The 55052-nt window shown below is 64.5% G+C and carries 59 protein-coding genes and 3 tRNA genes (1 of these 62 running past the window's edge); 33 read left to right on the top strand and 29 right to left on the bottom strand.

All coding sequences use genetic code 11. The features are described 5' to 3' along the window. From NX784_RS06600 to NX784_RS06530, 15 genes are all read left to right on the top strand, one after another. On the top strand, positions 1 to 1041 hold the 3' portion of the coding sequence (locus tag NX784_RS06600) for a SpoVR family protein (protein ID WP_258815867.1). The gene continues 486 nt to the left of window position 1, outside the view; the window shows 1041 of its 1527 coding nt (coding positions 487-1527); its start codon lies beyond the left edge, outside the window; it ends in the stop codon at positions 1039 to 1041. A 570-nt stretch (positions 1042 to 1611) separates the two neighbouring features. Then, on the top strand, positions 1612 to 2274 hold the full coding sequence (locus NX784_RS06595) for an energy transducer TonB (protein WP_258815866.1): 663 nt from the start codon (positions 1612 to 1614) through the stop codon (positions 2272 to 2274). A gap of 82 nt (positions 2275 to 2356) precedes the next feature. After that, entirely contained in the window at positions 2357 to 3295 is a 939-nt protein-coding gene (locus NX784_RS06590; protein ID WP_258815865.1) for a MotA/TolQ/ExbB proton channel family protein, read from the top strand. Positions 3296 to 3298: 3 nt separating this feature from the next. Then, positions 3299 to 3727 (top strand): ExbD/TolR family protein, encoded by a 429-nt coding sequence (locus NX784_RS06585; protein WP_166858551.1) that lies wholly within the window; start codon positions 3299 to 3301, stop codon positions 3725 to 3727. Positions 3728 to 3806: 79 nt separating this feature from the next. Beyond that, the gene (locus NX784_RS06580; protein ID WP_258815864.1) at positions 3807 to 4238 is read left to right on the top strand and encodes an ExbD/TolR family protein; all 432 of its coding nucleotides are present in this window, start codon (positions 3807 to 3809) and stop codon (positions 4236 to 4238) included. 70 nt (positions 4239 to 4308) lie between these two features. Further along, on the top strand, positions 4309 to 5541 hold the full coding sequence (locus NX784_RS06575) for a tetratricopeptide repeat protein (RefSeq protein WP_258815863.1): 1233 nt from the start codon (positions 4309 to 4311) through the stop codon (positions 5539 to 5541). 164 nt (positions 5542 to 5705) lie between these two features. Next, complete coding sequence (locus NX784_RS06570; protein ID WP_258815862.1) at positions 5706 to 6677, top strand: bifunctional riboflavin kinase/FAD synthetase; 972 nt, start codon at positions 5706 to 5708, stop codon at positions 6675 to 6677. An 87-nt stretch (positions 6678 to 6764) separates the two neighbouring features. Continuing rightward, complete coding sequence (gene ileS, locus NX784_RS06565) at positions 6765 to 9653, top strand: isoleucine--tRNA ligase (protein ID WP_258815861.1); 2889 nt, start codon at positions 6765 to 6767, stop codon at positions 9651 to 9653. A 50-nt stretch (positions 9654 to 9703) separates the two neighbouring features. Continuing rightward, a complete protein-coding gene (gene lspA / locus NX784_RS06560; RefSeq protein ID WP_258815860.1) occupies positions 9704 to 10225 on the top strand; it encodes a signal peptidase II in 522 nt (173 codons plus the stop codon). A 37-nt stretch (positions 10226 to 10262) separates the two neighbouring features. Next, complete coding sequence (gene coaBC / locus NX784_RS06555) at positions 10263 to 11483, top strand: bifunctional phosphopantothenoylcysteine decarboxylase/phosphopantothenate--cysteine ligase CoaBC (RefSeq protein ID WP_258816153.1); 1221 nt, start codon at positions 10263 to 10265, stop codon at positions 11481 to 11483. Positions 11484 to 11522: 39 nt separating this feature from the next. Beyond that, on the top strand, positions 11523 to 11972 hold the full coding sequence (dut, locus tag NX784_RS06550) for a dUTP diphosphatase (RefSeq protein WP_166858561.1): 450 nt from the start codon (positions 11523 to 11525) through the stop codon (positions 11970 to 11972). Positions 11973 to 11984: 12 nt separating this feature from the next. Beyond that, a complete protein-coding gene (locus NX784_RS06545) occupies positions 11985 to 13073 on the top strand; it encodes a M48 family metallopeptidase (RefSeq protein ID WP_258815859.1) in 1089 nt (362 codons plus the stop codon). A 290-nt stretch (positions 13074 to 13363) separates the two neighbouring features. Further along, positions 13364 to 14260 carry a DMT family transporter gene (locus NX784_RS06540; RefSeq protein WP_258815858.1) on the top strand — a complete coding sequence of 299 codons (897 nt, stop codon included), beginning with the start codon at positions 13364 to 13366 and terminating at the stop codon, positions 14258 to 14260. Next, a complete protein-coding gene (locus NX784_RS06535) occupies positions 14257 to 15141 on the top strand; it encodes a DNA-3-methyladenine glycosylase family protein (RefSeq protein WP_258815857.1) in 885 nt (294 codons plus the stop codon). The genes NX784_RS06540 and NX784_RS06535 overlap by 4 nt, the downstream gene beginning before the upstream one ends. Positions 15142 to 15251: 110 nt before the next feature. Continuing rightward, positions 15252 to 16274 carry a hypothetical protein gene (locus tag NX784_RS06530; protein ID WP_258815856.1) on the top strand — a complete coding sequence of 341 codons (1023 nt, stop codon included), beginning with the start codon at positions 15252 to 15254 and terminating at the stop codon, positions 16272 to 16274. Here the strand turns inward: NX784_RS06530 and NX784_RS06525 are convergent. Continuing rightward, positions 16271 to 16693, bottom strand: a complete 423-nt coding sequence (locus NX784_RS06525; RefSeq protein ID WP_258815855.1) for a T6SS immunity protein Tdi1 domain-containing protein — start codon at positions 16691 to 16693, stop codon at positions 16271 to 16273. The genes NX784_RS06530 and NX784_RS06525 overlap by 4 nt on opposite strands. A 150-nt stretch (positions 16694 to 16843) precedes the next feature. After that, a tRNA-Met gene (locus NX784_RS06520) sits at positions 16844 to 16920 on the bottom strand. Between the two features lie 172 nt (positions 16921 to 17092). On the opposite strand from NX784_RS06520, the gene NX784_RS06515 reads away from it, so the two are divergent. From NX784_RS06515 to NX784_RS06500, 4 genes are all read left to right on the top strand, one after another. After that, positions 17093 to 17677 carry an NUDIX hydrolase gene (locus NX784_RS06515; protein WP_258815854.1) on the top strand — a complete coding sequence of 195 codons (585 nt, stop codon included), beginning with the start codon at positions 17093 to 17095 and terminating at the stop codon, positions 17675 to 17677. Positions 17678 to 17690: 13 nt separating this feature from the next. Continuing rightward, on the top strand, positions 17691 to 18413 hold the full coding sequence (gene aat / locus NX784_RS06510; RefSeq protein WP_258815853.1) for a leucyl/phenylalanyl-tRNA--protein transferase: 723 nt from the start codon (positions 17691 to 17693) through the stop codon (positions 18411 to 18413). Between the two features lie 61 nt (positions 18414 to 18474). After that, positions 18475 to 19203 (top strand): arginyltransferase, encoded by a 729-nt coding sequence (locus NX784_RS06505; protein WP_258815852.1) that lies wholly within the window; start codon positions 18475 to 18477, stop codon positions 19201 to 19203. A gap of 77 nt (positions 19204 to 19280) precedes the next feature. Beyond that, complete coding sequence (locus tag NX784_RS06500; RefSeq protein ID WP_258815851.1) at positions 19281 to 20324, top strand: quinone-dependent dihydroorotate dehydrogenase; 1044 nt, start codon at positions 19281 to 19283, stop codon at positions 20322 to 20324. A gap of 4 nt (positions 20325 to 20328) precedes the next feature. Here NX784_RS06500 and NX784_RS06495 read toward each other — a convergent pair whose 3' ends face one another. The 7 genes from NX784_RS06495 to NX784_RS06465 form a co-directional block, all read right to left on the bottom strand. After that, complete coding sequence (locus tag NX784_RS06495) at positions 20329 to 21261, bottom strand: CysB family HTH-type transcriptional regulator (RefSeq protein WP_258815850.1); 933 nt, start codon at positions 21259 to 21261, stop codon at positions 20329 to 20331. After that, complete coding sequence (locus NX784_RS06490; protein WP_258815849.1) at positions 21258 to 22331, bottom strand: sulfate/molybdate ABC transporter ATP-binding protein; 1074 nt, start codon at positions 22329 to 22331, stop codon at positions 21258 to 21260. Before NX784_RS06490 ends, NX784_RS06495 begins: the two co-directional genes overlap by 4 nt. A 1-nt stretch (position 22332) precedes the next feature. Then, positions 22333 to 23250: a sulfate ABC transporter permease subunit CysW gene (cysW, locus tag NX784_RS06485; RefSeq protein ID WP_258815848.1), complete on the bottom strand. Its 918-nt coding sequence runs from the start codon at positions 23248 to 23250 to the stop codon at positions 22333 to 22335. 1 nt (position 23251) lies between these two features. Further along, complete coding sequence (gene cysT / locus NX784_RS06480; protein WP_258815847.1) at positions 23252 to 24094, bottom strand: sulfate ABC transporter permease subunit CysT; 843 nt, start codon at positions 24092 to 24094, stop codon at positions 23252 to 23254. Between the two features lie 154 nt (positions 24095 to 24248). Then, positions 24249 to 25022, bottom strand: a complete 774-nt coding sequence (locus NX784_RS06475) for a sulfite exporter TauE/SafE family protein (protein WP_258815846.1) — start codon at positions 25020 to 25022, stop codon at positions 24249 to 24251. Between the two features lie 217 nt (positions 25023 to 25239). Next, positions 25240 to 25878, bottom strand: coding sequence for a peroxiredoxin (locus tag NX784_RS06470; RefSeq protein WP_166858582.1), 639 nt, complete (start codon positions 25876 to 25878; stop codon positions 25240 to 25242). A gap of 57 nt (positions 25879 to 25935) precedes the next feature. Then, entirely contained in the window at positions 25936 to 26322 is a 387-nt protein-coding gene (locus NX784_RS06465; protein ID WP_258815845.1) for a diacylglycerol kinase, read from the bottom strand. 139 nt (positions 26323 to 26461) lie between these two features. Here NX784_RS06465 and NX784_RS06460 point away from each other — a divergent pair, with 139 nt between their 5' ends. Then, the gene (locus tag NX784_RS06460; protein WP_258815844.1) at positions 26462 to 27247 is read left to right on the top strand and encodes an IclR family transcriptional regulator; all 786 of its coding nucleotides are present in this window, start codon (positions 26462 to 26464) and stop codon (positions 27245 to 27247) included. A 21-nt stretch (positions 27248 to 27268) separates the two neighbouring features. On the opposite strand, the gene pbpG is transcribed toward NX784_RS06460, so the two are convergent. The 3 genes from pbpG to NX784_RS06445 form a co-directional block, all read right to left on the bottom strand. Then, positions 27269 to 28393: a D-alanyl-D-alanine endopeptidase gene (pbpG, locus tag NX784_RS06455; protein WP_258815843.1), complete on the bottom strand. Its 1125-nt coding sequence runs from the start codon at positions 28391 to 28393 to the stop codon at positions 27269 to 27271. Positions 28394 to 28573: 180 nt separating this feature from the next. Beyond that, positions 28574 to 29269: a nitroreductase gene (locus tag NX784_RS06450; RefSeq protein WP_258815842.1), complete on the bottom strand. Its 696-nt coding sequence runs from the start codon at positions 29267 to 29269 to the stop codon at positions 28574 to 28576. A gap of 17 nt (positions 29270 to 29286) precedes the next feature. Further along, positions 29287 to 30186 (bottom strand): DMT family transporter, encoded by a 900-nt coding sequence (locus NX784_RS06445; protein ID WP_258815841.1) that lies wholly within the window; start codon positions 30184 to 30186, stop codon positions 29287 to 29289. 365 nt (positions 30187 to 30551) lie between these two features. On the opposite strand from NX784_RS06445, the gene phaP reads away from it, so the two are divergent. Continuing rightward, positions 30552 to 31127, top strand: coding sequence for a TIGR01841 family phasin (gene phaP / locus NX784_RS06440; protein WP_258815840.1), 576 nt, complete (start codon positions 30552 to 30554; stop codon positions 31125 to 31127). Positions 31128 to 31269: 142 nt separating this feature from the next. On the opposite strand, the gene NX784_RS06435 is transcribed toward phaP, so the two are convergent. The 9 genes from NX784_RS06435 to NX784_RS06395 all read right to left on the bottom strand — a co-directional run bounded on the left by NX784_RS06435 (position 31270) and on the right by NX784_RS06395 (position 38835). Then, positions 31270 to 31992 carry an ABC transporter ATP-binding protein gene (locus NX784_RS06435; protein ID WP_258815839.1) on the bottom strand — a complete coding sequence of 241 codons (723 nt, stop codon included), beginning with the start codon at positions 31990 to 31992 and terminating at the stop codon, positions 31270 to 31272. Next, positions 31992 to 32759, bottom strand: a complete 768-nt coding sequence (locus tag NX784_RS06430) for an ABC transporter ATP-binding protein (protein WP_258815838.1) — start codon at positions 32757 to 32759, stop codon at positions 31992 to 31994. The genes NX784_RS06435 and NX784_RS06430 overlap by 1 nt, the downstream gene beginning before the upstream one ends. Next, the gene (locus NX784_RS06425; protein WP_258815837.1) at positions 32756 to 33979 is read right to left on the bottom strand and encodes an ABC transporter permease subunit; all 1224 of its coding nucleotides are present in this window, start codon (positions 33977 to 33979) and stop codon (positions 32756 to 32758) included. Before NX784_RS06425 ends, NX784_RS06430 begins: the two co-directional genes overlap by 4 nt. An 11-nt stretch (positions 33980 to 33990) precedes the next feature. Further along, on the bottom strand, positions 33991 to 34920 hold the full coding sequence (locus tag NX784_RS06420; RefSeq protein ID WP_258815836.1) for a branched-chain amino acid ABC transporter permease: 930 nt from the start codon (positions 34918 to 34920) through the stop codon (positions 33991 to 33993). A gap of 109 nt (positions 34921 to 35029) precedes the next feature. Further along, complete coding sequence (locus NX784_RS06415) at positions 35030 to 35572, bottom strand: adenine phosphoribosyltransferase (protein ID WP_258815835.1); 543 nt, start codon at positions 35570 to 35572, stop codon at positions 35030 to 35032. 8 nt (positions 35573 to 35580) lie between these two features. Further along, positions 35581 to 36531: a 4-hydroxy-3-methylbut-2-enyl diphosphate reductase gene (ispH, locus tag NX784_RS06410; RefSeq protein ID WP_258815834.1), complete on the bottom strand. Its 951-nt coding sequence runs from the start codon at positions 36529 to 36531 to the stop codon at positions 35581 to 35583. 20 nt (positions 36532 to 36551) lie between these two features. After that, on the bottom strand, positions 36552 to 37007 hold the full coding sequence (locus NX784_RS06405; protein WP_258815833.1) for an FKBP-type peptidyl-prolyl cis-trans isomerase: 456 nt from the start codon (positions 37005 to 37007) through the stop codon (positions 36552 to 36554). 112 nt (positions 37008 to 37119) lie between these two features. Beyond that, a complete protein-coding gene (locus NX784_RS06400; RefSeq protein WP_258815832.1) occupies positions 37120 to 37827 on the bottom strand; it encodes an SDR family oxidoreductase in 708 nt (235 codons plus the stop codon). Between the two features lie 99 nt (positions 37828 to 37926). Then, complete coding sequence (locus NX784_RS06395; RefSeq protein ID WP_258815831.1) at positions 37927 to 38835, bottom strand: LysR family transcriptional regulator; 909 nt, start codon at positions 38833 to 38835, stop codon at positions 37927 to 37929. A 76-nt stretch (positions 38836 to 38911) separates the two neighbouring features. Between NX784_RS06395 and radC the strand changes: the two genes are divergently transcribed. From radC to NX784_RS06365, 6 genes are all read left to right on the top strand, one after another. Then, positions 38912 to 39586, top strand: coding sequence for a RadC family protein (gene radC / locus NX784_RS06390; protein ID WP_258815830.1), 675 nt, complete (start codon positions 38912 to 38914; stop codon positions 39584 to 39586). 35 nt (positions 39587 to 39621) lie between these two features. Next, the gene (locus NX784_RS06385; protein WP_258815829.1) at positions 39622 to 40173 is read left to right on the top strand and encodes an NADPH-dependent FMN reductase; all 552 of its coding nucleotides are present in this window, start codon (positions 39622 to 39624) and stop codon (positions 40171 to 40173) included. Positions 40174 to 40341: 168 nt separating this feature from the next. Further along, entirely contained in the window at positions 40342 to 40578 is a 237-nt protein-coding gene (rpmB, locus tag NX784_RS06380; protein ID WP_025511730.1) for a 50S ribosomal protein L28, read from the top strand. Positions 40579 to 40591: 13 nt separating this feature from the next. Continuing rightward, complete coding sequence (gene rpmG / locus NX784_RS06375) at positions 40592 to 40759, top strand: 50S ribosomal protein L33 (protein WP_029755886.1); 168 nt, start codon at positions 40592 to 40594, stop codon at positions 40757 to 40759. A 149-nt stretch (positions 40760 to 40908) separates the two neighbouring features. After that, complete coding sequence (locus NX784_RS06370) at positions 40909 to 41997, top strand: hypothetical protein (protein WP_258815828.1); 1089 nt, start codon at positions 40909 to 40911, stop codon at positions 41995 to 41997. An 82-nt stretch (positions 41998 to 42079) separates the two neighbouring features. Beyond that, positions 42080 to 42358: a hypothetical protein gene (locus NX784_RS06365; protein WP_258815827.1), complete on the top strand. Its 279-nt coding sequence runs from the start codon at positions 42080 to 42082 to the stop codon at positions 42356 to 42358. Between the two features lie 2 nt (positions 42359 to 42360). Here NX784_RS06365 and NX784_RS06360 read toward each other — a convergent pair whose 3' ends face one another. The 6 genes from NX784_RS06360 to NX784_RS06335 form a co-directional block, all read right to left on the bottom strand. Further along, a complete protein-coding gene (locus tag NX784_RS06360) occupies positions 42361 to 42603 on the bottom strand; it encodes a hypothetical protein (protein WP_258815826.1) in 243 nt (80 codons plus the stop codon). Positions 42604 to 42794: 191 nt separating this feature from the next. Further along, a complete protein-coding gene (locus NX784_RS06355; protein WP_258815825.1) occupies positions 42795 to 44006 on the bottom strand; it encodes a DesA family fatty acid desaturase in 1212 nt (403 codons plus the stop codon). Positions 44007 to 44153: 147 nt separating this feature from the next. After that, positions 44154 to 45497 (bottom strand): mechanosensitive ion channel family protein, encoded by a 1344-nt coding sequence (locus NX784_RS06350; protein WP_258815824.1) that lies wholly within the window; start codon positions 45495 to 45497, stop codon positions 44154 to 44156. A gap of 6 nt (positions 45498 to 45503) precedes the next feature. Next, positions 45504 to 46802, bottom strand: coding sequence for an RsmB/NOP family class I SAM-dependent RNA methyltransferase (locus NX784_RS06345; RefSeq protein WP_258815823.1), 1299 nt, complete (start codon positions 46800 to 46802; stop codon positions 45504 to 45506). Between the two features lie 20 nt (positions 46803 to 46822). Then, positions 46823 to 47434 carry a phosphoribosylglycinamide formyltransferase gene (purN, locus tag NX784_RS06340; RefSeq protein ID WP_258815822.1) on the bottom strand — a complete coding sequence of 204 codons (612 nt, stop codon included), beginning with the start codon at positions 47432 to 47434 and terminating at the stop codon, positions 46823 to 46825. 64 nt (positions 47435 to 47498) lie between these two features. After that, positions 47499 to 47948 carry a barstar family protein gene (locus NX784_RS06335; protein WP_258815821.1) on the bottom strand — a complete coding sequence of 150 codons (450 nt, stop codon included), beginning with the start codon at positions 47946 to 47948 and terminating at the stop codon, positions 47499 to 47501. Positions 47949 to 48333: 385 nt separating this feature from the next. On the opposite strand from NX784_RS06335, the gene NX784_RS06330 reads away from it, so the two are divergent. From NX784_RS06330 to NX784_RS06315, 4 genes are all read left to right on the top strand, one after another. Then, on the top strand, positions 48334 to 48855 hold the full coding sequence (locus tag NX784_RS06330; protein WP_258815820.1) for a glycine zipper 2TM domain-containing protein: 522 nt from the start codon (positions 48334 to 48336) through the stop codon (positions 48853 to 48855). 162 nt (positions 48856 to 49017) lie between these two features. Beyond that, positions 49018 to 49806 carry a class I SAM-dependent methyltransferase gene (locus tag NX784_RS06325; protein ID WP_258815819.1) on the top strand — a complete coding sequence of 263 codons (789 nt, stop codon included), beginning with the start codon at positions 49018 to 49020 and terminating at the stop codon, positions 49804 to 49806. A 9-nt stretch (positions 49807 to 49815) separates the two neighbouring features. After that, positions 49816 to 51588, top strand: coding sequence for a type IV pilus assembly ATPase TfpB (gene tfpB / locus NX784_RS06320; protein WP_258815818.1), 1773 nt, complete (start codon positions 49816 to 49818; stop codon positions 51586 to 51588). Positions 51589 to 51646: 58 nt separating this feature from the next. Continuing rightward, positions 51647 to 51722: transfer RNA gene (locus NX784_RS06315), tRNA-Lys, on the top strand. Positions 51723 to 51778: 56 nt separating this feature from the next. Here NX784_RS06315 and NX784_RS06310 read toward each other — a convergent pair. Then, entirely contained in the window at positions 51779 to 53362 is a 1584-nt protein-coding gene (locus NX784_RS06310; protein WP_258815817.1) for a methyl-accepting chemotaxis protein, read from the bottom strand. Positions 53363 to 53791: 429 nt separating this feature from the next. Between NX784_RS06310 and NX784_RS06305 the strand changes: the two genes are divergently transcribed. Together NX784_RS06305 and NX784_RS06300 are read left to right on the top strand one after the other, a co-directional pair. After that, positions 53792 to 53867, top strand: a tRNA-Lys gene (locus NX784_RS06305). Between the two features lie 212 nt (positions 53868 to 54079). Further along, on the top strand, positions 54080 to 54721 hold the full coding sequence (locus tag NX784_RS06300; RefSeq protein WP_258815816.1) for an energy transducer TonB: 642 nt from the start codon (positions 54080 to 54082) through the stop codon (positions 54719 to 54721). An 84-nt stretch (positions 54722 to 54805) separates the two neighbouring features. Here NX784_RS06300 and NX784_RS06295 read toward each other — a convergent pair. Beyond that, on the bottom strand, positions 54806 to 55052 hold a 247-nt coding region (locus NX784_RS06295; protein WP_258815815.1), incomplete at its 5' end, for a hypothetical protein.

The following is a 55052-nucleotide window of genomic DNA, read 5'->3' as shown; positions in this document are numbered from 1 at the left end:
ATCGACGCCGTCGAAGACCTGCTCGATTCCTGCCACGCGATCCAGAACTATGGCGTCGACCGCTACAAGCGGCCGGCCAAGCTGTCGGTGGCGCAGGAAGCGGCGCGCCAGAAGGAGCGCGAGGAATACATGCAGTCGCAGGTCAACGAATTGTGGCGCACGCTGCCACGACGCGAGGAACAAGTGAAAGATCAGGCGCCGTCGCGTTTCCCGTCGGAGCCCGAGGAAAACCTGCTCTACTTTATAGAGAAGTACGCGCCGCTGCTCGAACCGTGGCAACGCGAACTCGTACGGATCACGCGCAAGATCTCGCAGTATTTCTATCCGCAGCGCCAGACCCAGGTCATGAACGAAGGCTGGGCGACCTTCTGGCACTACACGATCCTGCAGGAGCTCTATAAGGAAGGGATCGTGGGCGATGGGTTCATGCTGGAGTTCCTGCAGAGCCATACGAACGTCGTCTACCAGCCGCCGGCCACGAGCCCCTATTACAACGGCATCAATCCGTATGCTCTCGGCTTTGCGATGATGACGGACATCAAACGCATCTGCGAAGAACCGACCGACGAAGACCGGGCCTGGTTCCCCGACATTGCCGGCAGCGACTGGATCAAGACGCTCGACTTCGCCATGCGCAACTTCAAGGACGAGAGCTTCATCGCCCAGTACCTGTCGCCGAAGCTGATCCGCGAATTCCACTTCTTCGCCGTGCTGGACGACGACCGCAGCGACAAGCTGACGATCTCGGCCATCCACGACGAGGCCGGATACCGCTACGTCCGCCAGCAGCTGGCCGATCAATACAATATCGGCAACCGCGAGCCCAACATCCAGGTCTGGCAAGTCAACACGCGCGACGATCGGGCACTGACCCTGCGTCATACCCAGTTCCAGCGCCGCCCCCTGAACCAGCAGGCCCATGAGGTCTTGAAGCACGTCGCACGCCTCTGGGGGTTCGATGTACGCCTCGAGACCGTTGACCCATCCGGGCGTGTCGTCAGCAGCCTGGAGTGCCGCCGCGAGAAACGGGCACGTTACTGATCCCCCCGCCCGCACTACTCGGTGCGGGCACTCTTTTCTTCCATCCTGTTGACATCCTTCTCGCCTTGTGATGTAGTTCGACTAACATCCGACGTGGTGAATGAGCCATATCAATCGCCTGTATCCGCATAAGCGCTTGTTATGGCCGAGCCCTCTGATCAAGGGCGAAAACCGTTTCAACAGTACGCCTACCCCGGTTAAACTTCGCTATAGTTGGCAGAAACGCCATGGCACTTTCTTATGATATTTGCTGAGCTGCAAAATAGGCATGGAAAATTCGGCAATCGGGCGTTGGTAGCCTTATCTTCACCAAGTTATGAAAGGGGTCCACACGACATTGCAAAACAACTAACTTCCACTTCTATCGGCACCCCTGCGACCGTACTTTCTTGATCACATTCTTTGCCTGTTTTTACAGACAAATAGCCTCTCTTTGAGGGTGTAAAAATGTATGTGCAAAAAAGAATTCGTAGGTATAATTCGCCGATGTCCCGGATGCGGCTCTAAGCTTTTTGTCGTGTTTTGTGGGTTTAGTGGCAACAAAAAAAGGTTGGTATTGGAGAAAGCAGGATGAATTTTTCGCATGAGAAGAACCCCGGGAAGAATTTGACTGGTATCGCCATTGTCATCATCTTGCACCTGATCGTTGCTTACGGGATCGTGACCGGTCTCGGCAAACGGATGGTCAGCAAGATGGCCGAGGCAGTGGAGACCAAGATCATTGAAGACGTAAAACCGCCGCCACCTCCGGAGACGCCGCCCCCGCCGCCGCCGCCGGAAATGAAGGCGCCGCCTCCGCCGTTCATCCCGCCGGTGGAAGTGCAAGTGCAAACCCCGCCGCCGCAGCAGAACGTGATCGCGAATGCGACGCAGACGAAACCGGCGACGACGGAAATCATCAAGGCCCCGCCGGCACCGCCCGCCGCGCCTCCGGCGACGAAGTCGGCCGGCCCGGCCCGGACCCCGGCAGTTGCAGACTTCAATTCGTGCGCGAAGCCGGAGTATCCGAAGGCGTCGCAGCGTAACGAAGAAACGGGTGTGTCGACCATCTCGTTCCTGATTGGTGCGGATGGCAGTGTGAAGGATTCCAAGGTCACGAAGTCCAGCGGCTTCCGCGACCTGGATAAGGCTGCTCTTGTGGCACTGGGCAAGTGCCGGTTCAAACCGGCTACTGAAAACGGCCAGGCCATCGAGTCTTGGCAGCCGGTACAGTACGTCTGGCAGCTGGATTAACCAGGGACAGCGTATCTCTCAACGCGTGATTTTCGTTGTCATTTGTTCAGCGAACTGTTCATTTTAAATTTTTGGAGGAAGCATGTTTAAGAATACCCGTTTGTCCGCTACCGTAGCGGCTCTCCTGTTCTCGGTCACTGCGGCATCGGCACTGGTGTCCGCTCCGGCCTTCGCCGACGCTCCGGCCTCGGCAGCAGCGAGCGCCCCGGCCGCAGCACCGGCGGCTGACGCAGCAGCACCGGCAGCCGACGCTGCCGCTTCGGCACCGGCAGCAGCGGCTCCGGCAGCCGGCGGCGAAGCCAAGAAAGAAGAAGTCGAGAACCCGTTCGGTATCTCGGCTGTCTGGGAAGGCGGCGTCGTCTCGCGCGGCACCCTGATCATCCTGGCCATCATGTCGATGGGTTCCTGGTACATCATGATCACCAAGCTGATCGACCAGATGAAAATCTTCAAGCAGTCGAAGGAAACCAACCAGAAATTCTGGAAAGCACCGTCGATCGCTGCTGGCTCGGCTCAACTGACCGACGGCTCGCCGTTCCGCTTCATCGCTGAAACGGGCACCAAGGCAACCCAGCACCACGACGGCGCCCTGCTCGAGCAGATCGACCTGTCGACCTGGGTGACGATGCAGATCCAGCGCGCCGTGGACAAAGTCCAGTCGCGTCTGCAAGATGGCCTGTCGTTCCTGGCAACCGTCGGCTCGACCGCACCGTTCATCGGTCTGTTCGGTACCGTCTGGGGTATCTACAACGCACTGACCAACATCGGTATGACCGGTAACGCGTCGATCGACAAGGTCGCAGGTCCGGTGGGTGAAGCACTGATCATGACCGCATTCGGTCTGTTCGTTGCAGTTCCGGCCGTTCTGGGCTACAACTGGCTGGTCCGTCGCAACAAGTCGGCAATGGAAGATGTCCGTTCGTTCGGCGCTGACGTGCACTCGGTCCTGATCTCGGGCGCAATGCACACCTCGGAAGCTGCACGTGCTCAAGGCGCCGGCACCGCTAAAAAGGTTGGCTAAACCATGAGCATGAGTGTTGGCTCCGATAGCGGAGATGAAGATGCAGTGATGTCAGAGATCAACACCACGCCCCTCGTGGACGTGATGCTGGTTCTTCTGATCATCTTTCTGATCACCAGCCCGGTTGTCCTCCACCTGCAGAAGATTAACCTGCCGATCGAGACCAACCAGGCTGCCAAGACCACGCCGGAAGACGTGAACATCGTCGTCAACAAAGATGGCGAGATGTACTGGAACCAGAAGCACCTGAACAACACCGACGAGCTGTTCGATTTCCTGGCCAAGGAATCGGTGAAAGTTCCGCAGCCGGAAGTGAAGATTCGTGGCGATCAGCAAACGCGCTACGAAGCGATCGGTCGGGTGCTTTACACGGCCCAGCGTGCCGGGATTCAGAAGGTCGGTTTCATCACCGAACCGCCTGATAAGGGCTGATCCACCAGGACACAACCCGCCAGCGTGACAACGGCTCTGCCGCCGTCACGCTGGTTCCCAAGATTTGAAAGGAAACACCATGGGTATGAACGTTGGTTCGTCCGGTGCTAAATCAGCAGATCCGGAACCGATGATGGAAATGAACATGACGCCGCTGATCGACGTCATGCTGGTGCTGATCATCATGATGATCATCACCATTCCAAAACAAAACCACTCGGTTAACTTGAACATGCCGGTTGGCACTCCGCCGCCGCCGACCAAGGAACCGGTTGTCATCACGATTGACGTGGACTTCGACGGCACCATCCTCTGGGATAACACCCCGGTTCCCGATCGTGCGACTCTCGAAGCGAAGCTGGCGAACGTGGCGGCCCAAGCTGATCAGCCGGAAGTGCACCTGCGTCCGAACAAGCTGGTCGAGTACAAGGTTGTCGCCAGCGTCATGGCAGCCGCCCAGCGTCTTGGCGTGACCAAGATCGGTATGGTCGGTAACGAACAGTTCCAGTAAATCGCTTTGGCTATAATGAACACGGCAGGGTTTCCCTGCCGTGTCTATTTTGAATGAAAGAATTTCGATAATGGCTAAATTCCGCCTCGCACACCTCGGCCTCGTTGTGGCCGCCCTCGGATTCACCGCCGCTGCTCCCGTCGTTGGCCTGGCCCCTGCTTATGCGGCCGAGACCCTCCGTCCGGAAATCGGCAAGCCTCTGCAGGAAGCCCAACAGCTGATGAAGTCGGGCAAGAACAAGGAAGCGCTGGCCAAGCTGCGCGAGCTCGACAAGGTCGGCGGCAAGTCGGCAAACGAAACGTACCTGATCGAACGCACCCGCGCCGGTGCCGCATCCGCCGCCGGCGACTACGAAACGGCCGCCAAGGCCTTCGAATACCTGATCGGTTCGGGCAAGCTGTCGGGCGCCGAAAAAGCCCAGTTCTCGGAAGGCCTGATCGGCATCTACATGCGTGCCGGCGACCTGGGCAAGGCAAACGCCGCGATCGAACGCCAGCTCAAGGAGCATGACGATCCGAAGCTGCGCGCCTACCTGATGCAGAACTATTACAAGCAGGGCAACATCAAGGCGCTGGAAGACGAACTGCGCTCGGCCGAGAAGAACGGCCGCCTGAGCGAAGACCAGCTGGGCATGCTGGCCAACATCCAGCTCAAGAAGAACGACAAGGCCGGCTACGTCAACACCATCGAGAAACTGGCTGCGAACTATCCGAAGGCCCAGTACTGGACGGACCTGCTGAACCGCGTGCAGGGCAAGCCGGGCTTCTCGGGCCGCCTGTCGGTGGACATCTACCGCCTGAAGCTGGCCAATAATCTGCTGAAGAAGCCGAGCGAGTTCATGGAAATGGCCCAGCTCGTGCTGCAGGCCGGCGCGCCGGCGGAAGCGCTGAAGGTCATCGACAAGGGCTACAAGGCAGGCGCACTGGGCACTGGCCCCGACGCCGCCCGTCACCAGCGCCTGAAGGATCTGGCAGAGAAAACCCTGGCCGACCAGAACAAGAACCTGGCGACCACCGAAGCGCAGCTGACGAAGGACGCCGACAGCGACGGCATGGCTTCGCTGGGCTACGCGCTCGTGCAGTCGGGCCAGACCGACAAGGGCCTCAAGATGATGGAAACCGCGGCCAAGGCCAAGGACCTGAAGCATCCGGAAGACGTCAAGCTGCACCTGGGCGAAGCGTATGCCGTCGCCGGCAAGAAGCAGCAAGCCATCAGCACGCTCAAGTCCGTCGGCGGTACCGATGGTACGGCGGAACTGGCCCGCTACTTCATCATGGCGATCAACAAGCCGCTGTCGAACTGATCTCCCTGCCCCAGGCAGCACAAGAAGCGCAGCCTGCGTCATGCAGGCTGCGCTTTTTTATTGGATGCAACTCACCCGCCATCTGCCGTGGCAAAGGCATTGCGCTGTGCAACATGTGCTTTGCCGTATAATCTGGTATTTCGCCTAGAAGCACGATTCATCCAATGAAGGTATTTCGCGGACTTCCCAACGACAGGGCGCGCGCGCCTTGCGCACTCACGATCGGCAACTTCGACGGTGTCCACCGCGGACACCAGGCGCTGTTGGCCCACGTGACCGCCAGCGCCCGCAAGCTCGGGCTGGAAGCCGCCGTGATGACCTTCGAGCCCCATCCGCGCGAATATTTTGCGCAGCGCAGCGGCGATTTGTCGAAGGCACCGGCCCGCATCGCGAACCTGCGCGACAAGCTGGAATCGCTGGAACATGCCGGCATCGACCGCGTCATCGTCGAACACTTCAACGAACATTTCGCATCGATGTCGCCCGATGAATTCACGCAGCGCGTGCTCGTCGACGGCCTGCACGTGAAATGGCTGATGGTCGGCGACGACTTTTGCTACGGCGCCCGCCGCGCCGGCAACGTCGCCCTGCTGGCCGAAGCGGGTAAGCGCCACGGCTTCGAGGTGCACAGCCTGCCGGCCGTGCTGCACGAGTCCACCCGGATCTCGTCGTCGGCCGTGCGCGCCGCCCTCGCCGCCGGCGACTTCGACGCGACGCGCGCACTGCTCGGGCACCCGTACTCGATGTCCGGCCACGTGATCCATGGCCAGAAGCTGGGCCGCACCTTGGGCTTTCCGACGCTGAACCTGCGCGTCGCCCACCGCCCCGCGCTGGCCGGCATCTTCATCGTGCAGGTGCATGGCCTGGCCGACGGCCCGCTACCCGCCGTTGCCAGCCTGGGCGTCCGTCCGACCGTCGAGGATGCGGGCCGTATGCTGTTGGAAGTCCATGTCTTCGATTGGAATGCGCCCTGCTACGGCAAGCTCGTGCGCGTGGAATTCCTCGCCAAGCTGCGCGACGAAGAAAAATACGTCGACCTGCCCACGCTGACGGCCGCCATCGACCACGACGCGCAACAAGCCCGCGCGTGGTTCGCCCAGCGCGCCGGCGCCCTCACGGCTACCGACCGAATTTGAGCGGGGCTCGCGCGGTTTCACGTCCGCTTCCGGTGCCCACGCGCCGTCCCGTCTTCACGAATAACAGCAGTCCATTTAGAAACCACCATGTCCGATACCAAGCAAGGCCAGAAAGGCCAACAAGGCAACAAGAAGCCTGAAAGCAAATACCCGGTCAACATGACCGACACCCCGTTCCCGATGCGCGGCGACCTCGCCAAGCGCGAGCCGGGCTGGGTCAAGCAATGGCAGGACAAGCAGGTCTACCAACGCATCCGCAAGGCGGCCGCCGGCCGTCCGAAGTTCGTCCTGCACGACGGTCCGCCGTATGCAAACGGCGACATCCACCTGGGTCACTCCGTCAACAAGATCCTGAAAGACATGGTGGTCAAATCGCGCACGATCGCCGGCTTCGACGCACCGTATGTGCCGGGCTGGGACTGCCACGGCATGCCGATCGAGATCCAGATCGAAAAACTGTACGGCAAGAACCTGCCGACGGCCGAGGTGCTGCAGAAGGCACGCGCCTACGCGCTCGAGCAGGTCGACCGCCAGCGCGCCGGCTTCATCCGCCTGGGCGTGCTGGGCGAGTGGGACAACCCCTACCTCACGATGAACTTCAGTAACGAGGCGGACGAGTTGCGCGCCCTCGGCACGATGCTCGACAAGGGCTACGTGTACCGCGGCCTGAAGCCCGTGAACTGGTGCTTCGACTGCGGCTCGGCGCTGGCCGAGGCGGAAGTCGAATACCAGGACAAGCGCGACCCGGCGATCGACGTCGGCTTCCCGTTCGCGGAACCGGACAAGCTGGCGCAGGCGTTCGGCCTGCCCGCGCTGCCGGCGGGCGACGGCTTCATCGTGATCTGGACGACGACCCCGTGGACGATCCCGTCGAACCAGGCGCTGAACGTGCATCCGGAAGTCGAGTACGCACTGGTCAAGGCCGACCGCAACGGCTCGCCGGTCCTGCTGATCGTCGCGAAAGACCTCGTGGAAAGCGTCCTGCAGCGCTACAAGCTGGAAGGCGGGATCGTCGCGACGACCACCGGCGAAAAGCTGGGCGGCATCCGCTTCAAGCACCCGCTGCATGCGGCCGATCCGTTCTACGACCGCACGTCGCCCGTCTACCTCGCCGACTACGTGACGACCGACAGCGGCACGGGCGTCGTCCACTCGGCCCCCGCGTACGGCCTGGACGACTTCCAGTCCTGCAAGGCGCACGGCATGAAGGACGACGATATCCTGAAGCCCGTGATGGGCGACGGCCGCTTCGCGAGCACCCTGCCGCTGTTCGGTGGCATGACGATCTGGGAAGCGAGCAAGCCGATCTGCAGCGCGCTCACGGACGCCGGCGCCCTGTTCGAACTCAAGATGTTCGACCACAGCTACATGCACTGCTGGCGCCACAAGACGCCGATCGTCTACCGTGCGACGAGCCAGTGGTTCGCCGGCATGGACGTCAAGCCGAAGGACGGCGGCGCCACCTTGCGCGAATCCGCGCTGGCCGGTATCGCCGAGACGCAGTTCTTCCCTGACTGGGGCCAGGCACGCCTGCAGGGCATGATCGCCAACCGTCCGGACTGGACCCTGTCGCGCCAGCGCCAGTGGGGCGTCCCGATGGCCTTCTTCCTGCACAAGGAAACGGGCGACCTGCATCCGCGCACGCCGGAGCTGCTGGAACAGGTGGCCAAGCTGATCGAACAAGGCGGCATCGACGCGTGGCACAAGCTCGACCCGCGCGACCTGCTGGGCGATGACGCCGCGATGTACGAAAAGAACCGCGACACGCTGGACGTGTGGTTCGACTCGGGCACGACGCACCAGACCGTGCTGCGCGGCTCCCACGCGGCGCAATCGCAGTTCCCGGCCGACCTGTACCTGGAAGGCTCGGACCAGCACCGCGGCTGGTTCCACTCGTCGCTCTTGACGTCGTCGATGCTGAACGGCCGCCCGCCGTACAAGGCGCTGCTGACGCACGGCTTCACGGTGGACGAGCATGGCCGCAAGATGTCGAAGTCGCTCGGCAACGTGCTGTCGCCGCAGAAGATCAGCGACACGCTGGGCGCCGACATCCTGCGCCTGTGGGTCGCGTCGACCGACTACACGGGCGAGCTGGCGCTGTCCGAAGAGATCCTGAAGCGCGTGACGGAAGCGTATCGCCGCATCCGCAACACGCTGCGCTTCCTGCTCGCGAACACGTCGGACTTCGACCCGGTCAAGAACGCCGTGCCGGTCGCGGAGATGCTGGAGATCGACCGCTACGCGCTGGCCGAGACGGCGCGCCTGCAGGATGACGTGGCGAAGCACTTCGAGCGCTACGAATTCCACCCGGTCGTCGCGCGCCTGCAGAACTTCTGCTCGGAAGACCTGGGCGGCTTCTACCTCGACATCCTGAAGGACCGCCTGTACACGACGGGCGTGGACTCGTTCGCGCGCCGCTCGGCGCAGACGGCGCTGTGGCACATCGCGCACGCGCTGCTGCGCATCATGGCGCCGATCCTGTCGTTCACGGCCGAGGAAGCATGGGCCGTCTTCGCGGGCGACGCGGCCTACAAGGACAGCGACGAAACCATCTTCACGCAAACGCTGTGGGCGTTCCCGCAGATCGGCGACGCCGCCGCGCTGCTGGACAAGTACGCGCTGCTGCGCGCCGTCCGCGCCGACGTCACCAAGCAGCTGGAAGAAGTGCGCGCGTCCGGCGCGATCGGCTCGTCGCTGCAGGCGGAGCTGGTCATCAAGGCCGCGAGCGACAAGTACGCAGCCCTCGCAAGCCTGGACGACGACCTGAAGTTCGTGTTCATCACGTCGCAGGCCACCGCCCTGCAAGTGCCGGACGCGGCCGACGAAGCGGTCACCGTGACGCCGTCCGACGCCGCCAAGTGCGAGCGCTGCTGGCACTACCGCCGCGACGTCGGTCACGACCACGCGCATCCAGGCTTGTGCGGCCGCTGCACGAGCAACCTGTTCGGCAGCGGGGAAAGCCGCCGCTTCGCCTGATCCACCGTCCCCGGGCCCATGCCCGGGGTTTTCACTTCACGACCATCGACATGGCCAGCAAAAAAAAACCGACATTCTCCGCCGTCTCGTCCCGCTCCGGCGGCAGCCTCACCCCGTGGCTCGGCATCGCCTTCATCGTCATCCTGCTCGACCAGATCACCAAGATCACCATCACGCGCATGTTCTCGCTGGGCGAGGAGAAGCCGATCACCGGGTTCTTCAACCTGGTGCTCGCGTATAACAAGGGCGCGGCATTCAACTTCCTGTCCGACCAGAGCGGCTGGCAGCGCTACCTGTTCGCCGGCATCGCCATCGCCGCGGTCTGCTTCATCATCTACCTGCTGCGCAAGCACGCGGGCCAGCGCACGTTCTGCTGGGCCCTCGCGCTGATCATGGGCGGCGCCCTGGGCAACCTCATCGACCGCATCGCCCACGGCCACGTGATCGACTTCCTCGATTTCTACTGGCGCGGCCTGCAGCACTTCCCGGCCTTCAATATCGCCGATACGGCCATCTCCATCGGCGCGTTCCTGTTCATCGTCGATGAACTGCGCCGCGTGAACAAGCATTGAACCCAGCCTTGAACTCAGCTTGGAGGATGTCATGAGCATGGACTTAAAGGGCAAGAAGATCGTCCTCGGCCTGTCCGGCGGCGTGGCCTGCTACAAGGCCGCTGAACTGTGCCGCGCGCTGACGAAGGAAGGCGCGCACGTGCAGGTCGTGATGACGGAAGCCGCCACCCATTTCATCGGCACCGTGACGATGCAGGCGCTGTCCGGCCGCAGCGTCTACACGGACCAGTGGGATGGCCGCGTCCCCAACAACATGGCGCACATCGACCTCACGCGCGCCGCCGACGCCATCCTCGTCGCGCCCTGCTCCGCCGATTTCCTGTTCAAGCTCGCGCATGGCGCCACGGACGACCTGCTGTCCACGCTGTGCCTCGCGCGCCCGCACCACGTCCCGCTGCTCGTCGCGCCCGCGATGAACGTCGAGATGTGGGAAAAAGCGCCCACGCAGCGCAACGTCGCGCAGCTGCGCGCGGACGGCGTCTGCATCCTCGGCCCGGCCGCCGGTTCGCAGGCCTGCGGCGAGACGGGAATGGGCCGCATGCTGGAGCCGGACGAACTGCTCGACGAACTCGTGGCATCGTTCCAGCCCAAGCTCCTGGCCGGCAAGCGCGTGCTGATCACGGCGGGCCCCACGTACGAAGCGATCGATCCCGTGCGCGGCATCACCAATCTCTCGTCCGGCAAGATGGGCTATGCGATCGCGCGCGCCGCGCGCGAGGCCGGCGCCGAGGTCACGCTCGTTTCCGGTCCGACGGCGCTGCCCACGCCGCATGGCGTGCGCCGCATCGACGTGCAGAGCGCGCGCCAGATGCTGGATGCCGTCATGCAGGCCGTCGGCGGCCAGCACGTGTTCGTGGGCGTGGCCGCCGTCGCCGACTGGCGCGTGGACAACGCCAGCGACCAGAAGATCAAGAAGGACGGCAGCGGCGACGCCCCGCAGCTGCAGTTCGCGGAAAACCCGGACATCCTCGCGAGCGTGGCCGCGACGACGTCACTGAGCGGCTGGCCGTATTGCGTCGGCTTCGCGGCCGAATCGGAGAACCTGATCGAGTACGGCGCCGTCAAGCGCGAGAAAAAAGGCATTCCTCTGCTCGTGGGCAATATCGGTCCGCAGACGTTCGGGCAGGATGAGAATGCGATCGTGCTGTTCGACGAAAGCGGCCACACCGTACTCCCGCGCGCCACCAAGCTGGAACTGGCACGCCAGCTCGTATCCGAAATCGCCAAGCGCCTCGAACGTCGTTCGCTGCTGGCCTGAACCATCCCGCATCACAAGCAAACCAATTACCCAAGCTTCATGAAGAACATCGACCTGAAAATCCTCGACCCGCGCATGAAGGACTTCCTGCCGGCCTACGCCACCGCCGGCAGCGCGGGCCTCGACCTGCGCGCCTGCATCGAGGCGCCCATGACCATCGAGCCCGGCCAGACCGTCCTCGTGCCGACCGGCCTCGCCATCCACATCGGCGATCCGGGCTATGCCGCAATGATCCTGCCCCGCAGTGGACTCGGCCATAAGAACGGCATCGTTCTGGGTAATCTGGTAGGCTTGATCGACTCCGATTACCAGGGCCAGTTGATGGTCTCGACCTGGAATCGCGGCCAATCGACGTTCACGTTGCAGCCGATGGACCGCCTGGCGCAGCTGATCGTGGTGCCTGTCCTGCAGGTAGGCTTCAACGTCGTGGAGGATTTCGCAACGAGCGACCGGGGTGACGGAGGTTTCGGCTCCACCGGCAAACATTAGAATGAGGAGCACATGACCGGCATTCATCGTCAGCGCCCCGCGGGCTTCAAGACGTCCGCGCTGGGCATCACCGCAGCCCTGCTGCTGTCGGCCTGCGCCACGCAGGCACCGCGCCAACCGTCCGCCGGGCCGCGCATCGTCGAACGCAACGCGGAAGCGCCGTCCCTGACGCCGCAAATGGCCGCCGCGGCCGACACCCTGACGAAGATGGCGGGCTTGCAGGACCGGTTGTACAAGGTCGCCGCCCCGCTGCTGATCCAGAATGCCGAATTGTGCAAGGGCCAGGCCCGCAACCTGCTGGGCTTCACGGCGAAGAACCGCTGGTCCTATCCGGGCGAATACAACGAGGCGGCCCACGTCGCCTTCGGCATGGACGAACGCCTGCAGGTGACGGGCGTCCTGGCCGGCAGCGGCGCCGCGCGCGCGGGGCTGCAGACGGGCGACGTCCTCCTCACCGCCGGCGGCAAGCCGCTGCCGACCGGGGAACACGCGCTGTCCCAGGCCGGCGCCGTGTTCGGCAAGGTCACGGCGAGCCTGCCGATGACGGTCGAACGCCGCCGCAGCGAGCGCCAGCTGACGGTCCCCGTCACGCGCGCGTGCGCGTTCGCGATCGAGCTGGGCAACTCGGACAACGTCAACGCCTACGCGGACGGTTCGCGGGTGCTCGTCACGCGCGGCATGATCAACTTCACGCACGACGACGACGAACTGGCGTTCGTGCTGGCCAAGACGATGGCCCACAACATGCTGGGCCACGCGACCGCGCAGCACAACAGCGCGACGATCGGCACCATCATCGACAACCTCAAGAGCATCACGCCCGACACGTCGCTGCTGATCGGCAGCGGCGGCATCAAGGCGATGCCGGCGGAAGCCGATGCCGCCGCCGACCGCCTCGGCATCTACCTGGCCGCGCGCGCCGGCTATGACATCAAGGACGCGCCCGCATTCTGGACACGCCTGGCCGAGACGTATCCGACCAGCGTGTTGAACGGCTACAGCGCCAATCATCCGGCACTGCCGCAGCGGCTCGTGGCGGTGGAGAAGGCGATCGCGGAGGTCAAGGCGAAGCGGTCTGCGAAGAAGCCGCTGGTGCCGTGAGCACGCGAGTATCCGCAACGTGAACCAGGGCCGCATCCGCGGCCCTTTTCGCATCCGTTCCGAGCTCGGTGGACAGGTGGTCCACGCATCTCGGGTAGGGTGGACGGCTCGCCGTCCACGCGTCCAGCCAGCCGCAAATCAGCCGGCCGCCAGCAGCACCGCCACACTTTTTGTATCATGACCAATTCCCCACCCCCGCCGCGCAATTCGAGCGCAAGAAACGGGAAGGCGGGGCAAGCCGCGCGCCCTATCATCCGGCGCCGGTCCGACCTGATACCGACCCAGGAACCATGAACACTACCAACCTGCTGCGCCTCATCGTGCTTGCCGCCATCTGGGGCGGCTCATTCCTCTTCATGCGCCTCAGCGCGCCCACGCTGGGGCCCGCCGTGCTGATCGAATTCCGCGTACTGTTCGCCGCGCTGTTCCTGGCCGGCGTCGGCGTCGTCCTCAAGAAGCGACTCGACCTGCGCGCCCACTGGAAGCATTACTTCATCCTCGGCTTCTTCAATTCCGCGTTCCCGTTCCTGCTGTTCGCGTTCGCCGCGCGTACGTTGCCGGCGTCCGTGCTCGCCGTGCTGAACGCCACGGCGCCGATGTGGGGCGCCCTGCTGGGCGCCGTGTGGAACCGCCAGCGGATCGGCGGGCGCACGGCGCTGGGCCTCGTGCTGGGCACCGTGGGCGTCGCGCTGCTCGTCGGCTTCGACCACGCGACCACCCGTCCGGGCGCCGGTATTGCCGTCGCCGCCGCGCTGGCGGGAGCGCTGTGCTACAGCATCGCGAGCCAGTATGCGCGCACGGCGACGAGCGTCGAGCCGTTCGCCAACGCGCACGGCACGATGTGGACGTCCGCGCTGATGGTGCTCCCCGCCCTGCCGCTGTTCCCGCCCACGGGCGCGCCGACGGTCGGCATCGTCGGTGCCGTCATCGCGCTGGGCGTGCTGTGCAGCGGCATCGCCTACATCCTGTACTTCAAGCTGATCGAGGAAGTGGGCACGACGTCCGCCCTCACCGTCACGTTCCTGAGTCCCGTCTTCGGCATCCTGTGGGGCCGCCTGTTCCTGGGCGAGGCGATCGGCTGGTACACGGTCGCGGGGTCCGCGATCGTGCTGGTGGGCACGGCGTTCGTGACGGGCTTCGTGCCCCGCTTCGGCCGCGCCGCGCCGGTGACGGCGTCGGGCAAATGAGCGTGCACCGCCACACGATCGCGCTGCCCGCCGGCTACCGCCACGCGGACGCCTTCACGTTCCACGGCCGCGATGCCGATGCGCTGGCCGAACGGGTCGAGCCGGACACTGGTCGCATCCGCAAGGGCGTCCTGCTGGGCGGCGTGCCCGTCATGCTCGACATCACGCTGCACGCGGACCGCGCCGAGTGCACCGTCACCAGCGATGGCGCGGCACCCGGCGACGCCGTGCACGACGCTCTCGTGAACATGCTGGGCCTGCGTATCGATCCCGCGCCGTTCGAGGCCGCCGTGCGCGACGATCCCCTGCTCGGCCCCGTCGTCGCGCGCCAGCCGGGCCTGCGCGTGATCCAGTCCGCCACCGTGTTCGAGGCGCTGACGTGGGCCATCATCGGCCAGCAGATCAACCTGTCGTTCGCGATCGCGCTGCGCCGCACGTTCATCGGCGTGGCGGGACGCGCCCATTCGAGCGGCCTGTGGTGTTATCCGGAAGCGGCGGACGTGGCCCGCCTCGGCCTCGAACAACTCACCAGCCGCAAGTTCTCCGGTGCGAAAGCGGAAACCCTGCTGCGCTTCGCCCGCCTCGTCGCGGAGGGTGCGCTGTCGCTGGATCGCGCGGACGACCCGGCCGCCGTCGGCGAGCGCCTGCTCGCCGTCAAGGGCATCGGCCCGTGGACCGTCAACTACGGGTTGCTGCGCGGCTGGGGCTATGCGGATTGCTCGCTGCACGGCGACGTGGCCGTGCGCAATGCCATCGGCCGCCTGCGCGGCACGGAACGTCCCGGCCTGCGCGAAGCGGAAGCGTTCCTGGAAGCATATCGCCCGCACCGCACGATGGCCGCCGCCTATCTGTGGGCCAGCCTGAGCCAGGACGCCGGCTGACGCCAGCCAAACGGGCCGGCGCCGGCTTTTACGCGGCCACAAGGCTTACCCGCCACGCTTGTCCAGACTGCTCCTAGACGCCATCCAGGAGGACCCGAGCAGAGGTGATCATGACAGCGACAATATGCATGGCGGCGGTGCTGGTGATGCACGCCGCGTTGACCCACGCGGACGCGGCGGCCGCACCGGAGGACCCCGACGACCGCGGCGCGTATCTCTCGGCCGCGTTCGGCAACGGCCGCATCCACGGCGGCAACGCGAGCGGCGACCGCTGGATGCGGGGGCGCACGTTCGAAGTCCGCGCGGGACGCCAGCAGCACGACATACTCGGCCTCGCCCTGCCGCCCGGCTGGACCATGCGCGTCGACTTCGTCCACTACAACGAAGGCCATCCGGACAACAACCACCGCGACGGCTTCGCGCTGCAATGGCTGGCCGTGCGCCGCTTGGCGCCCGCGTGGACGGGCGAACTGGGCGTCGGCCCCTACCTCAGCATGAACACGACGAAGATCGCCGGCGTGCAGATCGACGACGCCCGCCTGGGCGCACTCGTCAGCGCAGCGCTGCGTGTGTCCGTGCCCGGGCCATCCGGTACGCACTTGCGCCTCGGCTTCAACCACGTGGCCATGCACACGGTGCACCGGTCGGACGCGCTCGTGTTCGGCATCGGCCGGCAATTCGGCGCGGCCGAGCCGGCGACTGCCGTCATGCCGGAGGGCCGGCTGTGGCTCGGCGCCACGATCGGCACGTCGATCACGAACATGGCAGGCACCCACGGCGCCCATGCGGCCGTGCTCGAGGCCAGGCAGTATGCGGGGCGCTGGGGCATCGGCTACAAATTCCTGTTCGAAGGCGACGACGGTGCGCGCGTGGACCGGCGCGGGCTCGCGGGCCAGCTGTCGTACGTGCAGCCCGTCACGCCGCGCTTCTCGATGAGCGCCGGTCTCGGCCCGTATGTCGCCGCGAACCGGCGCGACGGCAATCGCACGGCCACGAATCTGCTCGTTACGTTCGAGGCCGAACATGCGCTGTCCGCGCACACACGGTTCATCGTGAACTTCAATCGCATCAAGACGTTCCGCAAGACGAACGACCGCGACCTGTTCCAGCTGGGCCTGCTGCGCCGTTTCTAGGCGAACGCATCCCAGCCGGGCAGCCCGTCGAACTGCTGGGCGCCTTCGCCGGAAAAACGGATCAGCTCGTGCAGCGGGGCCATGGCCAGGTTGTCGCGCCCGTAGTGCCCGCCCAGCGCGCTCGGGATCCGCAGGCAGTACTTGCGCCCGGCCGTCAGCGGGCCCAGCGCCGTCTCGGCCAGGCGCACCTGGTCCGGCATGTACCAGCCGTCGAGGAATTCCTGGTTGTACGACAGGGCGTCGAGCGCGGCGCGGTCTTCCGCGACAGGTTCGCACCTGAGGTCTTGCGGCGACAGCCGCCAGTACATGCCCTCGTCGTCGCGCACGATCAGGTTGCCGAAGGCGTTCTCGCCCAACACCTCGACGGCATGAAGACCGGTCCAGCCCCATGCGTCGTTGATCTCTTCCACGGTAATCATTCATTCGCTCCGCTCTTCATGCACACGGAGACTTCGACCGGGCCGGACGGCGGGCGTTGCGCGGATGGTGGGGAGACTTGAGCAGGGTCGAATCGAAGGACCAAAACGAAAAAGCCGTTGATCCTGAACAGGATCAACGGCTTTGGAATCTGGTTGCGGGGACAGGATTTGAACCTGTGACCTTCGGGTTATGAGCCCGACGAGCTGCCAGACTGCTCCACCCCGCGTCTGATGCTTTGCATTATACGCACCTTTGGCACTTTAGGCAATCGCGGTTCTAAGTCGGCCCGGAATCGCAGCATAAGCTGCCTCTGTCGTCCCCGCGAACCGCAGGCGGATTGCGGCACCGCGGGTCCGATACAATGGTAAAGTAAGGACAATTCAATTCATCCGTTTCCTATGAAATTCTGTTCCGAGTGCGCCCACCCGCTCACGGTGACCATTCCCGAAGGCGACAACCGTCCCCGTTTCGTGTGCACCCATTGCGGCACCATCCATTACCAGAACCCGAAGATGGTGATCGGCTCGATTCCCGTTTGGGAACAGGACGGCGAGCTCAAGGTCCTGCTGTGCAAGCGCGCCATCGAGCCGCGCTACGGCTACTGGACGCTGCCCGCCGGCTTCATGGAAAACGGCGAGACGACGAGCGCCGCCGCCGCGCGCGAGACGGAAGAGGAAGCGGGTGCCAACGTCGAGCTGGGCCATTTGTTCACCTTGCTGAATGTCGTGCACGTGCACCAGGTCCACATGTTCTACCTCGCCCGCCTCGTCGACCTCGATTTCGCGCCCGGCATCGAAAGCCTGGACGTGCAATTGTTCAGCGAGGGCGAGATCCCGTGGAGCGACCTCGCGTTCCCCACCATCCGCACGACGCTCGAACTGTTCTTCGCCGACCGCGCCCGCATCCGTGAGCACGGCGGCACCTACGGCTTCCACACGCACGACATCGCCGGGCCCATGCGCGCACCTGTCCAACCCGACTGACAACCGCACGACCATGATTCCCTGGCTCGAGGCCCATACGCCGTTTCCCGACGTGTCCGAAGCGTTGACGACGGACGCGCCGGGCCTGCTCGCAGCCGGTGCCGACCTCTCGCCGCAACGCCTGCTGCAGGCGTACCGGAACGGCATCTTCCCCTGGTTTTCCGAGGGCCAGCCGATCCTGTGGTGGAGCACCGACCCGCGCATGGTGCTGTACACCGAGCGCTTCAAGGTCAGCGACAGCCTCAAGAAGACGTTGCGCAAGATCGAGCGCAGCCGCCAGGCCGGCGGACCATGGGTCGTGCGCTTCGACGGCGCCTTCGAGGCCGTGATGCGCGCCTGCGCCGCCCCGCGCAAGGACGGGCCCGGCACGTGGATCTCGGAAGACATCATCGCCGGCTACACGGGCCTGCACCGCATGGGCTATGCGCACTCGTCCGAGGTGTGGCTGGACGGCGAACTGGTCGGCGGCGCCTATGGCGTATGCATCGGCCGCATGTTCTATGGCGAATCGATGTTCGCGCGCGTGTCGGACGCGTCAAAGGTCGCGCTGGCCTACCTCGTCGCCTTCGTGCGCAGCCACGGCGTGACATTGATCGACTGCCAGCAGGAGACCGGCCACCTGGCCTCGCTGGGCGCCGTGCCGATCCCGCGCCGCGATTTCCTGCGGCATCTGCGCCACGCAATCGCGGAACCGCCCATCGAACGCTGGGAAATCACGCCACCGTTGACCACCTAACGGTGCGCGGCGCCGTCTTTGGCTACAATGGGTCATACACACGTCGTTCCGAGAGCCTTGCATGACGCACCTGAATGATCTGCCATTTTCCACGCTGCAGTTCTATACCACGGCACCGTATCCTTGCAGCTATCTCGACGCACGCCAGGCCCGGTCGCAGGTCGCCACCCCGTCGCACCTGATCAATGCGGACGTCTATTCGGAACTCGTGCGCAACGGCTTTCGCCGCAGCGGCATCTTCACGTACCGCCCCTATTGCGACGGCTGCCGCGCCTGCATCCCCGTGCGCGTGGCCGCGGAACAGTTTGCCCCGAACCGCAGCCAGCGGCGCGCGTGGAAGCGCCACGACGACCTGACGGCGATGGTGGCCAACCTGTCGTTCTCCGACGAGCACTATGCGCTGTACCTGCGCTACCAGACCACGCGCCACGTGGGCGGCGGCATGGACCAGGACAGCCGCGACCAGTACGCGCAATTCCTGCTGCAAAGCCGCGTCAACACGCGCCTCGTGGAATTCCGCGAACCGGACGGCACCTTGCGCATGGTGTCGATCATCGACGTGCTGTCCGACGGCCTGTCGTCCGTCTACACGTTCTTCGACCCGGACGTGGCCGGCGCCTCGTACGGTACGTACAACGTGATGTGGCAGATCGGCCAGGCGCGCGAGCTGGGGCTGCCCTACGTCTACCTCGGCTACTGGATCGAACAGAGCCCTAAGATGGCGTACAAGATCAATTTCAGGCCGCTGGAAGCGCGTATTGACGGCGCGTGGGGTGTGCTGGAACGTTGACGGCCCGCCGGTGGCGATGAAAGTGCGGCATTGCCTCCACACAAGGTAAAATGTCGCGAATTCTGAATTAGGCCACCATGTCCGACAAACTCCTGTACGCACTCGCCCGCCCGCTACTGTTCTCCCTCGATCCCGAAACGGCTCACAACCTGACGCTGCCCGCGCTGCGCCGCGCCGCCGCGATGGGGTGGACCGGCATCGTCAAGAAGCCGAAGCCGGACCCGCGTACGGTGATGGGCATCACGTTCCCGAACCCGGTGGGTCTCGCCGCCGGTCTCGACAAGGACGGCGCGTACATCGACGGCCTCGCGGCGCTCGGCTTCGGCTCCATCGAGATCGGCACCGTGACCCCGCGCGCCCAGCCCGGCAACCCGCGCCCGCGCATGTTCCGCCTGCCGGCCGCGCGCGGCATCATCAACCGCATGGGGTTCAACAACGGCGGCGTCGACGCGTTCGTCGCCAACGTCCAGGCCTCCCGTTTCTACCAGGACCGCCAGGGCGTGCTGGGCCTGAACATCGGCAAGAATGCGGACACGCCCATCGAACGGGCCGCCGACGACTACGTGACGTGCCTGCGCAAGGTGTACCCGTATGCGAGCTACGTGACCGTCAACATCTCGTCGCCGAACACGAAGAACCTGCGCCAGCTGCAGGGCGCGTCGGAACTGGATGCGCTGCTGTCGCAGCTGAAGGAAGAGCAGTCGCGCCTGGCCGACAAGTACGGCAACTACGTGCCGCTGGCGCTGAAGATCGCGCCGGACGTCGACGGCGACCAGATCCGCAACATCGGCGCCGCGCTGGTCCGCCACCGCATCGACGGCGTGATCGCCACCAACACGACCTTGGGCCGCCGCGACGTGGAAGGCATGCGCCATGCGGGCGAACAGGGCGGCCTGTCGGGCGCGCCCGTGTTCGAACAATCGAACATCGTGATCCGCGCGCTGAAGGCGGAAGTGGGTGATGCCGTGCCCATCATCGGCGTGGGCGGCATCCTCAGCGGACGCGACGCCAAGGCCAAGATCGCGGCCGGCGCCCAGCTCGTGCAGCTGTACAGCGGCCTGATCTACCGCGGTCCCGCGCTCGTGCGCGAGTGCGCGGACGCGCTGCGCGCGCAAGGCTGAGGCGTTACGCCGCCTCGGCGGGATGCAGCGCCTTCTCGATATCCGACTTCGTGAAACCCTGCGCAAAGCGCTCGATGAAATCGTAGGCATACGCGCGCAGGTACGCGCCGCGGCGCACCGCGAGGCGCGTCACGTTCGGTGCGAACAGGTGCGACGACTCGATCGCACGCAGCCCGCGGTCGCGGCCGTGATCGAACGCCATCGACGCGACGATCCCGACGCCCATGCCCAGCGACACGTACTGCTTGATGACGTCCGAATCCATCGCCGTCAGCATGATGTCCGGGCTCACGCCCGCAGCGGCGAACGCGGCGTCGATGTGGCTGCGGCCCGTGAAGCCCACGTCGTACGTAATCAGCGGGAACTCGGCCAGGTCCGACAGCTTGATCGGCGATCGCTGCAGCAGCGGGTGGCCGTCCGGCACGACGACGAGGTGGCTCCAGCGATAGCACGGGAACGACACGAGGTCTGGGAACGCGGACAGGCCTTCCGTCGCGATGCCGATGTCGGCGCGGCCCGACAGCACCCACTCGGCGATGTGTTCCGGCGCGCTCTGCTGCAGGGCGATGCGCACACCGGGGAACGCCGCGCGGAACGCCTGCACGACCTGCGGCAGCGCGTAGCGCGCCTGCGTGTGCGTGACGGCGACGGTGAGCGTCCCGCTGTCCTGTGCGGCGTATTCGCTGCTGGCCTGCTGCAGGTTCTCGGCCTCCACGAGCAGCCGCTCGATGATCTTCAGGATGCCCTTGCCCGGGTCCGTGAGCCCCGTGAGGCGCTTGCCGTTGCGCTCGAAAATGACGACGCCCAGTTCGTCCTCCAGTTCGCGGATCTGGCGCGACACGCCCGGCTGCGACGTGAACAGGGCAGTCGCCACGTCCGTCAGGTTGAAATTGCGGCGCGCCGCTTCGCGCACCGATCGCAGCTGCTGGAAATTCATATGTCGGCTCCTTGGTCGACGAAGACATGCATGCGCCGTGGCTTCACCAGCAGCGTCTCGCCGTCGCGCAAGCCCAGTTCGCGGTAACGCTCGTTGGGAATGACAGCCTCGATGATCTGCGCATTGTCCGCACGCTCCAGGTCCAGCTGGGCCAGCGGGCCGATCGCGTGCGCGCGCCGCAGTTTGACGGCGACGCCTTCGCCGCCCGGCACATAGCGTTCGACATCCAGGTCGTGCGGACGCACGTAGGCGATGCCCTCGCCGTTCTGCACGTCGGCGTACTGCGGCGCGTGGAACGTGGCGTCGCCGCTGGCCAGCACGCCGTCGTGCACGCGGCCGTGGAACAGGTTCACGTTGCCGAGGAAGCCGTAGACGAACGGGGACGCCGGGTGGTTGTAGACGTCGCTCGGCGTACCCAGCTGCTCGACGTGTCCCTTGTTCATCAGCACGACCTGGTCCGCCACTTCGAGCGCCTCTTCCTGGTCGTGCGTGACGAAGATCGACGTCACGTGCAGCTCGTCGTGCAGCTGGCGCAGCCAGCGCCGCAATTCCTTGCGCACTTTCGCGTCGAGCGCGCCGAACGGCTCGTCCAGCAGCAGCACGCGCGGTTCCACGGCGAGCGCGCGCGCGAGGGCGATGCGCTGGCGCTGGCCACCCGACAGCTGCGGCGGATAGCGGTCGGCGATCCAGTCCAGCTGCACGAGTTCGAGCAGCTTCTTGACCTTCTCGCGGATCTGCGCTTCGGACGGGCGTTCCTTGCGGGGCTTCACGCGCAGGCCGAAGGCGACGTTCTCGAACACGGTCATGTGCTTGAACAGCGCGTAATGCTGGAACACGAAGCCGACCTGGCGCTCGCGCACGTGGCGGGCCGACGCGTCGGCGCCATCGAGCAGTACCCTGCCCGCGTCCGGAAACTCGAGGCCGGCGATGATGCGCAGCAGCGTCGTCTTGCCGCAGCCCGACGGGCCCAGCAGTGCCGTCAGCTCGCCGTCGGCGAACTTCAGCGACACGTCGTCCAGCGCCGTGAACTGGCCGAACTGCTTGCGGATGTGCTCAACTTCGATCGTCATGTCAATGCTCCGTGGTGTGGCCCTGCACGCTGGCCTTTTGGGCCTGGTGCAAACGCCATTCGATAAAGGTTTTCACGGCCAGTGTGACGAGGGCCAGCAGCGCGAGCAGCGATGCGATCGCGAACGCGGCCGTGAAGTTGTATTCGTTGTAGAGGATCTCGACCTGCAGCGGCATCGTGTTCGTCTCGCCGCGGATGTGGCCCGACACGACGGACACGGCGCCGAACTCGCCCATCGCGCGGGCATTACACAGGATCACGCCGTACAGCAGGCCCCACTTGATGTTCGGCAGCGTGACCTTGCAGAAGGTCTTCCAGCCGGACGCGCCCAGCACGAGCGCGGCCTCTTCCTCTTCGCTGCCCTGCGCCTGCATCAGCGGGATCAGTTCGCGGGCGACGAACGGGAACGTGACGAACACGGTCGCCAGCACGATGCCGGGCACGGCGAACAGGATCTTGATGTCGTGGTCCATCAGCCACGGGCCGAACCAGCCCTGCGAGCCGAACAGCAGCACGTAGATCAGGCCCGCGATCACGGGCGACACGGAAAACGGCAGGTCGATCAGCGACAGCAGGATGCTCTTGCCGGGAAAGTCGAACTTGGCGATTGTCCAGGCTGCCGCCACGCCGAACACGAGGTTCAGCGGGACGGCGATGCCGGCCGCGATGAACGTCAGCCGGATGGCGGACAGCGCATCCGGATCGAGCACGGATTCCTTGTACGTGTCCCAGCCCTTTTTCAGCGCTTCGGTGAACACGGCCACGAGCGGCACGAACAGGAACAGCGTGAGGAACACGAGGGCGACGGCGATCAACGCGTAGCGCACCCAGCCCGGCTCCAGCGTATTGGTCGCCTTGCGCGGCGCATGCGCGGCCACGGCGGCCTTGTCTTTCAGGTGATTGTCGAGGACGGCACTCATGTCACTTCCCCGCGCGCTTGCGCGCCCAGGCCTGCAGCAGGTTGATGGCCAGCAGGAGGATGAACGACACGATCAGCATCACGACGGCGATCGCGGTGGCGCCCGTGTAGTCGTATTGCTCCAGCTTGGTGATGATGAACAGCGGCGTGATCTCCGACACCATCGGCATATTGCCGGCGATGAAGATGACGGAACCGTATTCGCCCGTGGCGCGCGCGAACGCGAGGGCGAAGCCCGTCAGCAGCGCAGGCACGACGCTCGGCAGGATCACGCGGGTAAACGTCTGCCACGGGCTCGCGCCCAGGCTGGCGGCCGCCTCTTCCAGTTCGCACTCCGCGTCTTCCAGCACGGGCTGCACCGTGCGCACGACGAACGGCAGGCCGATGAACGTCAGCGCGATGACGACGCCCAGCGGCGTGAACGCGACCTTGATGCCGGCCTTTTCCAGATACTGGCCGATCCAGCCGTTCGACGAATACAGCGCCGTCAGCGTGATGCCGGCGACGGCGGTCGGCAGCGCGAACGGCAGGTCGACGAGCGCGTCGACGAAGCGCTTGCCCGGGAACTGGTAGCGCACCAGGACCCACGCGACGATGCCGCCGAACACGACGTTGATGGCGGCGCCGATCAGCGCGGCGCCGAAGCTCAGCCGGTACGACGCCATCACGCGCGGCGACGAGACGGCACTGACGAACGCGTCCCAGCTCATCGTGAACGTCTTGAGGAAGATCGCCGACAGCGGGATCAGCACGATCAGCGCGAGATAGAAAATCGTGAACCCGAGCGACAGCCCGAAGCCGGGGATCACCCGGTTTGCGCTGTTACGCGATAGTAAAGTGGTCATCGTACGCCTTATTACAATTTCTTCTAACAGAACCAAATAATCTCATCAGAATGACATATTACAAACGAAGCATTCCTCATTTGCATAGAAGATTCCCGTATTAGCCCGGCCAAAAACAGAAAGGCGCCTCGCGGCGCCTTTTGCTCGGTTCGGCTCAGTGGAGCAGCTTGACCGCCACTCCCGCCAGCGTCATCGCCAGCACGCCCCGGAGGACTCTCTCCGGCATGGCCCGGGCGGCCCAGGAACCGAGTGTGATGCCCGGCAAGGAACCGATCAGCAAGGCGATCAGCAAGGGCCAGTTGATCGAGCCCAGCCACCAATGGCCGACGGCCGCGATCGCGGTCAGCGGCACGGCATAGGCGATGTCGGTGCCCGCGACCTCGGCCGGCGTGAGGCGCGGGTACAGCATGACGAGCAAGGTGGCGCCGATCGCGCCCGCGCCGATCGACGAAATGGTCACCAGGGTGCCCAGCACCGCACCCGACGCGACGGTGGCGGCAACGAGGCTGCGCCCCTGCAGCTGGCGCGACGGCTTGGCGTTGACCCAGGCGAGCATCTTGCCGCGGAACAGGATCGCCACGACGGTCAGCAGCACGGACACGGCGATCGAATAGCGGATCACCTTTCCGATCGCCGCGTTCAGCGGCCCGAAATATTGCAGCGCCAGGGTGGCGAGGAGCGCCGCCGGCAGCGCGCCGAGGCACAGCCTGCCGACGATGTTCCAGTGGACGGTGCCGCGCGAGCGATGGGTGATGGTGCCGGCGGTTTTGGTGATCGAGGCGAAGGCAAGGTCGGTGCCGACGGCGACGGACGGCGTGACGCCGAACAGCAAGGTCAACAGCGGCGTCATCAGCGAACCGCCGCCGACGCCCGTCATGCCGACCAGCAGGCCAACGGCGAATCCCGACAAAATATATGTAATCGACATGCTTTACCCCCAGGTTGGCTCCAAGGGTAAATGCCCTCAGCCGTAAAGCAAACGATACGTTCCTTATTTGCTTATGCGGGCGGTGCGTAGGGTGGACGGCTGTGCCGTCCACGCGTCCAAGCAGCACAAGCACACCGCAGGGCGAATCGACGTCCGTTGAACGCGTGGAGTCATTGAGTCCGGGGGACTCAATGACGAGCCGTCCACCCTACCGCGTTTATTTATTCGGCTGCGGCGTGATGCGCAAATACGGCCGCGGCGCCGTGAACCCTTTCGGATACTTCTGCGCGAGCTGGTCCGGATCCTGCACGGTCAGCGGAATAATGACGTCGTCGCCATCTTTCCAGTTGCCCGGCGTCGCCACGGTATAGCCGTCCGTGAGTTGCAGGGCGTCGATCACGCGCAGCACCTCGTCGAAATTGCGGCCCGTGCTCATCGGGTAAGTGATCATCAGGCGGATCTTCTTGGCCGGATCGATCACAAACAGCGAGCGCACGGTGGCCGTGGCCGACTGGTTCGGGTGGATCATGTCGTACAGCTGCGAGACCGATTTGTCCGCGTCCGCGATGATCGGGAAGCCGACGACGGTCTGCTGGGTTTCCTCGATATCCTTGATCCAGGCCTTGTGCTGCTCGGCCGGGTCGACGGACAGCGCGATCGCCTTGACGTTGCGCTTGTCGAATTCCGGCTTGAGTTTCGCGGTCAGGCCCAGCTCGGTCGTGCACACGGGCGTGAAGTCGGCCGGATGCGAGAACAGCACGACCCACGAATCGCCCGCCCATTCATGGAAGCGGATGCGGCCGATAGTGGAATCCTGCTCGAAGTCCGGTGCGGTGTCGCCCAGGCGTAAGGTCATGGTCATCTCCTTCAGGTTGATGAACGGTGCGCCACGCATGGGTGGCGTGCCGGTGCGTCAGAAAAAGCGGTTGTACAACACGACGGCCCAGGTGGCGGACGCCATCGCGATCGCCAGCGCCACGGCGGCGCTGCCCAGGTCCTTCGCGGCCTTGGACAGCGGATGGCGTTCCAGCGACACACGGTCGACGACGGCTTCGATGGCCGCATTGATCAGCTCCACGAGCAGCACCAGGCCCAGCACCGCGATCAGCGCCAGCTTCTGGAATGCCGAAATCTTCAGCAATAACGCGATGACGGCGGCCGGCACGGCCACCATCACCTCCTGGCGGAACGCGTGTTCGTTGCGCCACGCCGTCTGGAACCCCTGGATGGAATAGCGGAATGCGCCCGCGATACGGCTCAGGCCGCCCTTACTCTTGAACTCGCTGCTCGGTTGATCCATGTAGTTTCGACAATCTGTACAGAATCGCCATTATGCCCACACAGCGCCACCCTCGCGCAACACAAACCGATAGCATTACCACTTATTTTCACATTATGGTATAAAGTAGAGAAATATACCGCACTGCACCAACCACATCATGAAAATGGAATCCCCTGAACCGGCGAAAACTTCCATCCAGGTCATCGAGCGCATGGTGGCCTTGCTCGACGTGCTGGCGATGTATCCCGACCCCGTCAGCCTGAAAGAGTTGTCCAAGATCTCGGGCCTGCACCCGTCGACGGCGCACCGGATCCTGAACGACATGGTCGTGACGCGTTTCGTCGACCGCGTGGAACCGGGCACCTACCGCCTCGGCATGCGCCTGCTCGAACTGGGCAACGTGGTCAAGAGCCGGCTGTCCGTGCGCGAAGCCGCCGTCGACCTGATGCGGGCGCTGCACAACAAGACCAAGCAGACCGTCAACCTGTCCGTGCGCCAGGGCGACGAGATCGTCTACATCGACCGCGCGTTCTCCGAGCGCTCCGGCATGCAGGTCGTGCGCGCGATCGGCGGGCGCGGTCCGCTGCACCTGACGTCGACGGGCAAGCTGTTCCTGTCGATCGACGAGCCGAAGGCGATCCGCGCCTACGCGACGCGCACGGGCCTCGCGGGCCACAACAAGAACTCGATCACGGATCTGACGCGCCTGGAGCGCGAACTGTCGCTCGTGCGCGCGCGCGGCTATGCGCGCGACAACGAGGAACTGGAACTGGGCGTGCGCTGCATGGCGGCCGGCATCCACGACGACAGCGGCAAGCTGGTCGCGGGCCTGTCGATCTCGGCACCGGCCGACCGCTTGCAGGACGAATGGCTGGAAGACCTGGTGAACACGGCGGCGCAGATTTCCGCGACCTTGGGACACCGGGTAGGCGGGGCAGCCTGACGCGGCGCCCGAGGCGTGTGATTACTGCACGACGGGCGCCGCCGCGGCGGCGGACACCGTCGCCGGCACCGTGGCCGACACGGTCACGGGCACGCCCGCTGCCGCCGTGGCAGGAATGCCGGCCGGCTTCAGGGCCTCGAGCCAGCGGCGCATGCGGCCCGCGTCGGCCGTACGCGACTGCTTGCCCTTCGAATCGAGGAACACCATGATCACGTTGCGCCCTTGAATCATGGCCTGCATCACGAGGCAGCGCCCCGCTTCGTTGATGAAGCCCGTCTTCTGCAGACCGATGTTCCAGTCGGGCGAAGCGACGAGGTAGTTCGTGTTGTGGTACTGCAGCGCCCGGCCGCTCGCTTCCACGACGTATTGCGGGTCCGTCGTGTACTGGCGCAGCAGCGGTTCCTCATGCGCCACCTTGACCAGCTTGGCCAGGTCGCGCGCGCTCGACACGTTCTGGCTCGACAGGCCGCTCGAATCCACGTAGTGCGTGTCGTTCATCCCGAGCTCGCGCGCCTTCGCATTCATCGCCTCGACGAACGCCTGGATACCGCCCGGATAATTGCGGCCCAGTGCCGCGGCGGCACGGTTTTCAGAGCTCATCAGCGCGATGTGCAGCAGGTTGCCGCGCGTCATGCGAGCGCCGACCGGAAGACGCGAGCTGGTGAACTTGTGGTGGTCGACGTCGGCATCGGTAATCGTCAACACCTCGTTCAGGTCCTGTTGGGCTTCCACGACGAGCAGGCCCGTCATCAGCTTCGTGATCGAGGCAATGGGCAGCGCGACGGCGGGATTCTTTTCGAACAGCACTTCCGAACTCGTCTGGTCGATCACATAAGCCACATTGGAACGCAGTTCGAGCGGGTCGTGCGTGTGGTTCAGGCCGGCGATGTCGCCGGCGCTGGGCAGGGCGACGGCCGGCGCGACATGGCGGATTCGCTGGTACACAACGCGGCGCTTGCCGTGCACGATCGCGATGCGGCGCACGAGGCGCTCGCGGTTGTCGTCCGCGCTCAGCTTGGCCGAATCGGCACGCTTGGCCTTCACGCGCTTGGTCGAAGTCGCATGGCCCTTGTGCTTGGTCGCGGCTGCGGCGGGTTCGAGCACGAACATCATGGAAATGGCGGCTGCCAACGCGAGCTTGAGCATCTGAAAATCCTTGAACGCGAACTGAAGAGCACTAAATGCAGTGTAGCGGATGACGATTGAAGCGCAAGTGCGCACCCACCGAATGTACCACCTGCGCTCGCTTTTTTCTAGAACGCAAAAAGCAATGCGTTGTAGAAATCTCTTGATTTTTCAATAGCTTGCGAAGACAACCATACTCTGCTAGTCCAGGAAGCGCGCGAAATTCGACACCGGTTCGCGCTCCGTGACGAGCGTGTTTTCGACCTTGTCCGGATCGGCATAACCGAGCGCCATGCCGCACACGACCATCTCGCTGTCGGGCAGGCCGAGCTCCGCGGAAATGATGCGGTGGAACTGCGTGAACGCGGCTTGCGGACAGGTGTCGAGGCCGCGGCCGCGCGCGGCGACCATGATGTTCTGCAGGAACATGCCGTAGTCGAGCCAGGAGCCCTGCTCCATGATGCGGTCGATCGTGAAAATCATGCCGACGGGCGCGTCGAAGAAGCGGTAGTTGCGGCCGTGCTGGGCCGCCATGCCGGCCTTGTTGTCGCGCGTGAGGCCCAGCAGCGCATACAGGTCCCAGCCGACCTTGCGGCGCCGGTCGACGAATGGCGACACCCATTCGCGCGGGTAGTAGGCGTACTCCTCGACATGCTCGCGGACCTGGGCCGGGTCGCCGTAGGCGGCAAGGATACGGTCGGACAGGCGTTCCTTCGCGGCGCCCGTCAGCACGTGCACTTTCCACGGCTGCGTGTTCGTGCCGGACGGCGCGCGCGCAGCCACGGACAGGATCGCTTCCACGTCTTCGCGCGCGACCGGGGTCGGCAGATACGCGCGGATCGAGCGCCGCGACGTGATGGCGGCGTCCACGGCACGTTGTTGTTCGCTGGTGATCATTGAGCCTCCTTTACATTTTATTTTTTGACGACGAACGCGACGCCCATCACGGCGACGGCCATGCCGACCAGGCCCAGGCTGCTCAACCGTTCGCCGAACATGGCCCAGGCCATCAGCGCGGTCGTCGGGGGCGTCAGGTACAGCAGGCTCGTGACACGGGTGGCGTCGTTGCGGCTGATGAGGCGGAACAGCAGGAAGATGGCGCCGATCGACAGCGCCAGGATGGACCACAGCAGCGCGCCCACGAATTGCTGCGTCCAGCGGATGGCGTCCAGACTCGGCCCGAATCCTTCCAGCCGGACGGCGAGCGGCAGCAGCGCCAGCGCCGTCGTCGCGTACTGGATCACGGTGCCGGTGCGCAGGTCGAAGTGTGGACAGAAGCGTTTCTGATAGAGCGTGCCCGCCGTGATCGACAGCAGCGCGAGCACGCACAGCGCGATCGCCGCGGGTGCCAATCCGTTCAAATGAATTTTCGCGGCGACGACGAGGGCCACGCCGGACAGGCCCAGCAGCAGCCCCAGCCACTGGCGCGGCCGCACCCGTTCGCCGACGAGCGGCGCGGCGATCGCCGTCAGGATGGGCTGCATGCCGACGATCAGCGCGGACAGCCCGGCCGGCATGCCCAGCTTGATGGCGCACCAGACACCGCCCAGGTAGCCGGCCTGCAGCAACAGCCCGGCCACGGCCACGTGCTTCACGCGCCCGCGGGGCCAGGCGGCCCCCGTGAGCAGCACGACGGGGAGCAGGATCAGCACGGCGCCCAGGCAGCGCAGAATCAGGAACGACAGCGGCGGCGCATACGGCAACCCGTATTTCGCGGCGATGAAGCCGGTGCTCCAGAGGAAAACGAAGAACAGCGGCGTCAGGACTTGCCAGCGCGCGTGCTGCGTGGCCTGGTTTGCGATCGTATCGGACATCGTCAAAAAGTATGCGGACGCGCCGGGCCACGTCGAATGATTGGAAGGCAAGTTTATCACGGCGGGTCGGCCGCCCGGCGGCTTGCTGCATAGCACTAAAGTGTTGTAACGACGCAAACAAAAGTCGCGCAAACGTTTGAATCCATTGATCTCACTCAAGAGATTACGGTTCAATTGTGCGACGCATCAAAAATGCTTGACGCACAATCGAAAACCGTGAAAAATGGCTTCATGTTGCGACGCACAATCGCCGAGATGTTCAAGCAGTAGACGTTTTTTGCAGCACCGCTTCACTGGTCCAAAGCAGGTGTCCACGGGCACCTCAAAAGCAAAGTTCACATAACGATCCATTACTGGAGAACCATATGTTTGCATTTCCTGAGCAGTTTTCGAACGCGACCAAAGCCAACCTCGAATCCCAGTTTGCGCTGTTTTCGGCCCTGACCTCCAAGACCTTCGAAGGCGTGGAAAAGCTGGTGGACCTGAACATCAACACCGTCAAGGCCGCCCTCGAGGATTCGTCGGCAACGGCGCGTCAGTTGCTGGCCGTCAAGGATGCCCAAGAATTCTTCACCGTGTCGGCTTCGCAAGCGCAGCCGGCCGCTGAAAAGGCCCTGGCCTACAGCCGCCAGGTGGCATCGATCGCCGCCGACACCGGCGCCGAGTTCTCGAAAGCCGCCGAAAGCCAGTTCGCCGAAGTCAACCGCAAGGTGATCTCGCTGGTCGACGAAGTGACCAAGAACGCCCCGGCTGGTTCGGAGACCTATGTCTCGGCCCTGAAGACCGCCATCAGCAACGCCAACGCCGGCTACGAGCAGTTCACCAAGACGACCAAGCAGGCCGTCGAGGCGATCGAGTCGAACCTGAACGCCGCCGTGTCGCAGTTCACGCAAGCCACCCGCAAGGCTGGCGCTGCCGCCAACTCGGCCGCTGCTGCCTAAGCATCACCGCTTCCCCCTCCCTCTGGAAGCCGAACGGCCCGGACCGCGCAAGCGGTTCCGGGCCGTTTGTTTTGTTGCTTGTAGCGCCAACACACCGCAAACGTCCGCGTGGGCACGGGGTGCCCACCAATTCGCGCCGGGATTATTCGCCCAGGTACGCCGCCTGCACGCGCGGATCGTGCAGCATGTCCTGCGCGTCGCCCGTCATCGTGATCAGCCCCGATTCCATCACGTAGGCGCGATGCGCGGCCTGCAGCGCCAGCTTCGCGTTCTGTTCGACCAGGAGGACCGTGATGCCCTGCTGCGACACGTCGCGGATTACCTCGAAGATCTTCTCGACCATGATCGGCGCGAGGCCCATCGACGGCTCGTCCAGCAGCAGCAAGGTGGGATGGCACATCAGCGCGCGCGCCATCGCCAGCATTTGCTGCTCGCCGCCGGACAACGTGCCGGCCAGCTGGCCCGAACGCTCTTTCAGGCGCGGGAACACCGCGTACCACTTGTCGACGTCCGCGTCGATCCCGGCCTTGTCGGTGCGCGTGTAAGCGCCCATCAACAGGTTTTCGTGGATCGTCATGCGCGTGAACACGCCGCGGCCTTCCGGCACCATCGCGAGTTTCTGCTCGACGAGCTTGAACGATTTGTTGGCATTCAAAGGCTGGCCGAGGTAGGCGATCGTGCCTTCCACCTTGCAGGGCGGCAGCGTGCCCGTGATGGCTTTCAAGGTGGTCGTCTTGCCGGCGCCGTTCGCGCCGATCAGCGTGACGAGCTCGCCACGATTCACTTCCAGGTCGATGCCCTTGACGGCCTTGATGCCGCCGTACGCCACCTTCAGGCCGGCAATCTTGAGAACATTGTCTGCCATCAGTGGGCACCTCCGAGGTAGGCGTCGATGACGGCCTGGTTCTTCTGGATCTCGGCCGGCAGCCCTTCCGCGATCAGCTTGCCGTATTCCAGCACCGAAATGCGGTCGCACAGCCCCATCATGAGTTTCACGTCGTGTTCGATCAGGAGGATCGTCACGCCAGCTTGCTGGATCTTGACGAGCAGCTCGCGCAGCGCGACCTTTTCCGTCGCATTCATGCCGGCCGCGGGCTCGTCCAGCGCTAGCAACTTCGGCTCCGTCGCCAGCGCGCGCGCGATCTCCAGGCGGCGCTGGTCGCCGTACGACAGGAAGCGCGCCGTGCGCTGGCCGAATTGACCGATGCCGACGAAGTCCAGCAACTCCTGCGCGCGGGCGCGGATCGCCGCCTCTTCGCGGCGCGCCGCGCCGTGGCGGAAGATGGCGCCGAACACGCCCTGGCGCGTGCGCACGTGGCGCCCGACCATCACGTTTTCCAGCGCGGACATTTCACCGAACAGGCGGATGTTCTGGAACGTGCGCGCGATGCCGGCCTTCGCGACGGCATGCGGCGCGGACGGCGAATACGGCTTGCCGCCCAGTTCGAACGTGCCCGTGTCCGGTTGATACAGGCCCGTGATCACGTTGAAGAACGTCGTCTTGCCGGCGCCGTTCGGGCCGATCAGGCCGTAGATCTGGCCTTTCTCGATTTTGATAGCGACGTCCGTCAGGGCCTGCAGGCCGCCGAAGCGTTTATTGACGCCGGAGATGTTCAGCAGGGTGTCGCTCATGCTTCGCGCTCCTCGTTTTCCCTTTCTTTCTCTTCTTTCGCGAGAGCGGCGTTAGGACGGTCTTCCTTCACGGGCGATGGCCACAAGCCGGCCGGACGGTTCAGCATGATGAGGACCATGGCCAGGCCGTACAACAGTTGGCGCAGTACTTCGGCTTCGATGACGACCTTGCCGAACAGCGCCTGCTGCGCGGGCTCGACGACGTGGCGCAGCACTTCCGGCAGCGCGGCCAGCAGCACGCCGCCCATCACGACGCCGGGGATGTGCCCGATGCCGCCCAGCACGACCATCGCCAGCACGGCGATCGATTCCGTGAGCGAGAACGATTCGGGCGAGACAAAGCCCTGGAACGCGGCGAACATGGCACCGGCGACGCCGCCGAACGATGCGCCCATCGAGAACGCGAGCAATTTGACGTTGCGGGTGTTGATGCCCATGGCTTTCGCGGCGATCTCGTCCTCGCGGATCGCGACCCACGCGCGGCCCAGGCGCGAATGCTGCAGGCGACTCGTCATGAAGATCGTCACGATGCACAGCAGCAGGAACAGGAAGTAGTACGCGTTCACCGACGGCATGCCGAATCCGCCGACGTACACGGTCGCGCGCGAGCCCGCCTCGCCCGCCAGCGACACGCCGAAGATCCGCACGGGATCGATCAGGTTGATGCCTTGCGGGCCGTTGGTGAAATTGATCGGATCGTTCAGGTTGTTCATGAAGATCCGGATGATCTCGCCGAAGCCGAGGGTGACGATGGCGAGGTAGTCGCCGCGCAGCTTCAACGTGGGCGCACCGAGCAGTGCGCCGAACAGCCCGGCCACGAGCCCTGCCAGCGGGATGATGAACCACACGGACAGGTGGATGCCGTTCGTGCGCACGTCCTCGCCGAACGTGCGGACGACGGCGTCCTGCAGGTCCGGGTGGTAGTTCACGACGGATTCCAGCAGCGCGGCGAATTGCGGCGACGAGAGCAGGCCCGTCAGATACGCGCCCACCGCGAAGAACGCGATATAACCGAGGTCCAGCAGGCCGGCGAAGCCGACGACGATGTTCAGCCCGAGCGCCAGCATGATGTACAGCAGCGCCATGTCGATGATGCGCACCCACGAATTGCCGAACTGCGCGGCGACGAACGGGAACACGACCATCACGGCCAGCAGCACGGCCATGCTCGTGTAGGCCTGGCGCGGTTTGTGCGCCGTGTCGAAAGTCAGGAGAGCCATGTCGAATCTCCTTATGCGCGGTCGGCCACGCGCTCGCCCATGATGCCGGACGGCCGCACCGTCAGCACGAGGATCAGCACGATGAACGCGAAGATGTCCTGGTAGTTACTGCCCAGGAAGCCACCGGTCGCGTCGCCGATGTAGCCGGCGCCGAGGCTTTCGATGATGCCGAGGACGATCCCGCCGATCATCGCGCCGTAGATATTGCCGATACCGCCCAGCACGGCGGCCGAGAACGCTTTCATGCCCGGCACGGTGCCCATCGCGAACTGGATCGACGCATAGTTCGCGCCCCACATCACGCCGGCGACGGCGGCCAGCGCGGCGCCGATGGCGAACGTGGCGACGATCACGCGGTTGGAGTCGACACCCATCAGGCCGGCCACGCGCGGATTCTCGGCGACGGCGCGCATCGCGCGGCCCATGCGGGTCTTCTCGACGAGGAACACGAGGCCGACCATCGCGGCGGCGGCCAGCACGAGCAGCAGCACCTGCGTATGCGAGATCACGGCGCCCGCGATCGTGATCGGCTCGGACGACAGCAGCTGCGGGAACGGCAGCGGGCTGCGGCCCCAGATCATCATGGCGAACGTCTGCAGCAGGATCGACACGCCGATGGCGGTGATCAGCGGCGCCAGGCGCGGCGCGTTGCGCAGGCGGCGGTAGGCGACGCGTTCGATGAGGATGTTCACGAGCATCGCGACGGGAATCGCGCCGATGATCGCGATGGCGAGCTGCACGCCGCCGGGCAGGCCGGGCGCGACGCTGTCCAGCAGCTTCAGGATCGACAGACCGACCATGGCGCCGATCATCAGCACGTCGCCATGGGCGAAGTTGATGAGGTTGAGCACGCCGTAGACCATCGTGTAGCCGAGCGCGACGAGCGCATACATGCTGCCCAGCACCAGCCCGTTCAGGATCTGTTGGACAAAAGTTTCCATGCTTGTGGGGTTTCCTTTCGAACTAACAAAAACGGCACCCGGGGTACGAGTGCCGCTAGTCAAGCAACATAATTCCGAACGTCATCATAACAGATGAGTTGTGTAAATTTTACACGTCGCGCAGGGTCACCACGGGCATCGTCAGGTCGCGCTTGTCCTTGAAGAACGCCACGTCGAACAACGCGGCGGCGCCCACGACGTCCTTGCCGATGCGGCGCAGCAAAGTCGCCGCCGCCTCGATCGTGCCACCCGTGGCCAGCACGTCGTCGACGATCAGCACGCGCTCGCCCTTGATGCGCTCGGGCTGGATCTCGATCGTCGCGCTGCCGTATTCGTGGCGGTAGTCGATGGCGATCGCCTCGCCCGGCAGCTTGCCGGGCTTGCGCGCCATCGCGAAGCCGACGCCGCGCCGGTACGCGAGCGCGCCCGCGAGCATGAACCCGCGCGCGTCCATCGCGAGGAGGAAGTCGGCGTCCAGGTGGGCCGTGCGCTCGGTCAGCGCATCGACGGCGAGCTGCCAGTGGTGCGGGTTATCGAACACGCAGCCCACGTCGATGAAGTTGACGCCGGGTTCCGGGTGGTCCTGGAAGAATTCCAGCGGAATGCAGGCGAAATCGGCGGGCGCGCTCTGGCGCAGGTCGAATACGTTCATCGGATCGATCAGGCCGCGGCGTTCGCCTTGCCGCCGTCCAGGCCCTTCGGGAGCGGGAACGTGACGTGTTCTTCCACGCCCTCGAGCGCGCGCACGCTGGCGGCGCCCAGGTCCTTCAGGCGCTCGATGACAGCCTGCACGAGCACTTCCGGCGCCGACGCGCCTGCCGTGACGCCGATGCGCTTCTTGCCGGCGATCCACGCGGGGTCGATGCCGGCCGCGTTGTCGACCATGTACGCGGGCGTGCCCTTCTTTTCCGCCACCTCGCGCAGGCGGTTCGAGTTCGAGCTGTTCGGGCTGCCGACGACGATCACCACTTCGACTTGCGGCGCCATGAATTTCACGGCTTCCTGGCGGTTCGTCGTCGCGTAGCAGATGTCGCCTTTCTTCGGCTCGACGATGTTCGGGAAGCGTGCCTTCAGCGCCGCGATGATCTCGGCCGTGTCGTCGACGGACAGCGTCGTCTGCGACACATAGGCCAGCAAGTCGGGATTGGCGACGTTCAGCGTTGCCACGTCGTCGACCGTCTCGACGAGATGCATGCCCTCTTCCGCCTGGCCCATCGTGCCTTCGACTTCCGGGTGGCCCGCGTGGCCGATCATGACGATCTCGGCGCCCTGCTTGCGCATCTTCGCCACTTCCACGTGGACCTTGGTCACCAGCGGGCACGTGGCGTCATAGACCTTCAGGCCGCGCGACTCCGCTTCCTCGCGCACGGCCTTCGACACGCCGTGCGCGGAAAACACGAGCGTGTTCCCCGCCGGGACGTCGTCCAGGTCCTCGATGAAGATGGCGCCCTTGTTGCGCAGGTCGCTGACGACGTAGGCGTTGTGGACGATCTCGTGACGCACGTAGATCGGCGCACCGAACTGCTGCAGGGCACGCTCGACGATCTCGATCGCACGGTCGACGCCGGCGCAGAAGCCGCGCGGCTGGGCTAACAGGATCTCGTTTTCCATGATTCTCGATGGGGCTGTGGTCAGAGTACGGAAATCAGCTGGACTTCGAACTTGAGCGCCTGGCCCGCCAGCGGATGGTTGAAGTCGAATACGGCGTCGTTCGCGCGCATTTCGCGCAGCACGCCGGCAAAGCGGCCGCCGCCGGGCGCGCGGAAGTCGACGAGGTCTCCGACCTGGTAATCGGCATCCGGTTCGGAATTCTCGTCCAGCGTCTTCTTCGTCACGACCTGGATCAACTCCGGATTGCGTTCGCCGAACGCCTCGGATGGCGTCAGGTCGAACGTCGTATGCGTGCCTTCTGCGAGGCCGAGCAGGCGCTGCTCCAGGAACGGGGCGAGCTGGCCCTGGCCCAGCAACAAGGTGGCCGGGGTGCTGGCGAAGGTCGTGACGAGGTCCGTACCATCGGCAGTGGCAAGGCGGTAGTGCAGGGTCAGGTACGACGATTCGGTGACGATAGGAGCGTTGGAGGAAGACATTCGCGTGTTCGGTTGACGTGCAAACCGCTATTGTAAGCCACCCGTGCCGCTCCCGCCCGGGCTGGCGCCGTTTCCGGCCCGGATTCTGTAGTGGGAGGGAAACGGTCGGGCATCAGCAGCGCAGCTTCCAGCCGCCGTCCACGTCGATCACGCTGCCGGTGATGAAAGTATTGCTAGCCAACATGACAATGACTTCGGCCACGTCCGCCGGTGTGCCCACGCGCCCGGCGGGCACGGCGGCGCCCATCTCTTCGAACAAGCGGGCGCGCTGGGCGTCCCGCACGCGGTGCCACCACGGCGTGTCGATCACGCCCGGCGCCACCATGTTGACGCGCAGCGGCCGCAGTTCCGACGCCAGGATCGGCAACATGGCTTCCAGCGCGCCGTTGATGGCGGCGAGGCCGGCCGTCCCCGGCTGCTGGGCGCGGGCGGAAATCGCGCCGACGAGCGTCGCGGACCCGCCGGCTGCGATGTGGGCCAGGCTGGCCTGCAGCACGTTCAGCTGGGGCCAGAACTTGCCGTCGAAGCCGGTGCGCAAGTCGTCCAGCGCCAGGTCGCGGAACGCACCGGCACCGGCCGCGCCGGACGCGCACACGACCAGATGCTCGAACGGTCCGTGGTCGGCAAAGAACGCGTCGCACTGCGCGCGCACGCCCGCATCGAGCTGCGCGAAACGCACGCCGGGAACGTCGAGGGCGGCGCCCTTCGCAGCGTCGCGGCCCGTCACGGTCACGCGGGCGCCTTGTGCGGCGAAGCGGCGTGCGCTCTCCAGGCCGATGCCGGACGTGCCGCCGATGACGATGATGCGCTGGTCTTTCATGGTCTGCCTTTCAGTGTCGGTTGCGATGAATGGCAGTGTAGGCGTGGCCGCGCGGCGGCGGAAACCGTATCCGCCGATACGACCCATCGGCGGCGCCGATCAGGCGGCGACGTGCACGACTTGCTCACGCAGCCAGGCGAGCGCCGGGTCGGCGTGGAAGCGGGGATGCCAGGCCGCGTACAGCGAAAAGCCCTGCGCGTCGAACGGCAGCGGCACGGTATCGAGCACGTCGGCATGCAGGGCCGCCAGGCGCGACGGCACGGTGGCCACGTGATCGGACCGGCACAGCAGGCCGGGCATGAGTGCGAACGATTGCACGGACAGCACGACGTTGCGGCTGCGGCCCAGCGCCTGCAGGTGCTCGTCCATGAAGCCGTGCAGGCTGCCGCCGCTCGTCGAGACGAGCACATGGCGCAGCGCGCAGTAGGCGTCCAGATCGGGCGGCAGCGAGCCGCGCGGATGCCCTTTGCGCTGGACCATGACGAAATGCTCGTCGAACAGCAGGCGCGCGCGCAGGTGCGGGGGCACCATGCGTTCCGAACCGATCAGGAGGTCGACCTCGCCTTCCTGCAGCTGCGCCGCGATGCGCGCGCCGTCGGCCATGCGGAATGCGAGCCGCACGCCAGGGCCCGCGGCCTGCGCCAGCCGGCCTGCCAGCGGCAGGCCCAGCACGGCCGTCGACAGGTCGCTGGCGGCGATGTGAAACGTGCGCTGCGCCGTGGTGGCGTCGAATGCGGCCGGGCCGCGCACGATGCCCGCGAGCTGTTCGAGGGCCAGGCGCACCGGCGCCGCGAGCTCGAGCGCTCTGGCCGTCGGCGTCATCCCACGCCCGTTATCGGCCGGCACCAGCAGCGGGTCGTCGAACAGCTGGCGCAGGCGCGCAAGCTGGCCCGACACGGCCGATTGGCTCAGGTGCAGGCGCTGGGCGGCACGGGTCACGTTCGCTTCCGTCAGCAAGGCGTCGAGCGTGACGAGCAGGTTCAGGTCGAAGGCGCGCAGATCGTTCATGTGGCTATTATTGCGCAAGCCCAAGCGACTGCCATGCCGCCGCGCGAATAATGCACGGTTGCACAGGGAGGCATCGATGGGTATCGAAGACTGGCCGGAACAGACCCGGCCGCGCGAACGGCTCGTGCGCGAAGGAGCGCAGGCGTTGTCCGATCCGGAATTGCTGGCGCTGCTGCTGCGCGTGGGCGTGCGCGGCAAAAGTGCAGTGGAACTGGGCCGCGACATTCTCCGGCACTTTGGCTCGCTGCACGGCCTGTTCGGCGCCACGTTGGACGATTGCACCGAAGTGCACGGCCTCGGCATGGCGAAATACGCGCAGTTGCAGGCCGTGATGGAACTGGCCCGGCGCGCCATCGCCGAGCAGTTGCAGGCAGGCGAAGCGTTCGGGTCGCCCGAGCTCGTCAAGCGCTACCTGCGCATCAAGCTGGGCGGCCAGCGCCACGAGTCGTTCGTCGTGCTGTTCCTTGACGTCAAGAACCGCCTGATCGCCGACCGCGAACTGTTCCGCGGGACGCTCACGCACACGAGCGTCTATCCGCGCGAAGTCGTCATCGAGGCACTGTCGTACAACGCGGCCGGCGTGATCCTCGCGCACAACCACCCGTCCGGACTGCCGGAACCGAGCGACGCGGACCTGCGCCTGACGGGCGCCCTCGTCCAGGCCTTGAATCTTGTCGACATCCGCGTGCTCGACCATTTCATCGTGGCCGGGCCGCTCGTGCATTCCTTTGCGGAGCATGGCCAGATCTGAGCTAGCATGGCTGTTTTAACAAAAGCCATGAGCCCATGTCTCTTCGCATCCTCGCCCTCTGCGGCAGCCAGCGCAGCCGGTCGCTGACTGCCGGCCTGCTGCGCGCCTGCCGTGATCTCGCACCGGCCGGCATCGCTATCGACTGCTTCGAGCAGCACAAGGATTTCCCGCTTTTCAATCCCGAACGCACCGACCTGCCGCCCGGCGTGCTGGCCCTGCAGGACGCCATCACGGCCGCCGACGCCCTCCTCATCGCCAGTCCCGAGTACGCGCACGGCGTCACCGGCACGATCAAGAACACGCTCGACTGGGTCGTCAACCACGCGCCGTTCGCGGGGAAGCCCGTCGCCGTGCTGAACCCGTCCTATCAATCGTTCCACGCGGACGAGGCGTTGAAGGAGACGCTGCGGACGATGTCGGCCGACCTCGTCCTCGATGCCTGCCTGCGCATCCCCGTCATCGGTTCCGGTGCCGATCCCGACCGGATCGCCGACGTTCCCCGCTTCGTCGCTCCCATCTCGGCCGCGCTGCGGGCACTCATCGCGCACGTCGAACGCACGGCCGGGGCCAGTCCGAGGGCGGAATAACGGTGTGTAAACAGGACCTTACGGCGCAAAAATTGTGAGAATTCACGATTGTTAAATCAAACTGGTTTATCTAGACACAATTTTTTTCCGCAAGTTGTTGATTACGCGACGGTTTTCAAGCTATACTCTCGTTTTTCCGATTGTGGAAGTTTATTCAAGGAGTGCGCTATGGCACGTGTTTGCCAAGTTACTGGCAAGGGTCCGATGGTTGGCAACAACGTCTCCCACGCCAACAACAAAACCAAGCGTCGTTTTCTGCCGAACCTGCAGAACCGCCGCATCTTCGTAGAATCCGAAAACCGCTGGGTCTCCCTGCGTATTTCGAACGCCGGCCTGCGCGTCATCGACAAGCTCGGCATCGACGCTGTGCTGGCCGACATGCGCGCCCGCGGCGAGAAAATCTAATTAGGGAGTCATCATGGCAAAAACTGGCCGCGACAAGATCAAACTGGAATCGACCGCAGGTACCGGTCACTTCTACACCACGACCAAGAACAAGCGTACGATGCCGGCGAAGATGGAAATCACCAAATTCGACCCGAAAGCACGTAAGCACGTGGTCTACAAAGAAACCAAGATCAAGTAATCTGGTTCTTTCCAAAAAAGCCGCCCACTTCACCGTGCGCGGCTTTTTGTTTTTCTGAGCCATTGATCGGGATCACCGATCGGCAATTCACGGCGTTTCCACCGCGGCGGCTTGGCTATAGTCGAACGTCCGTTCCGCTGGAGAAACGCATGATGTGGCGCTCCCGACTGTCGTTCCTGTCCACCCTCGGCCTCCTCGCCGCCTGCGCCACCCCCTACCGTCCCGCCGTCGTCGTGCGCGGCAGCGCGACCTTTCCCGGCATCGCGGGCATTGTCGCGGTCGCCGGTGGGAGGCCCGTCGACGTGCTTCTCGTCCACGGCATGTGCACGCACGACAGGGCCTGGGCCGAGCATCAGATCGACCGCATCGCCGGCGTCGTCGAAGAGCATGCGCCGGCGGTCCCCGCCACGGCTTCCGCGCGCATCGAGGTGGTGGAAAGCACGCGGCCGCTGGCGGGCGGCACGGTGCGCTTCCACGCCCTCGTGTGGTCGCCGCTGACGGCGGCGTTGAAGCACCAGCTCGATTTTGATCTCACCGGAACACCGACCGATTGCGCGGCCGCCGGCACCTGCAAGCCCAAGCGCAGCGCGCTGAACGCCTACGTCAAGGACAACCTGCTGGACGATTGCCTGGCCGACGCCGTCATCTACGAAGGCGAGAGCCATGTGGCGATCCGCGATGCCATGGTCCAGACGATCGCACGGGTGATCGCGGACGATCCGTACAGCGAAGCGCCCCTCGTCGTCGTCGCGGAAAGCCTGGGCAGCAAGATGCTGTTCGACGCGCTCAGCGCGATGCTGGAATCGTGGCAGCCGCAGACCCGGGCGCTGGGCCAGCAGGCGGCGCGCCGGCTCGCGCTGCTGTTCATGGCTGGCAACCAGTTACCGATCCTCGGCCTGGCGGAGCAATCGGGCGGGATGCGCGCGATCCCCGTGCAGGACGCCCTGCAGCGTTTCCTCGACTTGCGCCGGCGCCAGCCCAATCGCCGCGCGGAAGCGCTGCAGCGGCTGGCCGTCGTCGCTTTTACCGATCCGAACGACCTGCTGTCCTATCGCCTGCTGCCGGCCCGCTACACGGCGCCGGACGTGGCGGTGGCGGACGTTCTCGTGTCGAACGACAGGACGTGGCTGGGATGGATCGAGAATCCACTGACGGCCCACCTCGACTACCTGGCGAACCCGGACGTGGGTGCGATGATCGCGTGCGGCGTGCCGTCGTCGGCCGGTTGTCGCCGCTGACTCGACACGCTGCCGTGCGCTCGCGCGCCCCCGATGCGCGTACAGTCGGATGACCGGCAACAGGCCGGAAAGCGAGAGCGCCATGAAAGAATCCAGACCCTCCACCACGTTCCGCGGCCTGCCGCTCACGCCGGAACAGGATAGCGAGATCCGACATTACATCCACACCAGGGAACGCAGCGGCGCGCCGTGGGACACGCCCGAGCTCGCGGCCATGCTGGCCGATATGCTCGACCCACCAGAGCTGGCCGTCGAGGAGCGCAAGTCGATCGACGACTGCACGCGAACCGAACATGCGACGGCCCTTTCCGGTGCGGACACCGATGCCGTCCCATCCGACGCCGGGCAACGCGGCGCCTGACACTACGCCGGCTGATCGGGTTCGGCCGGCAGGGACGGCGTGATGGCTTCGGAAACGGATTGCTCCGGGCTGAGCCGGCGCCGGAGGATAGGCTGCGTCAAGACCCGGCAGATCACGTGAGGCGGCACGTGCATGTGTTCCATATAGCGCTGAGCGACGTCGGCATCACGGACGGCAAGGATGTTCAGGCCACGTGCCACGGCATTTGCGGTCGCTTCGTCTGAACGGCGCTGGCGTTCTTGCATCTCGATTCCTCCGGCTCCGGCGGCACACGCCTCGATTGACGCCGATGCCCTCCACGCCGCGATCATACGCGCGCCCGGTACGATGCGCCACGCAGTTGCCCGCGCATTGCCTGCAATCACGCTCCACAAAAGAAAACACCCCTGCGCGAGGGGTGTTCACGGAGCCGGGCGGGCCGGCGTCGCGGTGCTGCTTACGCGTAGCTGCGCAGGCGCATCGAGAACTCTTGCAGCGACTTGATGCCCGACGCTTCGGCACGGGCGCACCAGTCCTGCAGCTGGTGCAGCAGCTGGTCGCGGGTCGAATGCGAGCGTTCCCAGATCGCGCCCAGTTCCACGCGCATCTCGTGCATCGTTTCCAGGACCTTGCTGTGCTGGAACAGCTCGACCAGCTGGGCCTGTTGCGGCGCCTGCAGCTTCGCCGGTTCGCGCTGCATCAGCTTGCGCGAGCTCTTCAGGAAGCGCGACTCCAGCTCGGCCTTTTGCTTCAGGTGCTCCACTTCTTCACGGAACGCATGCTTGACGGACTTGGCGTATTTCGCCATCACGTCGTAGCGGTTGGCGATGACCGCCTGCAAGGTGTCGAAGTCCGCTTCCAGCTTGTTCTTTTGCAGGCGGGGCTTCGGGATGGTCTTCTTGACCTTGGCCAGGCCCACCATTTCCATCATGCGGATATACGCCCAGCCGATGTCGAACTCATACCACTTGCTCGACAGCTTGGCCGACGTGGCGAACGTATGGTGGTTGTTGTGCAGTTCTTCGCCGCCGATGAGGATGCCCCACGGCAGGACGTTCGTCGCCGCATCGTTGCAATCGTAGTTGCGGTAGCCCCAGAAGTGGCCGATGCCGTTGATGACGCCGGCAGCCATGATCGGGATCCACAGCATTTGCACGGCCCAGATCGTGATACCGATCACGCCGAACATGGCGACGTTCAGCGGCAGCAGCATCGACACGCCGAGCCAGCTGTACGGCGTGTACAGCTTGTTCTCGATCCAGTCGTTCGGGCAGCCGTGGCCATATTTTTCCAGGGTTTCCTGGTTCTTCGTTTCGACGCGGTACAGTTCCGCGCCTTCGAGCAACACCTTCTTGATGCCGTGCGTGACCGGGCTGTGCGGGTCTTCCACCGTTTCGCATTTGGCGTGGTGCTTGCGGTGCACGGCCGCCCATTCCTTCGTCACCTGGCCCGTGGTCATCCACAGCCAGAAGCGGAAGAAATGGCTGGCGATCGGGTGCAGGTCCAGCGCGCGGTGCGCCTGGTGGCGGTGCAGGTAGATCGTCACGCCGGCGATCGTGATGTGTGTGACGACCAGCGTGTACACGACCATCTGCCAAACCGACAGGTTGAACAGACCGCCGTCCAGGAAGGACAGCACGCCGTGCAAGGTGTTGCTCAAGAAATTCATCGAGACTCCACTAAGGATGACTAGGGTAGTGCTGTTCTTTCTATGGAACAGTCGCTATGACAAAACGTCACGCGTTGGTGCGTGACGCAAACAGACATTCTACGCGCAACGTGTGCCGCACGGCACGTATTGACGCAATCAAGGCGCTCACGGCTGGGAATTCTGCGCCGGCTGCGTGATTCGCGCCACAACCGATGCTATATGGGAGTCGAGCAGGCGGGTATCAATGGATGGAAAGCCTAATCTGACGGTACCTGCCTGTACCAGCGCGTAGATCTTTTTATTGATTTCTGAAACGACACCGCCCTGCCCGTTTTCCGGATCGGCGATCCAGAACCCCAGGTCGAGCTCGTAGCCGTCCGGGCCGAAACGCGTCAGCGAGATGCCGGGCGCCGGCTCTTCCAGCACGCGCGGCGTGCCGACGGCTTGCGCGATCAGCAACGGCATCACCTGATCCAGGTCGGAACCGTACGCGACCGTCACCTTCGTCGACGCCCGCACCTTGCGCGTCGTCAACGACTGATTCTGCACGGGGCCCGAAATCAGCAATTCGTTCGGCAACACGGTCTCGACGCCGTCGAGTCCCTGCAACACGGTGTAGCGCGTGTTGATCTGCGTGACTTTACCGGTAAAGGTACTAACCGAGATCATGTCGCCGATCGACAGGCTGCGCTCGAGCAGGATGATGAAGCCGGACACGTAGTTGCTGGCAATCCGCTGCATGCCGAGACCGAGGCCGACGCCCAACGCGCCGCCGAAAACGGACAGCACGGTGAGATCGATGCCGACGAGGTTCAGGCTCAGCAACACGGCGCCGACGATCAGGAACGCGCGACCAAGGCGCGCCAAGGCCACCCGCAGCGAACTGTGCAGCGCATGCACGCCCATCAACCGCTCTTCCAGCGCGGCGCCGGCCCACAAGGCCAGCATCAGCGCGACGACGATGGACGCGACGGCCTGCAGGATGTCGGCCAACGTGACACTGTTCGACTTCTTCGGGCCGAACTGGATCTTGTAGCTGTCGAGAAAATCGAAGATATCCGGCCACAAGCCCGTGATGTACAGCACGACGGCGAGCCACGCGACGAGCGCGAAGATCTTTTCGAATGTGACGAGCGCCTGCCCCAGCTGCCCGCGCCGCGCGAACACGCGGCGCAGCAGGTAGAACACGAGGCGGATCGCGGCCAGCGACCAGAACACGGGAATCGCCACCTTGACGATATTCGTGTGGAAGTGGCTTTTGGTCAGGAGGAATTGCGCCAGATACAGCAAGCCGACGACGAGCAACGGCGCCACGACGCGGGTGAAACTTTCGACACCGGTGTGCAGCAAGCTGCCGGCCTCGCCGCGCCGGCGGCGCCACCACACACGGACCACTTGCGCGCTGAGCCAGCCGAACAGGATGCAGCCGACGACGGCCCCAACCTGCCACGGCATGCCGGGACGGTTCAGGTCATCGAGCAGATCGGAGATCAGGCTGGTCAGCGGCATCGTCCTTTATTGCTCGGCAGCGTCGTCGGATTCGTCGGCAACGGGCTTGGCAGGCGCGGCCTTGCGCTCCAGCACGGCGGCAAAGAAGCCGTCCGTGCCGTGCTTGTGCGGCAGCATCTTCAAATAGTCGCCCATCTCCAGCGGAATGCGCTGTTCAGCCAGAACCTTGTGCATCGGCACCAGTTCGAAATCCGGGTGCGAGGCGAGGAAGCCTTGCACGATGCCGTCGTTTTCTTCATCCAGCAGGCTGCACGTCGCGTAGACGAGGCGGCCGCCGAATTTCACGAGGCGCGAGGCGCCGTCGAGGATCGACGCCTGTTTTTCCGTCAACTCCGCGATGCCCTCGAGCTGCTGGCGCCATTTCACGTCCGGATTGCGGCGCAGGGTGCCCATGCCGGAGCACGGCGCATCGACGAGCACGCGGTCGATCTTGCCGGCCAAACGCTTCACTTTCGCGTCGCGTTCGTGCGCGATGACGACAGGATGCACGTTCGACAGGCCGCTGCGCGCCAGGCGCGGCTTGAGCTTGGTCAGACGCTTTTCCGACACGTCGAACGCATACAGGCGGCCCGTACTGCGCATGATGGCGCCGATCGCCAGCGTCTTGCCGCCGGCACCGGCGCAAAAGTCGACGACCATCTCGCCGCGGCGCGCGCCCAGCAGCTGGGCCAGCACCTGGCTGCCCTCGTCCTGCACCTCGATCGCGCCTTCCTTGAACAGCGGCAGGTTCTGCAGCGCCGGCTTCTTCCAGATGCGCAGGCCCAGTGCCGAATACGGCGTCGGTTCGGCGGCGATGGGCGCCGTCGCCAGTTCGGCGATAACCTTGTCGCGGTCCGTCTTCAGCGAGTTGACACGCAGGTCCAGCGGCGCCGGCGTGTTCAGCACGGCGGCCAGGGCCAAGGTCTCTTCCTCGCCATACTGCGCGACGAATTTGTCGTACAGCCAGTCCGGCAGGTTCGCCAGCTTCTTCGGCGGCAGCAGCGAACGGTCGATTTCCTTGATGCGGGTCAGGAAGGCGACTTCGTCTTCCGTCAGGCCACCCAGCGAGTCCGCGCCGATCGCTTCCGCCATGCCCAGCAGGGTCAGACGGCGCATCGTCGCGCCGGCGCCGGCGAAATCGGTGAAGAAGGATTTGTTGCGCAGCACGGCGTAGACGCATTCGGCGATGGCGCCGCGCTCGCGCCCGCCCAGGCGGGGATGGTCCTTGAAGTAGCGCGACAGGGTGACGTCGGCCGGGGACATAAAGCGCAGGATCTCGCGCAATACTTCTTCCGCATTGCCGAGTATCGCGGGTGGCAATCTCATGGTGTTCCTTGGAAATAAAATCAGGGGGTCGCGGCGATCCGGACCTCGCCGCCTTCGATGCTGAGCCTGTCTTCGATGAACAGGCGCACCGCTTGCGGATAAATGACGTGTTCTTCCGCCAGCAGGCGTTCGGCCAGGCTGTCTTCCGTGTCGCCCGGCAGCACGGGGATCCGCGCCTGGATCACGGCCGGGCCATGGTCCAGCTCGGCGGTGACGAAGTGCACGGTCGCGCCATGTTCCTCGACGCGTGCGTCCAGCGCCTGCCGGTGCGTGTGCAGGCCAGGGAACAGCGGCAGCAGCGACGGGTGGATGTTCAGCATGCGGCCCGCGTAGTGCTCGACGAGCGGCGCCGTCAGGATGCGCATGAAGCCGGCCAGCACGACGAGATCCGGTTCGAACCGGTCGATCGTGGCTTGCAGGGCGGCGTCGAACGCTTCACGGGTCGGGTATTCCTTGTTGGGCACGACGGCGGTCGGAATGCCGTGGCGTTGCGCAAACTCGAGGCCTTTGGCGTCCGGCTTATTGCTGATCACGGCGGCGATGCGGGCCGGCCAGGCTTCGGCCTGCTGCGCGCGCACGATGGCTTCCATGTTGCTGCCGCGGCCAGAAATAAGGATCACGATATTTTTCATAAGCGCGCATTGTAACCCGAGCCGGTGGGCGGGCCCAAGGAAGGACATGGCGGCAACGCCGCGCTTACTTGAAGGCGTGGGGCCCCACCCAGCCTACGGGTTGGGGCGATTGCGGCTCTTCGAACGAATAAAACACGCGGAACGGGACTTTTTTCTCGGCCCAGAATTCGGCCGCGTCGCGGAATACGTCGAGCAGGGTTTCGCGCGCTTCCTTGTCGAATTTTTGCGTATTCGGCAATTGGTCCAGCACGGCGATGAAACCCGGTTGCGGCCCTGCGCCGGCGATGACTTCGGTCAGGCAGTTGCGCAGCGCGTCGAAATTCTTGCTGCACGGTTTGGGGAAAAAGAATTGCTCGCCGATGCGGGCACAGACTTGCTGCTTCGTCAGCGCGTTCGTGCACAGCGCATAGAGAAAGTGATGACCCATGCGCAACGCCTCCTTCTGCAGCTCCGGTGCACGGTAAGCGCGGATGGACTGCACAAGATTCGGCGGTACTCTCGTCAACAAACTCATTTTTTCCTCAAGTCACCCAGTCTGGTTCTGCTGCTCCAGGCGCGGTGTTGTGGAAGCGGCGGGCTTGTTCGCTTTCTCCTGGTCTCGTTTCTACGCGCCAATAAAACCCCAAGTCTCCTTAGGGTAACGTTTTGTGGTAGGCGAATCAACCCGAATATGGACGAGCCCGCCATATTTGTAAAAAAAGACGAGTTTTTTCATCCATTGTTGGCGGTTTTTCCACGCTTTTCTCCTCTGAACAGCGTGCTTCGACGTGTATACCTCCTGTTACATTTTGTTGCCACACGGATCGTAAACGTCCACCAACTGGCGCTAAGATTCGATCATGGCGAATCGCCCTGACGAATACAACCGACTTGCAGCACCACCAGAACGAGGTATGACCATGAACTTCAAAGCCAAACTGATTCTCTCCGCGATGGGCGTGTGCGCCCTGCCGCTGGCCTACGCCCAGACTGGCGATTTCGAAGACTTCGGCCGCGTGGTGCGCGTCCAGCCGCGTATCGAGCAGGTGCGTACGCCGCGTCAGGAATGCCGTACCGACTACGTGCAGGCACAGGTCCCGCAACAGCGCAGCCAGGCCGGCACGGTCATCGGCGGCATCGCCGGCGCCCTGCTGGGCAGCCAGGTGGGCCACGGCAACGGCAAGGTGGCCGCGGCCGCGGCCGGCGCGATCGCGGGCGGCATGGTCGGCGACAACGTCGACAACAATGGCCGCGACTACGGCCCGCAAGTGCAGGAGCAGGCCGTGCAGCGCTGCCGCACCGTCGACTCCGTCCAGGAGCGCACGAACGGCTACGACGTGACCTACGACTACCGCGGCCATACGTACACCACCGTCATGAATCGCGACCCGGGCAACCGCGTGCGCCTGCGCGTGTCGGTCGAGCCGGACCAGTACCAGTAACCTTCACACTTCCGGTGCGGGGGACGTCCCCCTTCTCCGCACCGTCGGCTTCCTCCGCAGCGTCTGCTGCCGTCCAAGGCGCTTCGTGCGCTCGCATCACAGTGCTTTCTTGCACTGTGATGCTCCCTCCCCCGATAATAGGATGTTCCCTTCGCACATCCTATGCTCATCAAACGCAAATCCATCGAACAGGCCGAGTCGTCGCGCCGTCCCGCCCGCAAGCCCAAGTTTGCGCCCGTCACCCTGTCCGAACAGGACGGTGTGCGCTACCTCCATTTCGGCACCGAATGGATCCAGGGCGCCATGCGCATCCGCAAGCCGGACTGGCCGGAACTCGAATACGCGCAGCAGATGATGGCGTGGATGCTGTTCTTCGACGACCCGCAGGCTATCGTCCAGCTGGGCCTCGGTGCTGCGGCTTTGACCAAGTTCTGCTATCGCCAGTTCCCGCAAGCGCACGTGACGGCCGTCGAACTGAATCCGGCCGTGATCTCGATCTGTAACGCGATGTTCAAGCTCCCGCCCGAAGACGAACGCCTGCGCGTGCTCGAGATGGACGCGATGGATTTCGTGCTGGACGATGCTCACCACGATGCGATCGACGTGCTGCAATGCGACCTGTACGACGCCACCGCGCGCGGCCCCGTGCTGGACACGCCCGAGTTCTACCAGGCGTGCAATGCGTGCCTGACGGACCGCGGCGTCATGACCGTCAACCTGTTCGGCGACCACCCGAGCTTCGGCAAGAACATCAAGGCGATGCGCTTCGCGTTCGGGCACGTGATCTGCCTGCCCGAAGTCCACGAGGGCAACGTCGTCGCGCTGTGCTTCAAGACCAAGCCCGATCTCGACAAAGACCGCCTCGCCGCGCGCGCCGCGCAGATCGTGACGGCGACGAAGCTGCCCGCGAAGTCGTGGGTCAAGGGCATATTTGCTGCCGGCGCGAACTGAGCTCCCACCATGCACAAGCCGAAAGCCCTCGACCTGCAAACCATTTTTTCGTGGCTGCTGGCCGATGGCATCGTCGAGAAATCGACCGTCAAGCCGCACTTCGCGCAGGCGCAAAGCGTCCTGAAAAACGCGGTCGGCTCGATGCATCCGCTGACCGCGATCGCGCAGTGCAAGATCGTCTCGGCAAAGCCGCCACATAAGCTGCTCACCTTGGACGTGCTGAGCGAATGGTGCGCGACGAAGGTCGGCCTGCCGTTCTTCCGCATCGATCCGCTCAAGATCGACTTCACGAAGGTCGCCGACGTGATGTCGGCCAGCTACGCGGCGCGTTTTAATATTCTGCCCGTGGAGCTGGGGCCGGGCACGCTCGTCGTCGCCACGGCGGATCCGTTCCGCACCGAGTGGCAGGACGAGATCGCGCGCATCTCGCGCCGCCGCATCGAACTCGTGATCGCGAACCCGCTCGACATCGCGCAATACATCTCGCAATTCTTCAGCCTCGCGAAGTCCATCCGCGACGCCAACAAGTCCAGTGGCCAGGACCTCGCACTGCGCAACAACTTCGAGCAACTGGTCGAACTGGGCAAGACCAATAAACAGGTCGATGCGAACGACCAGCACATCGTCAACATCGTCGACTGGCTGTGGGGCTATGCGTTCGACCAGCGCGCGTCCGACATCCACCTGGAACCGAAGCGCGACGCGGGCGCGATCCGCTTCCGCATCGACGGCGTGCTGCACCAGGTGTACCAGGTGCCGGCCGTCGTGATGATCGCCATGACCGCGCGCATCAAGCTGCTCGGGCGCATGGACGTGATCGAAAAACGGCGCCCGCAGGACGGCCGCATCAAGACCCGCACCAACGACGGCCAGGAAGTCGAACTGCGCCTGTCCACGATGCCGACGGCGTTCGGCGAAAAACTCGTGATGCGCATCTTCGACCCCGAAGTCGTCGTCAAGACCTTGCCGGAACTGGGCTTCCCGGCCGACGACGCGGCGCGCTGGGACGCGCTGACGAAGCGTGCGCACGGCATCATCCTTGTGACGGGCCCGACCGGCTCCGGCAAGACGACGACGCTGTACACCACCTTGAAGGCGCTGGCCACGAGCGAAGTCAATGTGTGCACGGTGGAAGACCCGATCGAGATGGTCGAGGCGTCGTTCAACCAGATGCAGGTGCAGCCCGGCATCGACCTGTCGTTCGCGGACGGCGTGCGCGCATTGATGCGGCAAGATCCCGACATCATTATGGTCGGCGAGATCCGCGACCTGGAGACGGCCGAAATGGCGATCCAGGCCGCGCTGACGGGCCACCTCGTGCTGTCGACCTTGCACACGAACGACGCCCCGTCCGCCGTCATGCGTCTGCTGGAACTGGGCGTTCCGTACTATCTGCTGGAAGCCACGTTGATCGGCATCATGGCGCAGCGCCTCGTACGGACGCTGTGCCCGCATTGCAAATCGCCCGACGGCGAACTCTCCGACGACGTGTGGAGCGCGCTGGGCGGCGCGTGGAACCTGCCGAAGCCGGCCACGGTCTACCGCCCCATCGGCTGCCCGGAATGCCGCCAGACGGGGTTCCGCGGCCGCACGGGCTTGTACGAACTCGTCACCGTGACCGAGGGATTCTCGCGCCTCCTGCAGGAAAAGACGGACCTCGCGGCGCTGCGTCAGCAAAGCGTGGCCGACGGCATGAAGCCGCTGCGCATCGCCGGTGCCTACAAGGTGATCGACGGCGTGACGACGGCGGAGGAAGTGCTGAAATCCACGGTCGCGCACTAGCGATTTACGTTACCTCTGGCGTAAATCAAAACGGGCCGCTATAATGCATGCCTTCTTCGGGTCGTTAGCTCAGTTGGTAGAGCAGCGGACTTTTAATCCGTTGGTCGCAGGTTCGAGCCCCGCACGGCCTACCAGAGATTCAAGCGAAAACGCCAGCCTTCGGGCTGGCGTTTTTGTTTTCCGGCTCGATTCAAGCCAGTTGCCGGGTCCTGGACTGGCGCGGCATGTCGGCCAGGTGGAACCGGGACACGACTGCCGCCAGCTGCGCTGCCTGGTCTTGCAACGCGGCGGCCGCCGCAGCCGCTTCCTCGACGAGGGCGGCATTGCGCTGGGTGGTCTCGTCGATCTGGACGATGGCCTTGTTGATTTCCTCGATGCCGGTACGCTGCTCGACGCTCGACGCCGAGATCTCCCCCACCACGCCGCTCACGCGCTGCACGCTGGCCATGATCTGATCCATCGTATTGCCGGCCTGCTGCACCAGCACCGTGCCGGTATCCATCTGCTGGACCGAATCTTCGATCAATTGCTTGATCTCCTTCGCGGCAACGGCGCTGCGCTGCGCCAGGTTGCGCACTTCCGATGCGACGACGGCGAATCCGCGCCCTTGTTCGCCGGCGCGCGCGGCTTCCACGGCCGCGTTCAGCGCAAGGATATTGGTCTGGAACGCGATGCCGTCGATGACGCCGATGATGTCGACGATCTTGCGCGACGCCGCGCTGATCGCGTCCATGGTCGTGATCACGTCGCCCACGACCTTGCCGCCGTCGGCCGCCACGCTGGATGCCGATTGCGCCAATTGATCGGCGAGGCGCGCATTGTCGGCGTTCTGCCGCACGGTCGTGGTCAGCGCTTCCATCGCGGACGCCGTCTCCTCGAGCGAACTTGCTTGGCCCTCCGTGCGGGCGGACAGGTCCATGTTGCCGCTGGCGATCTGCGCCGATGCCGTGGCGATCGCATCCGTCGAGCCGCGCACCTGCCCCACCACCTGCGCCAGGCTTTCGTTCATGTCGCGCAGGGAGCGCATGACCATGCCCGTTTCGTCGCGGCTGGCCACTTCGATCTCGGCCGTCAGGTCGCCGCTCGCCACCCGCTGCGCGACGCCGATCGCGTCGTTCAACGGCCGCGCCACGATGCGCGCGACCCACATCGCCAGCACCAGCCCGACGGCGACCGACAGCATCAGTGCGCCGACGATCATCTTGCGCGACATGTTGAAGACCTGCTCGGCTGCCTGTTCGGACGCATCGCTGCCCTCGTCATTGTGCTTCGACAGGGCTTCGAATTCGTCGTTGATCTTGCGATAGATCTTGTTGGACGCGCCCTTGAACACCGTCCTCGCCTCGTCCTTGCTGCCGGCGTGCGACAGCGCCGTCAGCTTGGCGCTCTCCGCCATATAGGCGTCCAGATCCTGCTGGAACGCCGCGTAGATGCGCTTTTCCTCGGGATCCGATACCAGGGCAGCCAGCGATTCCTGCTGCTTGCGCATGATGTCGCGGCGGGTCGCGAGCGCCTTGTCGGCGGTCGCCATCTCGGGTTCGCCGTCCTGCAGGATGTGCGTGGCTTCCGAAATCCGGAAGCGTGCCAGCGACGTCTGCAACTCGCCGATGTGACGGATGCCGGGCATCCAGTTCTTGGCAATCTCGGTGGAGGAATTGCGGACCTTGTCCAGCTGGACAATGGAAAATATGCCCATCAGACACGTCATGGCGACGACGGGGACGAATGCCACCAGTAACTTGTTGGTAATCTTCAAATGGTGGAACCAGCGCATGATGTCTCCGGACGGCGTACTGAAACCAACATTATGTACTTGCTGTGCGTCAATTCTCTATGGCCGAGGCGTTCTGGTTGCCTTAAGTTGCGCCACAACAACAAAATAGTCATGGCGGCGCTTTATTTCCCCTATCGAACATTGTGTTGCCACCTAGCAACCAAACGCGTGAGGTCGATACCTATACTCGATAGTGTCAATGGGAAAACCGAATGTTTCATCTTCGCCGCCGGGAGCCATCATGCGTAATTTGTCGACCTTATTTGCCGCCACGTTTGCCGCCGCATTCGTTCTGAGCAGCCTGGCGATCTCCGCCGCAACCCCGTCGGCCCGATCGGCAAGGCGCGAGCGCTGACCTGTTGTATTCGCAAATTCGCAACAAAGCGCTTAGCGAACGACGGCCGAGCCGCTATAATGCGTGCCTTCTTCGGGTCGTTAGCTCAGTTGGTAGAGCAGCGGACTTTTAATCCGTTGGTCGCTGGTTCGAGCCCAGCACGGCCTACCAGATACATACAGGAAGCCCACAACTTCGGTTCGTGGGCTTTTTGTTTCCCAATTCTTCCGAATACCTCCAGCGGGATGGCGCCCTGCTTCGCCACCCGATTGTCAGCATGATATTGTTTCCATAATATATAGGCCTGTCGTCGCCTGAAGAGGGCCGCCATGCCAACTGACGCTGCATTCGATCGCCCACGGCCCCCGCTGTCGAGAATTGCCATGGTCGTTGCCCTCCATGCGCTGGTACTGTTCATCTTCATGTCCAGTGATCGCATCACGCGGTCGAGACCGCCGCAAACGGTCATGCTGCTGGCCTTGGTACCGCCGGAGATCGTCAAGCCACCGCCACCGCCACCTCCCCCGCCGCCGCGGCCGCGCCGCCACGAAAGGAAGCCGCGCCCACCGGCCCGCGAGGCCGCCGCGCCGCCACTGCACGACATCGAAGTCGTGCCGCGCACCGAAGTCGTCCCCACCATCGTCGACAATGCGATGCCGGTCGAGGTGGCCGGCGGCAAGCCCGACAGCACCGGCACCACCGGGGCCGGCGACGTGGGCGCAGGCACTGGCGGCGGCGGGGCCTCCGTCAGGGTGCGCGCGGTACTGGATCCGGCCAATTGCGAGCGCCCGAGGCTGCCGTGGAGCGCCGAACAACGCAAGCTCACCGGCCATGTGATCCTGGCGGTGCTGATCGACGTCGACGGCAAGGTGACGGATGCACGTGTCGCGCGCTCGAGCGGCCAGCCGATTCTCGACGAGACCGCCCTGAAAAGCGCGCGTCGGTGCCATTTCGTGGCGGCGACGGTCGACAAGGCACCGGTACCGTCGTGGGAGCTGTTCCGGTTCTCGTGGATGAACGATTGACGCCGGTGTGCTACGTCTCCATCACCACGACATACGTTCTTGGTCGCCTCTGTCGCATAATTTGGCTGAGGATGTCAGTCTGCATCATTTGGCTCCCGATAGCGCGATGCGCTCCTCCGGAACGGGTTTGCCGATCTGCACACTGACCGGGTCGGTCACCACGACCATATTCATCACGGGCACAATTCCACGCGCATGCAATATGATCGGGTAGCGAAGTCCATCGAGCAAGACACCCGCACCCGCGTCGGCTACGCACGTTTCGAGCGCGATATCAGTACTCGCGGTGACAGGTGCGCAGCGCATGGCGATACCGCCGACCGTTCTTTTT

The organism is Massilia pinisoli (genome assembly GCF_024753285.1).
Taxonomy (GTDB): Bacteria; Pseudomonadota; Gammaproteobacteria; order Burkholderiales; family Burkholderiaceae_D; genus Telluria; species Telluria pinisoli.
The sequence above is the reverse complement of the archived record's forward strand: the minus strand, read 5'-3'. Positions and strand labels throughout refer to the sequence as shown.

Excerpts from the sequence above, each read along its gene's own strand:
- NX784_RS06465 (WP_258815845.1), bottom strand. The coding sequence starts at position 26,322 with ATGGATCAACCGAGCAGCGAGTTCAAGAGTAAGGGCGGCCTGAGCCGT.
- NX784_RS06585 (WP_166858551.1), top strand. The coding sequence starts at position 3,299 with ATGAGCATGAGTGTTGGCTCCGATAGCGGAGATGAAGATGCAGTGATG.
- NX784_RS06575 (WP_258815863.1), top strand. The coding sequence starts at position 4,309 with ATGGCTAAATTCCGCCTCGCACACCTCGGCCTCGTTGTGGCCGCCCTC.
- aat (WP_258815853.1), top strand. The coding sequence starts at position 17,691 with ATGATTCCCTGGCTCGAGGCCCATACGCCGTTTCCCGACGTGTCCGAA.
- NX784_RS06500 (WP_258815851.1), top strand. The coding sequence starts at position 19,281 with ATGTCCGACAAACTCCTGTACGCACTCGCCCGCCCGCTACTGTTCTCC.
- NX784_RS06540 (WP_258815858.1), top strand. The coding sequence starts at position 13,364 with ATGAACACTACCAACCTGCTGCGCCTCATCGTGCTTGCCGCCATCTGG.
- NX784_RS06595 (WP_258815866.1), top strand. The coding sequence starts at position 1,612 with ATGAATTTTTCGCATGAGAAGAACCCCGGGAAGAATTTGACTGGTATC.
- NX784_RS06300 (WP_258815816.1), top strand. The coding sequence starts at position 54,080 with ATGGTCGTTGCCCTCCATGCGCTGGTACTGTTCATCTTCATGTCCAGT.
- NX784_RS06580 (WP_258815864.1), top strand. The coding sequence starts at position 3,807 with ATGGGTATGAACGTTGGTTCGTCCGGTGCTAAATCAGCAGATCCGGAA.
- coaBC (WP_258816153.1), top strand. The coding sequence starts at position 10,263 with ATGGACTTAAAGGGCAAGAAGATCGTCCTCGGCCTGTCCGGCGGCGTG.
- NX784_RS06470 (WP_166858582.1), bottom strand. The coding sequence starts at position 25,878 with ATGACCTTACGCCTGGGCGACACCGCACCGGACTTCGAGCAGGATTCC.
- NX784_RS06490 (WP_258815849.1), bottom strand. The coding sequence starts at position 22,331 with ATGACGATCGAAGTTGAGCACATCCGCAAGCAGTTCGGCCAGTTCACG.
- ispH (WP_258815834.1), bottom strand. The coding sequence starts at position 36,531 with ATGGAAAACGAGATCCTGTTAGCCCAGCCGCGCGGCTTCTGCGCCGGC.
- cysT (WP_258815847.1), bottom strand. The coding sequence starts at position 24,094 with ATGACCACTTTACTATCGCGTAACAGCGCAAACCGGGTGATCCCCGGC.
- NX784_RS06505 (WP_258815852.1), top strand. The coding sequence starts at position 18,475 with ATGACGCACCTGAATGATCTGCCATTTTCCACGCTGCAGTTCTATACC.
- NX784_RS06430 (WP_258815838.1), bottom strand. The coding sequence starts at position 32,759 with ATGAGCGACACCCTGCTGAACATCTCCGGCGTCAATAAACGCTTCGGC.
- NX784_RS06385 (WP_258815829.1), top strand. The coding sequence starts at position 39,622 with ATGTCTCTTCGCATCCTCGCCCTCTGCGGCAGCCAGCGCAGCCGGTCG.
- NX784_RS06345 (WP_258815823.1), bottom strand. The coding sequence starts at position 46,802 with ATGAGATTGCCACCCGCGATACTCGGCAATGCGGAAGAAGTATTGCGC.
- NX784_RS06535 (WP_258815857.1), top strand. The coding sequence starts at position 14,257 with ATGAGCGTGCACCGCCACACGATCGCGCTGCCCGCCGGCTACCGCCAC.
- NX784_RS06405 (WP_258815833.1), bottom strand. The coding sequence starts at position 37,007 with ATGTCTTCCTCCAACGCTCCTATCGTCACCGAATCGTCGTACCTGACC.
- NX784_RS06450 (WP_258815842.1), bottom strand. The coding sequence starts at position 29,269 with ATGATCACCAGCGAACAACAACGTGCCGTGGACGCCGCCATCACGTCG.
- NX784_RS06420 (WP_258815836.1), bottom strand. The coding sequence starts at position 34,920 with ATGGAAACTTTTGTCCAACAGATCCTGAACGGGCTGGTGCTGGGCAGC.
- NX784_RS06425 (WP_258815837.1), bottom strand. The coding sequence starts at position 33,979 with ATGGCTCTCCTGACTTTCGACACGGCGCACAAACCGCGCCAGGCCTAC.
- NX784_RS06400 (WP_258815832.1), bottom strand. The coding sequence starts at position 37,827 with ATGAAAGACCAGCGCATCATCGTCATCGGCGGCACGTCCGGCATCGGC.
- rpmB (WP_025511730.1), top strand. The coding sequence starts at position 40,342 with ATGGCACGTGTTTGCCAAGTTACTGGCAAGGGTCCGATGGTTGGCAAC.
- NX784_RS06495 (WP_258815850.1), bottom strand. The coding sequence starts at position 21,261 with ATGAATTTCCAGCAGCTGCGATCGGTGCGCGAAGCGGCGCGCCGCAAT.
- pbpG (WP_258815843.1), bottom strand. The coding sequence starts at position 28,393 with ATGCTCAAGCTCGCGTTGGCAGCCGCCATTTCCATGATGTTCGTGCTC.
- NX784_RS06370 (WP_258815828.1), top strand. The coding sequence starts at position 40,909 with ATGATGTGGCGCTCCCGACTGTCGTTCCTGTCCACCCTCGGCCTCCTC.
- NX784_RS06310 (WP_258815817.1), bottom strand. The coding sequence starts at position 53,362 with ATGCGCTGGTTCCACCATTTGAAGATTACCAACAAGTTACTGGTGGCA.
- NX784_RS06590 (WP_258815865.1), top strand. The coding sequence starts at position 2,357 with ATGTTTAAGAATACCCGTTTGTCCGCTACCGTAGCGGCTCTCCTGTTC.
- NX784_RS06445 (WP_258815841.1), bottom strand. The coding sequence starts at position 30,186 with ATGTCCGATACGATCGCAAACCAGGCCACGCAGCACGCGCGCTGGCAA.
- NX784_RS06525 (WP_258815855.1), bottom strand. The coding sequence starts at position 16,693 with ATGATTACCGTGGAAGAGATCAACGACGCATGGGGCTGGACCGGTCTT.
- NX784_RS06335 (WP_258815821.1), bottom strand. The coding sequence starts at position 47,948 with ATGAGTTTGTTGACGAGAGTACCGCCGAATCTTGTGCAGTCCATCCGC.
- NX784_RS06395 (WP_258815831.1), bottom strand. The coding sequence starts at position 38,835 with ATGAACGATCTGCGCGCCTTCGACCTGAACCTGCTCGTCACGCTCGAC.
- radC (WP_258815830.1), top strand. The coding sequence starts at position 38,912 with ATGGGTATCGAAGACTGGCCGGAACAGACCCGGCCGCGCGAACGGCTC.
- cysW (WP_258815848.1), bottom strand. The coding sequence starts at position 23,250 with ATGAGTGCCGTCCTCGACAATCACCTGAAAGACAAGGCCGCCGTGGCC.
- tfpB (WP_258815818.1), top strand. The coding sequence starts at position 49,816 with ATGCACAAGCCGAAAGCCCTCGACCTGCAAACCATTTTTTCGTGGCTG.
- purN (WP_258815822.1), bottom strand. The coding sequence starts at position 47,434 with ATGAAAAATATCGTGATCCTTATTTCTGGCCGCGGCAGCAACATGGAA.
- phaP (WP_258815840.1), top strand. The coding sequence starts at position 30,552 with ATGTTTGCATTTCCTGAGCAGTTTTCGAACGCGACCAAAGCCAACCTC.
- rpmG (WP_029755886.1), top strand. The coding sequence starts at position 40,592 with ATGGCAAAAACTGGCCGCGACAAGATCAAACTGGAATCGACCGCAGGT.
- NX784_RS06545 (WP_258815859.1), top strand. The coding sequence starts at position 11,985 with ATGACCGGCATTCATCGTCAGCGCCCCGCGGGCTTCAAGACGTCCGCG.
- NX784_RS06475 (WP_258815846.1), bottom strand. The coding sequence starts at position 25,022 with ATGTCGATTACATATATTTTGTCGGGATTCGCCGTTGGCCTGCTGGTC.
- NX784_RS06360 (WP_258815826.1), bottom strand. The coding sequence starts at position 42,603 with ATGCAAGAACGCCAGCGCCGTTCAGACGAAGCGACCGCAAATGCCGTG.
- NX784_RS06530 (WP_258815856.1), top strand. The coding sequence starts at position 15,252 with ATGACAGCGACAATATGCATGGCGGCGGTGCTGGTGATGCACGCCGCG.
- NX784_RS06515 (WP_258815854.1), top strand. The coding sequence starts at position 17,093 with ATGAAATTCTGTTCCGAGTGCGCCCACCCGCTCACGGTGACCATTCCC.
- NX784_RS06460 (WP_258815844.1), top strand. The coding sequence starts at position 26,462 with ATGAAAATGGAATCCCCTGAACCGGCGAAAACTTCCATCCAGGTCATC.
- NX784_RS06365 (WP_258815827.1), top strand. The coding sequence starts at position 42,080 with ATGAAAGAATCCAGACCCTCCACCACGTTCCGCGGCCTGCCGCTCACG.
- lspA (WP_258815860.1), top strand. The coding sequence starts at position 9,704 with ATGGCCAGCAAAAAAAAACCGACATTCTCCGCCGTCTCGTCCCGCTCC.
- ileS (WP_258815861.1), top strand. The coding sequence starts at position 6,765 with ATGTCCGATACCAAGCAAGGCCAGAAAGGCCAACAAGGCAACAAGAAG.
- NX784_RS06570 (WP_258815862.1), top strand. The coding sequence starts at position 5,706 with ATGAAGGTATTTCGCGGACTTCCCAACGACAGGGCGCGCGCGCCTTGC.
- NX784_RS06325 (WP_258815819.1), top strand. The coding sequence starts at position 49,018 with ATGCTCATCAAACGCAAATCCATCGAACAGGCCGAGTCGTCGCGCCGT.
- NX784_RS06355 (WP_258815825.1), bottom strand. The coding sequence starts at position 44,006 with ATGAATTTCTTGAGCAACACCTTGCACGGCGTGCTGTCCTTCCTGGAC.
- dut (WP_166858561.1), top strand. The coding sequence starts at position 11,523 with ATGAAGAACATCGACCTGAAAATCCTCGACCCGCGCATGAAGGACTTC.
- NX784_RS06435 (WP_258815839.1), bottom strand. The coding sequence starts at position 31,992 with ATGGCAGACAATGTTCTCAAGATTGCCGGCCTGAAGGTGGCGTACGGC.
- NX784_RS06415 (WP_258815835.1), bottom strand. The coding sequence starts at position 35,572 with ATGAACGTATTCGACCTGCGCCAGAGCGCGCCCGCCGATTTCGCCTGC.
- NX784_RS06350 (WP_258815824.1), bottom strand. The coding sequence starts at position 45,497 with ATGCCGCTGACCAGCCTGATCTCCGATCTGCTCGATGACCTGAACCGT.
- NX784_RS06330 (WP_258815820.1), top strand. The coding sequence starts at position 48,334 with ATGAACTTCAAAGCCAAACTGATTCTCTCCGCGATGGGCGTGTGCGCC.